Here is a 57671-nt window from a genome sequence, read left to right on the forward strand (position 1 = left end):
AGGCGTAGCCCTCGCGGCCGCCCCAGAACACGTAGTTCTCGCCACCCAGCTCGACGGTGGCATCGATCGCGGCCTTGACCTGCACCGCCGCACGCGCCACCACGTTGAAGTCCGGGTTGGTCGATGCGCCGTTCATGTAGCGCGGGTGCGAGAACAGGTTGGCGGTGCCCCACAACAGCTTGACGCCGGTGTCGGCCTGGCGCTGCTTGGCGATGCCGACCATGTGGGTGAGGTTGCGCTCGTACTCACCGATGTCGTCGGCATCCGGCGACAGGTCGATGTCATGGAAGCAGTAATACGGCACGCCAAGCTTGGTGAAGAATTCGAACGCGGCATCGGCCTTGGCTTCGGCACGGTCCAATGCGGTGTTGCCGATATCCCACGGATACGCGCGCGTGCCCGGGCCGAACGGATCGGCGCCATTGCCGCAGAAGCTGTGCCAGTAGGCCACGGCAAAGCGCAGGTGCTCGGCCATGGTCTTGTCGCCGATCTGCTTGTTGGCGTCGTAGACCTTGAAGGCCAGCGGGTTGTCCGAGTCGCGGCCTTCGAAGCCGATCTTGCCGATACCGGGGAAATATTCTTTGGCGCCGATGTAGACGGTGTTGCTCATGGGGTGGAACTCCTGCAAAGAGGCGAGGGAAAAAGGAAGGGCGTTGCAAACCAGGGGCCAGTCACGCAGCGCGGCGATCGTGCATGCGCACCGCCACCGCGCCAGCAGCGCGCACGCTCGATCAGCGCCGGGGACACATACGGGGGCAGGGCCTGAGCCACACCGCACAAAATGTTAGCGCTACCACAACTGCGACCGAAAAAAGCCGCGCGGTGGAGCGAAGCTGGAGATGCCATGCCGATCCCGAGTGAAGCGGTCTGCCCGACTTTACCCAGCCCGGCGCCGAAAGGCTTGCTGCGCTGCGAGATGTGCGCCGCCCCGACGACCTGCGGGCAGCCGCAGCCGCGTTGGGCCCGCTGACGCCGCAGCACCACCAGACGCACGCCGAACACTCCGCCCGCAAGCGTCTGACCGCCCGTTCAGCCGCGCACGCCCGGCGCCGGCCCGCCGCGCGCCGGGCAGCTACAATGGCCGGCTTATGACCGCTGTCCTGCCGCTGCCGCAACCCCTGGCCGACCCCGCGCCGCGCGACCCGCGCCAGCGGCTGCAGCGTGAGCAGCTGCGCCTGGGCAAACGCCTGCAGCGCCAGGTGGGCCAGGCGATTGCCGACTTCGGCATGATCGCGCCCGGCGACAAGATCATGGTGTGCCTGTCCGGCGGCAAGGACAGCTACACCTTGCTGGACATGCTGCTGCAGCTGCAGCGTAAGGCGCCGGTGCCGTTCACGCTGGTGGCGGTCAATCTGGACCAGAAGCAGCCCGACTTTCCCGCCCATGTCCTGCCCACCTATCTGCGCGGCCTGGACGTGCCGTTCGCCATCGTCGAGCAGGACACCTATTCGGTGGTCAGCCGGGTGATCCCGGCCGGCAAGACCATGTGTTCGCTGTGCTCGCGGCTGCGGCGCGGCGCGCTGTATGCCTATGCGCAGGCGCACGGCGTGACCAAGATCGCGCTCGGCCATCATCGCGACGACATCGTCGCCACGTTCTTCATGAACCTGTTCCATCACGCCCGGCTCGCGGCGATGGCGCCCAAACTGCGCAGCGACGACGGCCAGCACGTGGTGATCCGCCCGCTGGCCTATGTGCGCGAAGCCGACATCGCAGCCTATGCGCAGGCGCGCCAGTTCCCGATCATCCCGTGCAACCTGTGCGGCAGCCAGGAAAACCTGCAGCGCCAGCAGGTCGGGCGGATGCTGCAGCAGTGGGACCGCGAGCAGCCCGGGCGGGTCGAGCAGATCGCCCGCGCGCTGGGCGATGTGCGGCCCGAGCAACTGGCCGACCGCACCCTGTTCGATTTCCTGGCGCTGGGCCGCAATGGCGATGCAGCACCGCCCGATCCTGATCCCGATTCCAGCGCCTGATTCGCCGCCGGCGACAGCGCACACGACAGCGACTGACGCGGCCACCACGGCGGCGGCAGTCTTCCCACCCTCCACGTTTCTTCCTCCTTTTCGGTCTGACGCATGTTCTTTCGTAATCTCACCCTGTTCCGTTTCCCGACCACGCTGGATTTCTCCGAGATCGACACGCTGCTGCCGCAGGTGCAGCTCAAGCCGGTCGGCCCGCTGGAAATGAGCTCGCGCGGTTTCATTTCCCCGTTCGGCCGCGACGAGCAGGAAGTGCTCTCGCACCGTCTGGAAGACTTCCTCTGGCTCACCGTCGGTGGCGAGGACAAGATCCTGCCCGGCGCGGTGGTCAACGACCTGCTCGAGCGCAAGGTCGCCGAGATCGAAGAGAAGGAAGGCCGTCGCCCCGGCGGCAAGGCCCGCAAGCGCCTGAAGGACGACCTGATCCATGAGCTGCTGCCGCGCGCCTTCGTCAAGAGCTCGCGGACCGATGCCATCCTGGACCTGCAGCACGGCTACATCGCGGTCAACAGCTCCAGCCGCAAGAGCGGCGAGAACGTGATGAGCGAGATCCGCGGCGCGCTCGGCAGCTTCCCGGCACTGCCGTTGAACGCCGAAGTCGCACCGCGCGCCATCCTCACCGGCTGGATCGCCGGCGAACCCCTGCCCGAAGGCCTGAGCCTGGGCGAAGAATGCGAGATGAAGGACCCGATCGAAGGTGGCGCAGTGGTCAAGTGCCAGCACCAGGAACTGCGCGGCGACGAGATCGACAAGCACCTGGAAGCCGGCAAGCAGGTGACCAAGCTGGCGCTGGTGCTGGACGACAATCTGTCGTTCGTGCTCGGCGACGATCTGGTGATCCGCAAGCTCAAGTTCCTCGATGGCGCACTGGACCAGCTCGAACACAGCGAAGACGACGGCGCGCGCGCCGAACTCGACGCGCGCTTCGCACTGATGAGCGCTGAAATCCGGCGCCTGTTCCTGCTGCTGGAAACCGCGCTGAAGCTGAGCAAGGCCGAGTAACCAGGTTTCGAACGGCGGCGGCGTCAAGGGGCGATGCGCCGCTTGAATCATCCGAGGTCTAAAACAACAGCTCGCAGCGTCGCGGGCGCGGTGTCCTCACCTTGCGGGACACGCCGTGAACCCGTCCCTGGGGGCTCGGTGGCGGCATCCATGCCGCCACACGGTCCCGCAACCGGCAAGGACACCGCACCAGACAGTTGGTCGGTGCTCTTGTGAGAGCTGTCTGTCGTGCGGCGCCCATCAGACATGGAGCCGATACGTCATGAGCGAACGACGCATCCAACACCGCTCTTACCGTGCGCACCGACTATCTCGACAGGTCCTTGCCTGCTCACCGTCGCGGGACCTTACGCGGCATGGATGCCGCGTAAGAGCCTACAGGGACGTACTTGCGGCGTGTCCTGCGATGGTGGGCAGGCAAGGGCCCTGCACCAACGCGCAGCGTCGAGGGCGCGGTGTCCTCACCGCTTGCGGGACACGCCGTGAACCCATCCCTGGGGGCTCGGTGGCGGCATCCATGCCGCCACACGGTCCCGCAACCGGCGAGGACACCGCACCAGACAGTTGGTCGGTGCTCTTGTGAGAGCTGTCTGTCGTGCGGCGCCCATCAGACATGGAGCTGATACGTCATGAGCGAACGACGCATCCAACTCCGCTCTTACCGTGCACACCTACCATCTCGATAGGCCCTTGCCCGCTCACCGTCGCGGGACCTTACGCGGCATGGATGCCGCGTAAGAGCCTCCATGGACGGATTCACGGCGTGTCCCGCGATGGTGGGCGGGCAAGGGCCCTGCAGCCAACGCGCAGCGTCGATGGCGCGGCGCCCTCACCGCTCGCGGGGCACGCCGTCACATCGCATGTATCAATCGCGCCATCTCACCACCTGACACATCGCAGCGCTATCCTGTGTCCATGTTCAAGCCCGTCCGCCGTCTGATCGCGCCCGCCCCGCAGGTTGTCGAACGCGACTGCGTGCGCGTGCAACTGGACGGGCGCGAAATCGCGGTCCTGCGCGTGCGCGACCCGCGTGCGCGGCGCATCAAGCTCAGCGTCGACGAACGCGGTGCGCGGTTGACCCTGCCGCTGCGCGCAAGCCTGGTGTCGGGCGAGCGCTTTCTGCTGGCGCACCTGGACTGGTTGGGCACGCAACTGTCGCGTTATCAGCAGGTCGATGCGTTTCCGGCGCTGGCGCGTGGCGTGCCGGGGTTGCTGCCGTTACGCGGCGCCTTATTGCCGCTGAGCTGGCACGACGGGCGCTACGCACGTATCGAGGTCACCGACGACGGCGCGCAGTTCCATGTGCCGACCCGCCTGGGCGATGCAGGCCTGCGCCGCACGTTGAAGGAATTCTACGAAGCACAGGCGCGCGCCGATGTCGGACGCTGGTTGCCGAGCTATCTGCCTGGCCTGCCGCGCGCGCCGGCGCGGGTGCGGCTGAAGGTGATGTCCTCGCAGTGGGGTTCGCTGGCACCGGATGGCTCGATGGCGCTGGACCTGGCGCTGGTGCTCGGCCGCCCGTCCGCGTTCGAATACGTGCTGGTGCACGAGCTCTGCCACCTGCTGCAGGCCAATCACTCGCCTGCGTTCTGGGCCGAGGTGGAGCAGCGCTTTCCCGCCTGGCGCGACGAGCGCAGCTATTTCCACGAACACGGGCGCCAGCTCAAGGCGCAGCTGCGGCGGTTGTTGCAGGTGGAGTAAGGCAGGTCGTCGCGATGCAGTTTCCGCCGCTGACGCTACCTGCCGGTGCTGCCGGCACTGAGGTCTGCTGTCGCATGCCGGGCAATAAGCACGAGCGTCAGCGCCGTGGCATCGCGCAGGACGCATGCACGCATTCCGCGCATCACGCGTGCGGCGGCGGCAGCGACGCCAGGAATCCGTTGATCACCGCCGCCACCGCGTCCGGTGCTTCCATATGCACATGGTGGGTGCCGGGCAACAACTGCAGGCGCGCATCGCGCATCAGCGCCACGCGGTGATCGCGCAAGGCAGCGGGGAAGTACACCTGCGCCGGCGTGGCGAAGATGGCCTGGACCGGGCAGGCGATGGAGGCCAGCAGCACGTCGATCTGCGCTTCGGTCATGCGGATGGCCGTGGGCAGGGTCAGGCGCGGGTCGCTGCACCAGCTGTAGCCGCCTTCGACCGCGCACACGCCGCGCTCCACCAGCAGCCGTGCGGCCGGTTCGGTGAGCTGGTTGGCCATCATGCGTGCGCGCACCGGCATCTCCATCGACGGAAACACGCGCAGCGGCCGCTGTGACAAGGTGCGTGCCGAGGCAATCGCATCGCGCAGGCGGGTGGCGGTGCCTTCCACCGGCTCGGCCAGTGCACCCAGCGCCTCGATCGCGATCAGCGCCTCCACGCGTTCCGGCGCCGCGGCTGCCAGCAGGCTGGCGACACCGCCGCCCAGCGAGTGGCCGAGCACGCAGAAGCGCTCCCAGCCCAGCGCATCGGCCACCTGCAGCAGAATGCCGATCGCGCTGCTGAGCGTGTACTCGGCACCGACCGGCAACCACGCGCTATGGCCGTGGCCGGGCAGATCGAGCAGGACCAGGTCCAGGTCCTGTGCATGCAGGTGCGCGCTCAGCGGCAGGAAGCTGGCGGCGTTGTCCAGCCACCCATGCAGGGCCAGCACCCGGCGCGGGCCACGGTCCGGGTTGCGCAGTCCGGTGACCCGGCCGATCGCCAGGTCGCACGCAAACGGCTCCAACCTCACGCGCGCCGCGCCACGGCGGCCAGTGCCTGCGCATGTGCCGGGCTGGCATTGAGGCAGGGGATGTAACTCAGGGTGGCGCCGCGTTCGGCCAGCGTTTCGGCAAAGCCCAGCGCCACTTCCTCCAGGGTTTCCAGGCAATCGGTGGCAAAACCCGGGCAGACCAGGTCGAAGCTGCGCACGCCGCCTTCGGCCAGTTTCCACAAGGTCGGTTCGGCGTAGGGCTGCAGCCAACGCTCCGAGCCGAAGCGCGACTGGTAGCCCATCTGCCATTCGTCCGCGCCCAGGCCCAGCGCGGCGACGATGGCCTGCGCGCTGCGCTCGCATTGCTGCGGATACGGATCGCCGGCATTGGCCACGCGCTGCGGCAGGCCGTGGAAGGAGAACATCAGCTTCTCGCTGCGCCCGTGCGCCTGCCAGTGCGCGCGGATCGAATCGGCGATCGCCGCGACCCAGCCGGCGTCTTCGCAATACTCCTGGATCACCTCCACCGCGATCTCCGGTGCGCCCGGGCGCCAGGCGTCGATCACGTCCTGGATCGATGCGGTCGTCGTGGTCGAATACTGCGGATACAGCGGCAGCACCACGATGCGCCGGATGCCGCGCGCACGCAGGCCGTCCAGCGTCTTGCGCAGCGCCGGGGCGCCATAGCGCATGGCCCATTCCACGTGCCAGTCCGGCATGACCTCCTTCAGGCCTTCGGCCAGCCGGCGCGTGTACACCGCCAGTGGCGAGCCGTCCGGCAGCCAGACCTTGGCGTATTTCTCGGCCGACTTGGGCCCGCGGATGGGCAGGATCACCCCGTACAGCAGCGGCTTCCAGAACAGCGGCGGGATCGCGACCACGCGGCGGTCGCTGAGGAACTCGGCCAGGTAGCGGCGCACGGCCGGGGCGGTGGGCGACTCGGGGGTGCCGAGATTGACGACCAGCAGGGCGGTATCGGGGGTGGTGTTCATGCGCGCCATTCTGGCAGAGCGCGGCAGTGCTGCCGAGGACAGCGCATCGATCGCCTCCATTGACCGCCTCTGGCACCCGCTTGCGCTCACCACCGATTCATTGCGCCACCACTAACGTCGCGCCATTGCTATCTTTGACGGATCGTCCCCTGGAGCTTGTCATGCCTCGTCTGTCGCGCCTGGCCCTGTTGTTGTCGCTGACCTTCGCCGCCGGCCATGCCGTCGCCGGCCCGGAAGAGGACCAGCGCGCGCGTAACGCGGTGCGGGTGCTCAACGAGATCATGAAGATTCCCGAGCAGGCCATCCCGGACAAGCTGCTCGACGAGGCGCGTGCCATCGTGGTCATCCCCGATACGCTCAAGGCCGGGTTGGTGATCGGCGGCCGGCGCGGCCATGGCCTGATGTCGATGAAGAATGCCGACGGCAGCTGGTCGCAGCCGGTCTTCGTCAAGCTCACCGGCGGCAGCATCGGCTTCCAGGCCGGCGTGCAGTCCTCCGACGTGGTGCTGGTGTTCCGCAACGACCGCAGCCTGGACAACATCGTCAACGGCAAGTTCACCCTCGGTGCCGATGCCGGCGTGGCCGCCGGCCCGGTCGGCCGCAATGCCGCCGCCGCCACCGATGGCCAGCTCAAGGCCGAAATCTGGTCGTGGTCGCGCGCCCGTGGCCTGTTCGCCGGCGTGGCGCTGGACGGTGCGGTGCTGCAGATCGACGATGCCGCCGACCTCAACGCCTACGGCGGCGGCGCCACCCCGCGGATGATCTTCGAAGGCCGTACCAACGAGCGTGCCTCCACCGACGTGATCGCCTTCCGCGACCGCCTGGAAGAGGCGACCTACACCGCACGCGCCAATCGCGGTACCGATGGCAGCGCCGACGACAGCGCCAGCGCGCCGCGTCCGGCAACGCCGCCACCGGCACAGGCGGCCACCACACCGCCGCCTGCGGTCAACGAAGCCAGCACCGTGCCGATGCAGCCCAGCACCACCCCACCGCCGCAGCAGGGTTTCCAGCCGGTGTCCGATGGCGAAATCCGCACCGAATCGCTGGACGGCAACCGCTGACGCGCTGTCATCCCCCTGCGCGGTGCGCTGGGGTATCCTGCGCCTTCCTTCTTCTTCAGCAAGCGAGCAGATCATGGGCGGTTTCAGCATTTGGCACTGGCTGATCGTGCTGGTGATCGTGTTGCTGGTGTTCGGTACCAAGCGGCTCACCAGCGGTGCCAAGGATCTCGGCAGCGCGGTCAAGGAATTCAAGAAAGGCATGCACGACGAGGACAAGCCGGCAGGCAAGCTCGGCGACGACAGCCGCACGGCCGAGCAGGCACGTGAGGCGCAGGCCGAGCGCGATCGCGACGCGCGTTGATCCGGAGCGGCGTCGGTGTTTGACATAGGTGTTGGCGAACTGACGCTGATTGCGATCGTCGCCCTGGTGGTGCTCGGTCCCGAGCGCCTGCCCAAGGCGGCCCGGTTCGCCGGATTGTGGGTGCGCCGCGCGCGCATGCAATGGGACTCGGTCAAGCAGGAACTGGAACGCGAGCTGGAAGCCGAAGAGCTCAAGCGCAGTCTGCAGGACGTGCAGGCCTCGCTGCGCGAGGCCGAGGACCAGTTGCGCAACAAGCAGCAGCATCTGGAGCAGGGCGCCCGCGCGCTGCACGACGAGGTCGGGCGCGATATCGATATCCGCAGCACCACGACACCGGTGGCGACGCCGCTGGAGCTGGCGCATGCGGACCTGTCGGCTGGGGCCAATGCCGCGCCGGCAGCGGGCGCCGCCGATGCGCCTGAACATGCGGCGGCCGCAGCGGTCATCGCCCAGGCACGGCCCATGGCGCCGGCACCCCATCAGACATTGGTGCCGGCCCCCCATGCCCCGGTGGTGCCGGCGCCGCATGCAGCGCACCTGGGCAATGCCAGCGCGCAGACGCCGGTTGCCTCGCCAATGGAGCCGGGCATGCCAGAGGCGCTGATCGATCCGACCGAGCCGGGCAAGCTCCAGGAGAAGCGGCCGTGAGCCTGTTCGACGACGCACAGGCCGAAAGCAGTCTGATCGAGCATCTGGTCGAGCTGCGCGCACGCCTGGTGCGCGCCCTGATCGGCCTGGGCGTGGTGCTGCTGGCGCTGTTGCCGTTTTCCCGCGCAATCTACTCGTGGCTGGCCGCGCCGCTGATTTCGCAGCTGCCGCTGGGGCAGACGATGATCGCGATGAACCCGGCCGGCGCGTTCTTCGCCCCGCTCAAGCTGACCTTCTTCGTGGCGGTGTTCTTCAGCGTGCCGTGGCTGCTGTATCAGGCCTGGGCCTTCGTGGCGCCGGGCCTGTACCAGCGCGAGAAGAAACTCGCATTCCCGTTGCTAGCCTCGGCGGTGGCACTGTTCTACATCGGCTGCGCGTTCGCGTATTTCCTGGTGCTGCCGGCGGTGTTCCACTTCCTGACCACGTTCAAGCCGGACGTGATCGCCATTACTCCGGACGCCAATTCCTACCTGGATTTCGTGCTGGCGATCTTCTTCGCCTTCGGTGCCAGCTTCGAGCTGCCGGTGGCGCTGGTGATCCTGGTGCTGCTGGGCTGGGTCAGCCCCAAGCAGCTGAGCGAAGGCCGCGGCTATGCCATCGTCGGCATCTTCATCCTGGCCGCCGTGCTCACCCCGCCGGACGTGGTCTCGCAGCTGATGCTGGCCATCCCGATGTGCCTGCTCTACGAGCTGGGCATCATCGCCTCGCGCGCGGTGGGGCCGAAGAGCGCCTAGCGCGCGGACGGGGCCAGCATCGCCCCAGACGCCAATCACCCACGTAGGAGCGCACCCGGGCGCGACTGGGGCTTCCTGGCGAACGCTTCGTCGCGCCCAGGTGCGCTCCTACGGGTTGGGATGGTCTGGCGGCGACCCCGTTCGCGCGCGATCGGGGCTCTCCCGACGAATGCTTTGTCGCGCCCGGGTGCGCTCCTACGGGTTGGGATGGTCTGGTGACGACCCCGTTCGCGCGCGACCGGGGCTCTCCCGGCGAACGCTTCGTCGCGCCCTGGTGCGCTCCTACGGGGCGCGGGTCTGAGGCGGCAAGCACATCCGCAGGTCAGGGGCTCAGGCCGCAAACACATCCGGTCGTGAGGGCGCCGTCGGCTGGGCAGAAGCGCCTTGGTGCGTGAACATCTGCTTCCAGGCCGCGTAGACCGAGCCGGCGAACACCGGCATCAGCACCGCCATCAGCAGCAGCTGGGCCAGCCACATCGCCACGGTCTGGCCGGCGACCAGGCCGACGATCAGCGCCACGATCATCACCGCGAAATAGATCGCGAAGATGGCGATAAAGGCCAGCACGAAGAACACCAGCATCGCCGGCAGGTTGTGCAGGCTTGCCCGCAGGCTCTCGCGCAGCGCGTGGCCGCCGGTGCTGCGGTCGAACATCACCTGCGGCGGCATCACGAACAGTGCCAGGGTCATCGCCGCGAAGGTGGCGATGGTCAGCAGCAGCCACAGCAGGATGCGGCCGGCCGGCAGGCTGGCGGCCAGTTGCTCGATCTGCACCGGGTCCGGCTGCGCGCCGGACTGGCTGATCTGGTTGATCTTGATCATCACCTCGGACAGCTGCTGCAGCCCGCTGGCGCCGATCATCACCAGCAGCAGCACGCCCAGCAGCAGGCCGGCGATCAGCTGCGGCAGCAGCGACACCAGCAGGTGCGGCGCGCGGCCGTCCTGCAGGCCGTGCAGCAGATGCGACGGCTTGGCGATGCGGCCTTCGTCGACCTCGCGGATCGCCCACAGCAGGCCGCCCATGAACAGCGGGCCGGCCAGCACCAGCAGGAACTGCAGGGCCGGGCCCAGCAGCGGCACCAGCACCGACAGCGACACCACCAGGGTGGCGGCCACGCTCCAGATCACCCCCAGCGAGCCAAGCGCCAGCGGCGCCCGCTTCAACAGCGAGAAACCGGTCAACAGCCATTCTGCGCCGGCAGACGCCGGCACCTTGCGGATTTCGCTCATTCCCATTCCGGATCGATACGCACCGGACCATCCGGCGTGGCGCGATTATCGCTGCTTTTGCGTGTGTGCGGCGGGATGAGTGCTCACTGTTTGCAGGCCGCGTGCGTGATGCACGAACCGGCGCAGCAGCTTGCGCGCGATCGGCGCGGCGGTGACCTCCCGGGCGACCGTGCGGGCGCAGTGGCCGTGGCGGGCGATGCACTCGGCGCGCGCCTGCACATAGCCGCGCATGTGGTGGGTGGCGAACTCGGGGTGGAACTGCACGCCCCAGGTGGCCTGGCCCCAGCGGAAGGCATGGCAACGGTCCTGCCGCGAATGCGCCAGCACGATGGCCCCGTCCGGGGCGCGCACCACGGTCTGCATGTGCGTGGCGTGCGCCGGGAAATGCGCCGGCAGGCCTGCAAACAAAGGGTCCTGCTCGGCTGGCGGGTGCAGTTCCAGCGCGATCGTGCCGGATTCGCGTCCGGCCGGGTTGTAGTCGACCTCGCCGCCCAGCGCGTGCGCCAGCAGCTGGTGCCCGTAGCAGATGCCCAGCAGCGGCATGCCCTGGTGGGCGGCATCGCGCAGCCAGGCGGCACTGCGTTCGCTCCAGTCGGCGCGGTCGGTGACATAGGCGGCCGAGCCACTGACGATGGTGCCGGCAAAGCCGGCGCGGTCGGGCAGGCGGCCGCCGTTGGCGACATCGATGGCGACGGTTTCGTGTTCGGCCAGCCCGGCCGCAACGCGGATCCAGTGCCGAAAGCGGCCGTATCGCTTCATCTCCGGCACGGGATGCCCGGTTTCGATGATCAGGAACGGCAAGGCGGACATGCGGACGAGCATCCAGCAGCGACTGATGTGCCCGATTGTAGGCAGCTCCCGCCGGTTTTTTTCAATTGGCGTGCCAATACATGCAGCTAAGGTTATGCCGGATGGCTATGTGCTGATGGCTGGGGATGGTGGTGAAACGATCGGCGCTCGGGGGATGGGGGAATGGCGGCAGTGGACCAGGCAGCGTGGTGTGGTGCGCTGGACCGCTAGCGTCAGGAAGGCATGTGCCTGTGCTGACGTCCCCGCATCCGCCCTTCGGCACCTTCTCCCGGTGGGAGAAGGGGGCAAGCGAGGCCAGACAACCGGCCTGTTCCCGGGGCAAACGTGGATCGGGTAGCGTGGTGCCGCGCGCTGGACCGCGAGTGTCAGGAAGGCATGTGCCTGTGCTGGCATCCCCGCATCCGCCCTTCGGGCACCTTCTCCCGGTGGGAGAAGGGGGCAAGCGAGACCGGACAACCGGCCTTTTCCCGGAAGCAAGCCAGCCAGGCGATCCGCCTAGTCCCGCGGCGGCAGGACCGACAACACCTCTTCCACCGTGGTCAGCCCGGCGGCGACTTTCTCCAGGCCGGTGCGGCGCAGCGTGCGCAGGCCTTCGCCGTGGGCGGCGTGGCTGAAGCTGGCCAGGTCGGTGTCGGCGCGGATCAGGCTGCGCAAACGCGGTGTCACCGGCAGCAGCTCGTACAGGCCGACACGGCCCAGGTAGCCGGTGCGGCGGCATTCCAGGCAGCCGACCGGCGCGTGCACGTTGAGCACCTCCGGCAGCGCTTCGCCCGGCTCGCGGATCGCCGACCAGTCGTCGTCGCTGAGCGTGTGCGGGCGCTTGCAGTGCACGCACAGGGTGCGCACTAGCCGCTGCGCCAGCACGCCGTTGAGCGTGGAGGCCACCAGGTAGTGCGGCACGCCCAGGTCCAGCAAACGGGTGATCGCCGAGGCGGCGTCGTTGGTGTGCAGCGTGGACAGCACCAGATGCCCGGTCAGCGAGGCCTGCACCGCCATCTGCGCGGTTTCCAGGTCGCGGATTTCGCCGATCATGATGATGTCCGGGTCCTGGCGCAGCAGCGTGCGCACGCCGCTGGCGAAATCCAGGTCGATGTTCTGCTGGACCTGCATCTGGTTGAATTCCGGCGCGATCATTTCGATCGGATCTTCCACGCTGCACACGTTCACATCCGGCGTGGCCAGGCGCTTGAGCGTGGAATACAGCGTGGTGGTCTTGCCCGAGCCGGTGGGGCCGGTGACCAGCACGATGCCATGCGGGCGCTCGACCAGCGCGCTCCAGCCGGCGGCTTCTTCCGGGCTGAAGCCGAGTTGCTCGATGCTCTTGAACGCCGAATCCGGGTCGAAAATGCGCATCACGCACTTCTCGCCGAACGCGGTGGGCATCGTGGACAGGCGCATTTCCACCTCGCGCCCACCCGGCGACCGGGTCTTGATGCGGCCGTCTTGCGGGCGGCGGCGTTCGGCCAGGTCCATGCGGCCGAGCACCTTGATGCGGCTGACCACCGCGGTCATCACCGACGGCGGCACTTCCAGCACCTTGTGCAGCACCCCGTCGATACGGAAACGCATGCGCCCGGCCTCGCGACGCGGCTCCAGATGGATGTCGCTTGCCCGCTGTTCGTAGGCGTACTGCAGCAGCCAGTCGACGATATGCACGATGTGGTGGTCGTCGGCATTGACGTCGCCGGCGCGGCCCAGTTCCACCAGCTGCTCGAAACTGGGCAGGCCGGCACCGGGTTCGGCGCTGCGCACATCGCCGCGCGCGCCGCGCACCGACTGGGTCACGCCGAAGAACTCCATCGTGTAGCGGTGCAGGTCCAGCGGGTTGATCAGCGCCAGTTCGATGCGGCGCCGGCTCAGGTGCTGCACGTCGGCCAGCCAGTCCAGCGCCAGCGGCTCGCTGGTGGCGATCAGCACGCGCTCGGCATCCAGCGCCAGCGGCAGGATGCGGTGGCGGCGTGCGTAGGCATGCGAGACCACGCCGGTGACCGCGGCCACATCGATACGGGTCGGGTCGATGCGCAGATAGCGCAGGCCGGTGCGGGTGGCCAGCCATTCGGTCAGCCGTTCCAGCCCGAGTTCGCCGGCCGGCGGCTGCGCGGCATGCAGCTTGAGATTGGCCAGCAGCACCAGCGGATGCACCTCGCTGGCATTGCGCACGCCGGCGGCAGAGAACTGCACGCGCTCATGTTCGTGCGGCACCACCATGCCGTCTGCAAGCAGGGCGGCGGCCACCGGGTCGAACATCAGGCGGCCGCGCGGCAACAGTGCCGCTGCGCTTTCAGTATCGGCCGTACGCCGCTGTTCCATGCTCGAGGTTCCCCTGCAGCGGTGCTCCGCGGCAAAGCGCTGCGGGTCGGCCGGTATACTAGCGCACCCCTTCCGCACGGCCTTTGCTGCATGTCCGATTCCCGGCGCGTTCCAATCACTTTCCAGGGCCTGATCCAGACCCTCAACCAGTACTGGGCCGAGCAAGGCTGCGTGCTGATCCAGCCGCTGGACCTGGAAGTGGGCGCAGGCACGTTCCATCCGGCCACCTTCCTGCGCGCGCTGGGACCGGAGCCGTGGAATGCGGCCTACGTGCAGCCCTCGCGCCGCCCCACCGACGGCCGCTACGGCGAAAATCCCAACCGCCTGCAGCGCTACTACCAGTACCAGGTGGCGATGAAGCCCAGCCCGGACAATATCCAGGACCTGTACCTGGGCTCGCTCAAGGCGCTGGGCATCGACCCGCTGGTGCACGACCTGCGCTTTGTCGAGGACAACTGGGAATCGCCCACCCTGGGCGCCTGGGGCCTGGGCTGGGAAGTCTGGCTCAACGGCATGGAGGTGACCCAGTTCACCTACTTCCAGCAGGCCGGCGGACTGGAGTGCAAGCCGGTACTGGGCGAGATCACCTACGGGCTGGAACGGCTGTGCATGTACCTGCAGAGCTGCGACAACGTCTACGACCTGGTGTGGACCTACGGCCCGGATGGCACGCCGGTGAGCTATGGCGATGTGTACCACCAGAACGAGGTGGAGCAGAGCGCCTACAACTTCGAGCATGCCAATGTGGCCGAGCTGTTCCATCGGTTCGACGCCTGCGAGGCCGAGGCCAAGCACCTGGTCGAGGTCGGCCTGCCGTTGCCGGCGTACGAGCAGGTCACCAAGGCCAGCCACGCGTTCAACCTGCTGGATGCGCGCCGCGCGATCAGCGTGACCGAACGCCAGCGCTACATCCTGCGCGTGCGCGCGCTGGCGCAGGGCGTGGCGCAGGCGTATTACGCACAACGCGAGAAGCTGGGCTTTCCCGGAGTCAAGCGCTGATGCTGTGTCCTTCCCCCGCCAGCGGGGGAAGGTGCCCGCAGGGCGGATGGGGGCAGTACGTCTCCGCCGCCTCGGCACGACCCTCATCCGGCGCGGCGCGCCACCTTCTCCCGCTAGCGGGAGAAGGACATTCTCCAGTCACCTTCGTCCGTTGATGGCAGAAGGGACATAAGCCAAGGTTCACCTGACATGAGCGAACAACTTCCCCTGCTGATCGAACTGGGCACCGAAGAGCTGCCGGTCAAGGCGCTCCCGGGTCTGGCGCAGGCCTTCTTCGATGGCGTGCTGGCCGGTCTGGAAAAGCGCGGCGTTGCCGTCACCCGTGGCGATGCCAAGCCGCTGTCCACGCCGCGCCGCCTGGCGGTGCTGCTGCCGGGCGTGGCCACCGAGCAGCCCGAGCAGCGCTCCGAAGTGCTGGGCCCGTATCTCACCATCGCGCTGGATGCCGAGGGCAAGCCGACCAAGGCGCTGGCCGGCTTCGCCGCCAAGGCCAGCATCGACTGGACCGCGCTGGAGCGCACCAGCGACGCCAAGGGCGAGCGCTTCGTGCACCGCGCGGTGACGCCGGGCGCGCGCACCGCCGACCTGCTGCCCGACATCCTGCGTGAAGCCATTGCCGCGATGCCAATCCCCAAGCCAATGCGCTGGGGCGCACACGAGTACGCCTTCGCGCGGCCGGTGCAGTGGCTGGTGCTGCTGTTCGGCGATGCGGTGATTCCGGCCGAGCTGCTGGGCGTGCGTGGCGATCGCCTCAGCCGCGGGCATCGCTTCATGCATCAGGGCGAGGTGTCGCTGGCGGCGCCGGGCGATTACATCGAGGCCTTGCGCGCGGCGCATGTGCTGGTGGATGCCGACGCACGCCGCGCATGCATCGTCGAGGAAGTCGAAGCTGCCGCCAGGCAGGCCGGTGGCAGCGCGCGCATCAGCGACGACAACCTGGAACAGGTGGTCAACCTGGTCGAATGGCCGTCGGCGGTGCTGTGCAGTTTCGAGCGCGACTTCCTGGCGGTGCCGCAGGAAGCGCTGATCGAAACCATGGAGGTCAACCAGAAATTCTTCCCGGTGCTGGACGACGGCGGCAAGTTGACCGAGCAGTTCATCGGCATCGCCAATATCGTCTCCAAGGACGTGGCTGAAGTCGCCAAGGGCTACGAGCGGGTGATCCGTCCACGGTTTGCCGATGCCAAGTTCTTCTTCGACGAAGACCTCAAGCAGGGGCTGGAGGCGATGGGCGCCGGTCTGGCCAGCGTGACCTACCAGGCCAAGCTCGGTAACCTGGCCGAGAAGGTGGAGCGCGTGGCCAAGCTGGCCGAAGCGATTGCGCCGCAAGTCGGTGCCGATCCGGCGCAGGCGCGTCGCGCTGCGCAGCTGGCCAAGAACGACCTGCAATCGCGCATGGTCAACGAATTCCCGGAGCTGCAGGGCATTGCCGGGCGTCATTACGCCAAGGCCGCCGGCGAGCCCGGCGAGATTGCGCTGGCGATCGACGAGGCATACCAGCCGCGTTTTGCCGGCGACGACATCGCACTGTCGCCACTGGGCAAGGTGCTGGCGATTGCAGAACGGCTGGATACCCTGGCCGGTGGCTTTGCGGCCGGTTTGAAGCCGACCGGCAACAAGGACCCGTTTGCGCTGCGGCGTAATGCCTTGGGGTTGGCGCGGACGGTGATCGAGAGTGGGTTTGAGCTGGATCTGAAGGATTTGCTCTATCACGCATACAGCTGTGCAAAACAGTCGATGTCTGAAGTTGTGCTGCGACAGAAAAAGGATGTGGCGGACAAAGCACGTGCGTCAGGTGTAGATGCCCCCACGTCACATGCGAATCAGCGATCGCTGCATTTGGAAGAATTGACTGAGCTCTTCGAATTCATCCTGGACCGTCTGCGCGGCTACTACGCAGACAAGGGCGTTGCTGCCACCCACTTCAATGCGGTCGCCGCACTGTTCTCGGTCGCGCCCGAGGGCGCTCCTGCATCGGCCAGCGTAGGAGCGCACCCGGGCGCGACCCACGGTTCTCTCTACGACTTCGACCGCCGCATCGAGGCGATCGGCATCTTCGCCACGCTGCCCGAAGCCGAAGCCCTGGCCGCAGCCAACAAGCGCATCCGCAACATCCTGCGCAAGGTCGAGGGCGAGATTCCCGGCGATATCGACACCAGCCTGCTGCGCGAGCCGGCCGAAGAAGCCCTGGCCGAAGCGGTGGAAGCGGCCATCGGCGATACCGGTGATGCACTGCACCGGCACGACTACGTCGCCGTGCTTGCGCGCCTGGCGCGCCTGCGCCCGCAGGTCGACGCCTTCTTCGACGGCGTCATGGTCAACGCCGAAGACCCGCAACTGCGCGCCAACCGCCTGGCCCTGCTGAAGAAGCTCGGCGACCGCCTCGGCAGCGTCGCCGCCATCGAGCATCTGTCCAGCTGATGGCCGCGTCCGCCGGCGCGGTGCACTGGCAGACCGCGCAGGCCGCGTTGGCACGTCGCGAGCTGGGGGTGGCCGCGTCTGCGCTGCAGGCGTTGCTGGAGGTGGAGCCCACGCACGTGTCGGCCCGCGTGCTGCTGGCCGGCACCGTGCTGGCCAACGGCAGGATGCGCGAGGCGGTGGCGCAGTTGCGGCTGGCCGCAGGCGATCTGGGTGACGACGTGGCGATGCGTTGCCGCGTGGCGCAAGCCTTGCTGCGTGTCGGTGAGCATCGCGCGCTGCATGCCTTGCTGCGGCATCCGTCGGTGATGCAGTGCAACGATGGCCCGACCCTGGCCTTGCTCGCGCATGTGCATCAATCCCTCGGCGAACATGGCGACGCGCTGGCGATGATGAGGCGCGCGCAGGCCTGCGGATTCGATGGTGCGGATTTCCGTTTCTTTCTTGCGGTGCAGCTGCAGTTCAATGGTCGCCTCGATGAAGCGGCGCAGGCGCTGGAGCATGCGCTGGCGCAAAAGCCCGGCTATGGCCGCGCGGCGTTGACGCGTGCGCGCCTGCGCCGTCAGACCACCAGCAGCAACCATGTCGAGCAACTGCGTGAGCAACTGCAACGTGCCAAGCCCGACAGCGAGGACCGCGCCGGGCTGGCATTCGCGCTGTACAAGGAGCTGGAAGACCTCGGCCAGACCGGGGCTGCCTGGGACGCGCTGCAGCATGGCAATGCGGTGATGCATGCGCGCCTGCGTCACGACGCCGATGCAGAAGCTGCGCTCTATACGCAGCTGGGAGCATTGGCCCAGCAAGGCGTGTTCGCCCCGCAGCAAGCCCCCGCCGCGCACGGCCCGCAACCGATCTTCGTGCTCGGTTTGCCACGCTCGGGCACCACGGTGCTGGAGCGGATGCTGGGCAATCATTCCCAGATCGTGTCGGCTGGCGAGTTGAACGACGTTGGCCATCAACTGCGTTGGGGCGCCGACCAGGCCGGCCGCAGTCTGCTGGATGCGCGTGTGCTGCAGGCGCTGCCGACGCTGGACTACGCGCAGGTCGGCGCGCGTTACCTGGAACAGACGCAATGGCGCGCCGGATCTGCGCGTTGGTATATCGACAAGCTACCGGCCAACGCGGTGGCGATCGGCCCGATCGCACGTGCCTTGCCGGGTGCAGTGATCGTGCATCTGGTGCGCGAGCCGATGGCGGTGTGTTTTTCCAATTACCGCGCGTTGTTCGGCGACTCCTACGCCTACAGCTACGACCTGCACACGCTGGCGCGTCACTATCAGGCGTATCACGGCTTGATGGCGCAGTGGCGCGCGGCATTGCCGGGCCGGGTGATCGATGTGGACTATGCGCAGATGGTGCGTGATCCATCCACGGTCCTTGAGCAGCTGATGGCGCGCTGCGGGCTGGAGATCGAGCCCGGTCAGATCGATATCACCCGCAATGCAGCTGCATCGGCCACGCTGAGCAGCGTGCAGGTGCGCGAAGGTGTGCATGGGCGCAACGTGGACGAGTGGCGGCGCTACGCCACGCAGCTGGAGCCGCTGCGGCTGGATTTGTTGCATGCCGGCCTGATCCAGGCCGACGCACGCTGACAACGGCCAGCACGACGACGCGAGGCTGCTGCATCGGTGCGTGCAGCGTGCCCGCAGCCGACATGCCTGCATGTCGCCAGTTTGGGCTGCGCACCTTTCGGCTACACCAAACTCGCTTAATCGCAGTAGCGGCGATCCCCGAGCGCTTGATTCAAAAACGCTTGCCCTAATGCCTGGCCAAAAACGCCAGCGGCAGCCCCATGGCTGCCGCTGGACGCTACCGCCTTGAATCACTCAGTGCGCGCCGAAACGCCAGTTCAGCTCCAGCATGTAGGAGCGGCCGTAGCCGGTGTAGTTGAAGATGTTGTAGTACGGGTAGCTGGTGTAGGTGCGGTCGCGCGGCGGCCGGGTGTCGGCAAGGTTGTTGACCGTGGCCGTCAGCGAGATGTCATCGTTGAGCGCATAGTCCAGCGTGGCATTGAGCGTGGTCCACGCCCCGACCTTGCGGGCGCCTTCCACCGCATACCCATCGGTGCTTTGTTGCGCCACCAAGTTGGGCGTGCGGCCATTGCGTTGACCGAACAACGTGGTGGTCCAGGCGTCTTTCTGCCAGGTCACCGAGGCGTTGACGATGCTGCGGAACTCGGAGGAGAAGAACGGTTCGCTGAGCAGGTCGCGTACCGGATCCTGCGGGAACTGCTGGCTTTCGTGCTTGAGCGTGAGGTTGTATTGCGCGTCGAAGACGAACAGCCCCCAGGATTCGGTCGCCAGGTTGTACGTCGCCTTGCTGAGCACGCCGGAGATCTCCTCGTTGGAGATATTGATCGGGTTGATGCGGATGTCGCTCAGGCGATTGGGTACCGGTGCATCGGCTGCGGTGCGATCGATACGCGACAGTGCATCCACGCAGGTGGGCGAGCTGATATCCAGGCTGCCGAGGCGGCAGGCCGATTCGGTCTGCAGCAGGTTGTCGGTGCTCAGGTCGCTGACTTTCTGGTCGATCTTGATGTTGTAGTAATCGGCGTTGACGCTGAAGCGCGCACTCGGCGACCACACCACGCCATAGCCCCAGGACTTTGCCGTGATCGACTGCAGGTCCCGATTGCCGGCGCGGCGTCCGGCGATCGAGGTACCCGCATAGGTGCAGTCGGCGATCGGCACGTTGGGTTCTTCGAGTGCGCACCGGTAGTAATCGTTGACGCCCTGGAAGAAGCCGCTGTCGCCAGCGAAGGAAAACGCCATGTCCGGTGCCTTGAAGGCGGTGGCATAGTTGCCGCGGAACAGCAGCGAATCGATCGGGCGGAATTCCAGCGCGGCCTTGTAGGTGAACTTGGAATCGCCACCGCCGCCCTGGTTCTTGTAGTCGTCGAAACGGCCGGACAGGTTGGCCGTCAACGTCGAGAGGATCGGCAGGCGCATCTCGAATGCCGCCGCCCAGTTCTCGCGCTTGCCGCTGCCCTGGGTGCCGGTCAGCTGGTAGAAGTCACCGGCGATCACGCGTTGATCGGTCGGGTTTTCCCAGTACTGGTTGCCCGCCTGCAGCACGCCGGCCACGCCGACGGCACCGGCCGGCAGGTTGAACAACTCGGTGTTGGTGAGCTGCAGGTTGACGTTCTGGGTCCAGGTCCTGGACTTGGTGCGGATCTCGTCGTTGAAGCTGCGGTATTGCGCCGGCGTCAATGCGCGATAGAAGTCGGCGTCGTTGGGCGAATAGATCGGGTAGCCGTAGTACTCGCCTTGCTGGGGCCCCAGGAACTGCTCGCGGAAGAAATCCTCGATGCGATCGGCCAACGGCCATTGCTGGCGGCTGTCGATGCGGTATTCGGCGCGTGCGTAGTACGCATCGTAGGTCCAGTTGCTGGCGCCCAGCCCGCCCTTGATGCCGGCGGCGATGTTGTAGGAATCGGCGGTCTGGCGATTGTTGTTGAAGTCCAGGTTGCCGGTCTCTTCAGGCGCGAAGATGCGCTGGTAGCCTTCCAGTTGCTGGCTGTCCTGGTTGTAGAACAAGCCGCCGGTATCGGACGAGGTCTGCCAGAAGCGTGAGCCGCTGTTGACCTCCACCTTGGTGCGATTGAGCAGCAGCGTCGCGTAGCCCTGGGTGTTGTCGTTGAAGGCGTAGGTCAAGTTGGCGTAGCCGCTGGCGCTGCGTTCCTTGTTGAGGATGCTGGCGTAACCGGGCTCGGTGCGGCTGCTGCAGAAATTGCCGCGATTGGCGCGGTTGTCGTATTGCACCGTGCCGTTGAACAGCGGGCCCAGTGCATCGCAGTTGGCGGCGCCGGGGTCGATGTAGGTGGTTGGCGTGTTGTGCAGCGCGATGCGCGAGCCGTAGCGCAGGGTGGGGTCCGGATTGTCGGAGGTGGAATCGAAATCGCGCCGCTGGGAGCCGTAGATCGGATCCTGGTTGTTGAGCTGCAGGCCCCAGACGATATCGGCCTTGCCGAGGGTAGTGCCGCCGGTAAGCTGGAAGCGCTGGTTGTTGCCGCCACCGCCGTCGTAGGTGCCCATGCGGTAATTCATCTGCACGCCATCGACGTGCTTCTTCAGGATGATGTTGACCACGCCGGCAATGGCGCTGGAGCCGTAGATCGAGGACTGGTTGCCGGGCGCCACATCGATGCGTTCGACCATGCCCACCGGCACGCTGGCCAGGTCGACGAAGTTGCTCTGGCCGTTGTAGAGCAGCGGGTAATCGGCCATCGGCCGGCCGTCGATCAGCACCAGGGTGAAGCCGGGATCCAGGCCGAGCAGGCTCAGCGATTTGGCGCCGGCGGTGAAGCCGCCACTGAACTGGCCGTCCTGCACCGAGCCGGTGGCCATCGGCTGCGAGCGCAGCACATCGTAGACATCCTTGAAGCCGCGGCGCTGGATGTCCTGGGCGGTGATGGAGAACACCGGTGTGGCTGTCTCGACCTGCGACCGCGGAATCAACGAGCCTGTCACGGTGACCTTGTTCAATTCAGTCACTGCGTCCTGGTTCTGGGCCATCGCAAGCGATGGCATGGCCAGGGCGGCGCATACGGCGTTGACCAACAAATGGCGCTTCATGGAAACCTCTCTCTCCAAAGGCATGGAACAGGGCGCGACGACCGGGGAGGCCGCGCGGCATCGCTGTCAACGAAACGTTAACAACAGTTCGACTCTAACCAGCCCCTGCGCCTGCGGATAGTCGAGATTGTTTAGATTTTTTGTCCCTTCACGCCTAGGCTAGGTATCCTTTGTAGATGCTTAAAGTCGCGTTTGCTCTCTCCCTGCTGTGCACTCTGCTCGTTCCGCTGCAAGCGGTTGCCCGGGCCACCATCGACAAGATCGAAATCAAGGGCCTGGACGACGACGCCGACGCCGAGATGATCGAGAACATCGAGGTCTCCCTGTCTCTGTATGAGGCCGTGGGCAAGGAGCAGGGCGAGTCGCGACTGGAGTATCTGCTGGCGCAGGCCGAACGGCAGACGCGCGAGGCGCTGGAACCGTTCGGCTACTACTCGCCGACCATCGATCTGGCCGCGCCGCGCAGCGGCGACAAGGTGACGGTAGTGATCACCGTGGAGCGCGGCGAGCCGGTGCGCGTGCGGCAGTCGCATATCTCCATCACCGGCTGGGCCGAGCAGGACCGTTACCTGGGCCAGGATCTCAAGCAGTTCGAACCGCGCGAAGGCCAGGTCTTCAGCCACCCGCAATACGAAGCGAGCAAGGTGCGCATCACCCGTCGGCTGGCCGAGCGTGGCTACTTCGATGCCGACTTCACCCAGCGCCGCGTCGCGGTGACGCGCGCCGAGCACGCTGCCGATATCGATCTGAACTGGGATAGCGGCCGCCGCTACGACATGGGCAAGGTGCGCTTCGACTACGACTACTTCCGTCCGGGCCTGTTCGAGCCGTTGGTGTATTGGGACGAGGGCAGCTACTACCACGAAGGCAAGCTGGATCGCCTGCGCGAGTCGCTGACCAAGCTGGATTACTTCAGCACCATCGATATCCAGCCCAAGCCGGAAGAAGCCGACGACCAGGGCCGGGTGCCGGTGGATGTGAAGCTCACCCGCGCCAAGCGCACCGTCTACACCTCCGGCCTGAGCTACGGCAGCGAGAGCGGTGCCGGTGTGCGTGGCGGGGTGGAGCGGCGTTATGTCAATTCGCGCGGCCACAAGATGGACACGCAGCTGGATTACGCGCAAAACCGAAAGAGCCTGACCACCAGCTATCGCGTGCCGGCGTTCCGCTGGCTGGATGGCTGGTACACCGCCTCGGCGCGGCTCTATGACGAGCAGACCGAATACATCGACCTGCGCAACGTCAAACTCACCGGCAGCCGCAGCGGCCAGATCAACGAGCGCTGGAGTGCGATCGCTTCGATCAATGCCTTGCGCGAGCGCTGGCGTTTCAGCAGCGGTGACGACTTCGAAGGCGCGGTGTATGAAACCTCCACGCTGATCTATCCGCAGTTGCAAGTGAACTACGTCAATGTCGACGACCGCCTGTTCCCGCGCAGCGGCGTGTCCGGGCAGGCCTTCATCCGCGGCGGTGCCGAAGGCGCCGGCTCGGACACCAATTTCGGCCAGCTCTATGGCCAGCTGCGCTGGTTCCTGGGCGCCGGCGACAATGGCCGGGTGATCCTGCGCGGCGAAGGCGGCACCACCTGGACCAGCGATCTGGTGGCGATGCCGCCGAGCCTGCGCTTCTTTGCCGGTGGCGCCAACAGCATCCGCGGCTATGCCTTCCGCGAAGTCGGCCCGCGCACGCCCAAGCCGGACGAATTCGCGCTCGGTGCCAAGAACGTGGTCACCGCCAGCGCCGAATACGAGCATTACCTCAAGGGCGGCCCCTGGGGCGGCGCGGTGTTCGTCGATAGCGGCAGCGCGTTCGACGACACGCCCGACTGGCACACAGGCATCGGCTTCGGTCTGCGCTGGCGCTCGCCGGTGGGCCCGGTGCGCGTGGACATCGCGCATGGCTTGAACGATCCCGACTCGCAGTTCCAGCTCTATATCGATATCGGGGCCAACCTGTGAGCACACCGACGCCGCCCCCCGCACCGCGCCGCGCGCGTTTCTACCGCCGCCGCCGGTTCTGGGTCGGCTCCGGGCTGACCTTGCTGGGGCTGGTGTTGCTGGCCCTGATCGCGGTGTACTGGCTGCTGCAGACCGTGGCCGGGCGCGATGTATTGCTCGCCCAGGTCACCGCGCGCCTGCCGGTCGGTGCCAGCTTCACCTACGGCAAGGTCGAAGGCCCGGTGGCCGGCCCGCTGACCTTGCGCGATGTCGATTTCCGGTATCAGGACATCCACTTCACCGCCGAGCGCGTGTATCTGGAACCGGACCTGCGCCCATTGCTCGGGCGCAAGCTGCAGCTGGATGCCGTGCAGGTCAGCAATGCCACCTTGAATCTGGGTAAGAGCGATGAGCCGTTCACCCTGCCGAGCTGGCCCGAGTCGCTGCCGCAGATCAACGTGCCGCTGGCGATCCAGGCCGACAAGATCGACGTGGAGAACCTGCGCATCACCCAGCTGCAGCAGCCGATGATCGTCCTGCACAAGGTGCAGGGCGGGCTGGAAGTGGCCACCGGCGAACTGCGCACGCGCAATCTGGTGGTCGATACCGACATGGGCGACTTCCGCCTGCACGGCGACTACGTGCCCAACGACGATTACCGCGCCGACCTCACCGCCACCGCGGTGCTGCCGGCCGCACGTGGGCGCACCCCGGCCAGCCTGGGGCTGGTGGCACGCGGCGATCTGGACAAGATGGAAGTGGCCATCGCCGGCCGCGCGCCGGCACCACTGCAGGCCAGCCTGGTGTTCACCGGGCGCGATGATCCGACCTGGACCTTCAAGGCCGTCACCGAGGCGCTGGATACCTCGCTGCTGATGCCGGCCACCAATGGGCAGTACGCCGCCCCGGCCACACCGATCGCGCTGAACCTGCAGGCCTCCGGCAAGGGCGGCAACGCCGACCTGCAAGGCAGCGTCAAGCAGGGCGAGTTGAGCGCCAGCTTGCAGCCCTCGCATATCAGCCTGCTGGACCAGGTCATCACCGTCGAGCCGTTGGTGATCGATGCCTTCGAAGGCCGCGCGCAGTTGCGTGGCACTGCCGATTTCCGCGATACGCAGAATCCGAGCTTCCGCTTCGCGGTCAATGCCAGCGGCCTGCGCTTCACCCCGACGCAGGACCCGGCCACCCCCGATGCGCCGGTGGTGCCGGTGGAACTGGTCGATGCGCGTCTGGGCGTGGCCGGCACCCTGAAGGCATGGGCGGCGATCGGCCGCGCCACGCTGGAGCGCGACGGGCAGCAGGCCGCGCTGGTGTTCGACAGCCGCGGCAACGATCAGCGCGCCCAGCTCAAGCAGGTGCAGGCCAAGACCCCGGGCGGCTCGCTGGATCTCACCGGCGAAGTGGGCTGGACCCCGGAGCTGGAATGGGATGTCACCGCCCAGCTGGCCAAGTTCGACCCGGGCTATTTTGCGCCGGGCTGGAACGGCAATCTCTCCGGCAAGGTCGCTTCCAAGGGCCGCCAGCTGCCGGCGCCGGCCGGCGGCGTATCGCCGGGCTTCGAAGCCACGGCGGATATCCCGACCCTGAGCGGCCAGTTGCGTCAGCGCGCGCTGTCGGCCAACGGCAAGTTCGCCTTGCGTGGCGAACAGGGCGAAGGCGAATTGCAGCTGTCGCTGGGCAATAGCCGCATCAACGCCAAGGGCAAGGTCGGCGACCAGCTCGATATTGCCGCGCAACTGCAGCCGCTGCAGCTGGACGATGTCCTGCCCGGCGCCACCGGCACGGTGCGCGGGCAGCTGCAGGTCAGCGGCAAGCGCGATGCCCCGGACATCACCGCAGACATCGCCGGCAGTGGCCTGCGCTGGAACGACTACAGCGCGCAGAGCATCAGCCTGCGTGGACGCCTGCCGTGGCGCGGCAGCGACGGGCAACTGGCCCTGCAGGGCACGGCGATCGAAGCCGGCGTGGTGCTGGACAGCGTGCGCGTGCAGGCACGCGGCGCGGTGGAAGCGCTGCGCCTGGATGCCGAGATCGCCAACAGCATGGCCAACCTCGCGCTGCAGGGCGATGTCCGTCGCAATGGCGAGCGTTGGCAGGGCCAGGTCGCCACGCTGCGGATCGCACCGGCCAAGGGCGATGCCTGGGCGTTGCGCCAGCCGGCGCAGTTCAGCACCGATGGCGCCGCGTTTACGCTGTCAGACACCTGCCTGGGCGCAGCCACCGGTGGCGCGCTGTGCGCCAGCGCCAACTGGCCGCGCGAGGGCATGGTGGTGCACGGCGATGCACTGCCGCTGTCGCTGGTGCAGCCGTGGCTGCCCAAGCAGGAGGGGCGGCAGATCTATCTGCGCGGCGAGCTGGCGCTCGATGGCAGCTTCAAGCCGCGCGGCAATGCCTGGGAAGGCTCGTTCCGCATCGCCTCGCCCGAAGGCGGCATCCGCCTGGGCGAAACCCGCTACGCGGCGGTGGCCGGCAATCCCAACCGCGGCGAGTTGCTGCGCTACGACCAGTTCAGCGTGCAGGCCGATTTCACCCCGCAGCAGATCCAGGCCAAGCTGGGTATCGGCTTCCAGGGCGCCGGCTTTGTCGATGCCAAGTTCAACACCGGCTGGGATGCGTACGCGCCGCTCAACGGCGAGCTGTATCTCAATATGTCGCGACTGTACTGGCTGGAGCTGGTGGTGGCCGATGTGGTGCAGCCCAAGGGCCTGGTCGAAGGCCATGTGAGCCTGCGCGGCACCCGCGACAAACCGCTGCTGGGCGGCGATGCCACCTTGAGCAACTTCACGGCCGAATATCCGTCGATGGGCCTGACCCTGAGCGAGGGCAAGGGCCGCTTCGACGCGCTACCGGATGGCTCGGCCAAGATCACCGCATCGGCCAAGTCCGGCGAAGGCACACTCAACATCGATGGCGGGCTGTCGTGGTTCGGCACCAGCACGCCGTTGCTGCTCAATATCCGCGGCCAGAACGTGCTGGCCTACAACACCAGCGAGTTGCGCATCATCGCCAACCCGGACATGCAGTTCGGCATCACCGACAACACCATGCAACTGCGCGGCAAGGTCACCGTGCCCGAAGCCGATATCGACCTGGAACGCCTGGATCGCGGCACCTCGGTGTCCGAGGACGTGGTGGTGCTGGACCCGGTGGACCCGGAAGAAGCGCCGGCCTCACCGCTGGATATGGACCTGGCCATCGTGCTGGGCGACAAGGTCAACATGAGCGGCTTCGGCCTGAAGGGCGGACTGAGCGGGCAGATGCAGATCCGCGCGCGCCCGGGCCGCGAGATGACCGCCAACGGCGGGCTGGACGTGCGCGGCCGCTACAAGGCCTATGGCCAGGATCTGACCATCAGCCGCGGCCAGCTGACCTGGAACAACAACATCGTCTCCGACCCGCGCGTGAGCCTGCGCGCCGAACGCAAGGTCGGCGATGTCACCGCCGGTATCGACGTCAGCGGCCGCGCCGAATCGCCGCGTGCCGACGTGTGGTCCGAGCCGGCGATGTCGCAATCCGAAGCGCTGTCCTACCTGGTGCTCGGCCGCGGCCTGTCCACTGCCAGTAGCGACGAAACCCAGCAGGTCAGCGCCGCCTCGGCCGCCTTGTCGGCCGGCAGCAGCCTGATCGCCTCGCAGATCGGCGCCAAGCTCGGCCTGGACGAAGCCGGCGTGAGCGAATCCAGCACCGTCGGCTCGGTGGTGGGCTTCGGCAAGTACCTCTCGCCGAAACTCTACGTCGGCTACGGCGTCTCGATGGTCGGCAGCGGCTCGGTCCTGACGCTGAAATACCTGCTCAGCCGCGGCTTCGACATCGAAGCCGAATCCAGCACGGTGGAGACCAAGGGCTCGGTGAACTGGCGGCGGGAGAAGTAACAGCCAATCGCGCACCAGTGCATCACGTGGTGCGCGTGGCGCCGCATGTGTCAGGTTTGGGCTTGGCGCAATGCGGATATCGAGGGATGTTCGGCCATGCGTGAGGCATCGCCAGGTTGAGCGCTGCAGTTTTATCTACAACCTCTTCTGCCGCGTCGCCGGGCGCGGCACACCGGCATCGCGCAGGCATTACGCACTTTTTATGCCGGCGCACCAGCGCGCAAATAGCCCCTTTATGCCCGGCAGGCCTACCTTGGCACTCCCGCACTGTGGTGCGTTGAGTCCAACACGATGTGTATCCTGATTTTGCAAGGTCCGCAGGCCGATCCGGCGCAGCTGGCGCCGCTGCAGCTGCCCGAGTGTGCCGGCCGTGCGTTGCGCACGCTGGCGTGCGCCGATGTCGACGGCTTGATTGCCGGCTTGCAGGCGGCCGGTGGCGACGCCGAGGTGGAGCTGGTGCTGCTGGATTCGGGTGATCTGGCGCCGTCCGCGCGTGCGCAGGTGCATGCGACGGCATTGCGTGCGGCATTGGATGCGCTGCACACGCCCTACATCGAGCTGCATACCGATGCCGACCAGGAGCTGGAGCCGTGGCTGCATCCGCAGCATGCGCCGCTGGCGGTGGTGATCACGCCGCGCGACGCGCCGCGCGCCTATGCGATGTCGTTGGGGATTGCCGCGCGCTGCCTGCCGTCCCTGTGCGCGCCGTTGCGCGCCGCTGCCTGAGGAGGCCGCCATGTCGATCATGATCGTGCGTGGTCCGGAGGCATCGTTGCCGCTGGTGCGTGGGCCGCAGCCGTTGCCGCGGGCGGTGATCCGCCAACTGGTGGCGTGCGCGGGCGATGCGGGCAAGACCGTGGCGCTGCGTGCCTGCGGGTCGGAGCAGGAGCTGCTGGATGCCCTGCGGGTGGCCGGGCAGGCGCGGATGGAAATCGCGTTGATCGATCCGGGCAGCTGCGTGGACAGTGCGCGCCTGCATCGTGTGCTGGGCGCGTTGCCGTATCCGTTCGTGGAGGCCCACGACGATAGCGTGGACCGGCCGGAGCGTTGCCTGCCGGAAGGTTTCGGGCAACGCATCGCGACGGTGCGCGGCTACTGCGCGCAGAGCTATCTGCTCGGGCTGGAGATCGCGTTGGAACATCTGGGCTGCACGGAGATCCAGGGCGATGTCCACGTCGGTACCTGAGCTACGCCAGCTGCATTACTTCGCCGACTACGAGGGCTATTGCGACGGTCGGCCGGTGCTGTGGGGGCAGCTGGCCCACAGCGTGGAGGTGCCCGCCGATGGCGTGCTGGATGCCGCCGGACTGGTCACCGCGTTGCGCCGCCGCGCGGCCGAGGCGCACGGGCTGGAAGCGGGGCAGATCCGCTTGTGCCAGGTCACGCGGCTGTAGCGGCGTGACACACAACGACGCCACCGGAAGGTGGCGTCGTTGTCCTGCGGTGATTGCGCGTCGTTCGACGCAGATCACCCGGGTTGAGGCTTACTTGGCCGGGCTGGCCTCCGGCACGAACTTGGTCAGCTGGTTGGCCGTCGCCGCCGTGCCGAAGTTGAAGCGGCCGTAGCCGGCGCCCCAGTACAGCGCACCGTCCACGATGGCCGGCGAGCTGATCACCGAGCCGGTGGCGTCGTGATTCCACAGCGTGGCGCCGGTGTCGGCATCCAGGGCGACCATGTTGCCGGCCATCGACCCGGCGTAGAGCAGGTTCGGCGACACCGTCAGCGAGCCCTGGCCACCGGCCGGGACGTTCGGATTCACGCGGTTGATGCCGGGCACCTTGACCTGCCACTTGATCTTGCCGGTGGCGGCATCCAGCGCGGCCCACGAGCCGCCATTGTGGCTCTGGGTGTTCGCCGGTCCCAGCGTATAGGTGGCGTTGGTGCTGTTGTTGATGGCCACATAGACCTGCGACTTGTACGGGTCGAACGCAGTGCCCCACTCGACGCCGCCGGTGGTGCCGCCGGGGCCGACCTGGGTCGACCACACCTTGGCACCGGTCTTGGCGTCGAAGGCCCAGTAGATGCCGCTCTTCTGCCCTGCGCCGACCAGTTGCTGCGCCTTGCCGTCGCGCCATACGGTGAACAGCTGCACGCCGGCACCGCCGAAGTCGTAATCAGGACCGGTCAGGTTGGTTGCCTGGGTGTTCGGGCACAGGCCATTGGTGGGCGCCACGATGCACGACAGGTTCCAGGCGTCGTAGCCTTGTGCACGGTCGGCCCAGACCAGCTTGCCGGTGTCCAGATTCAACGAGACCACCGAGTCGACGTAGTTGTCCGGGGCCATGCACGCCAGTTCGTCCTGCACGGTGAGTTCGCTGCCGCGGTAGGAGCGCGCGTTGGAGACGCAGTTACCCACGCTGGCGGGAATGTTGTAGTTGTTGCCGGTGCCGAAATACAGGCGGCGGCTGATCGGATCGATCGCCACCTGGCCCCACACCGATGCGCCGGTATACCCCTCGGGCACGTTGTAGAACTGCCACACCTTCTTGCCGGTACTCAGATCCAGGGCCACCACGCTGCCACGGAAACTAAAGGTGTGGGTCGAATCCAGGTTGCCCCAGTCGCCGGAGGAAATGCCCACGTAAATGCGGTTGCCGTAGATCACCGGCGAGGAGGTGATGCGCGCCTGCGGGTTGGCTTCGGCGGTGGTCTTCCACAGCAGCTTGCCGGTCTTCTTGTCGATGGCCAGCACGGTACCGGCGGCCTGGTCGCCGACGATGATGCTGTTGGCGCTGATGGCCGGAGTGTTGCGCGTCACCGAGTTGGCATTGCCGGTGTAGTCGGACAGCTTGGCCTGCCAGTTCGGCTTGCCGGTCTGGGTGTCGACGCTATACAGCGTGCCGCCCCAGTCGGGCACGTACAACGTGCCACCTTCCACGCTCGGCGTGGCCGAGATGTCGCCGGTGGTGGTCAGGGTCCACGCCGGGACGAGGCCCTTGACGGTGGTGCGGTTGATCTTCCACTCGCCCGGCGCGAAGCGCTGGTTCAAGTAGCCGCCGCCGGCGGTGGTCCAGCTGGTGGGGCTGGCGAACGGAAGGTCTTTGCCGAAGCTGCGCCAGATCTGGCTGGAGCCTGCGAAGGCCTGGGTATCCAGGGACGACACCGGCTGTTGTGCGGTTGCGGGGCCGGGCTGGGCGAAAGCCACTGCGCTGGCAAGCAGGCAGGGAACGAGCGTCAAACTGCGAAATCGCAAGCGGCGAATTGAATGTGTCATCACGGCATGTCCATAGATGGAAGGAAGCGCTGGATCCCCCCGGATCTGCCGAGTGAAGATGGCCGATCGGCGAGACCATGCAACACACGCATGTCGCTGCATTCATTCAACGGTCGGGTCCGTTCGCATCTGGTACGACCAGCTCGCAAAATTTGCGTTCAGCCTGTTCGGTATTCGCACAAATACTGATGATTCATCACTATCTGCATCAGCCGCGATAGGAAAAATGATTGGCCGCCAGACCGGCGTATCGCCTGCAAATCAATGGTCTGCAAAAAGTAACCAGGAAATTTTGCGCCACCTTGTCAGGTTGGTCACGGTGTTGAACAGCGCCCCTCCCCCTGGGGGCGAGAAGGCATTGCTTGCGCGCCACTGGCGCGCGTGCCTTGGAGCGCCCGCGTCGCAAACGCGGGCCGGGGCGCGGAGCAGGGATTGGGGTGAGGGTACGGGGCGATGCCACACGAGAGACTGAATTGCGTGGCTTCGCAGCTACCCTCATCCGCCCCTTCGGGGCACCTTCTCCCGGAGGGAGAAGGGAACAGCCATGCAGGGCTGCGTTATCTTTTACGTCAGGCGCTTTGAGGCGAGGGCGCGACGCTGTGCGCCGCATTGGGAGCGATCAGCGCCAACTGCGCGATCGCATCCTGCACCACCTCCGCCACCGTGGCGTCCACATCCACCGATACCACGTCGGCTTCGTCCAGCGGCAATTCCAGTGTCTGCAACTGGCTGTCGAGCAGGCTGGCCGGCATGAAATGGCCGGCGCGCGCGCTCAGGCGTGCGGCGATCACATGCGGGGCCGCGTGCAGGAACACGAAGCGCAGCGGAATGCCGCTGCGGCGCAGCAATTGACGATGCGTGCCGCGCAAGCCCGAGAACGCGAGCACCACCGACTCGCCGGCCTGGACGCAGTCGCGCAAGGTGGCCGCCAGCAACTCCACCCACGGCAAGCGCATCGCATCGGTGAGCGGTTGGCCTGCGGCCATCTGCGCGCGTGCGGCCACGCTGTGGTAATCGTCGGCGTCCAGAAAACGGTAGCCGTAATGCGCTGCCAGGGCCTGCGCGATGGTGGTCTTGCCGCTGCCGGAAACGCCCATCACCACGATGGCCAGGGGCGAAGCGGACGCGGGTGTAGCGGGGGCTGCGGTGTCCATCACGTCAGGTTATATCTCCGGAGCGATTCGGCATTTTGCCGGATTTCACGTTGGCGGCAGCCGATGCGTGGTGTAGCGTCGGCGCTCCTCGCCAGGTGAGCGGGCCGCCCAGCGTAACGGCGCGCTCGGCCGGGTTCAACGCACTCCAGGGTCTGCCGATGCCGTCATCGCCTGCACCGTCTCCTGCATCGGCGCGCCTGCGCTGGCGCGAAAAGCTGGGCTACGGCGCCGGCGATCTGGGCCTGAATCTGTACTGGGCCAACATCTCCGCGTTCTTGCTGATCTTCTACACCGACACCATGCATCTGCCGGCAGCGGCCGTGGGCACGATGATCCTGTTGACCAAGATCGCCGATGCGATCGCCGATCCGGCGATGGGGGCATTGGCCGATCGCACGCGCAGCCGCTGGGGCAAGTTCCGCCCGTATCTGTTGTGGGGCGCGGTGCCGATGGCGGTGACCGGTGTGCTGGCCTACACCACGCCTGCGCTGGACCAGAACGGGCGCATGTGGTGGGCCACGATCAGCTTCCTGGTGATGATGCTGGCCTACACCGTGGTGAGCATTCCGTACTCGGCATTGTCGGGCGTGATCACCGCCGACAGCAGCCAGCGCACCAGCTTGATCAGCCTGCGCTTCATCGCCGCGTTCGCCGGCACCACGCTGGTCAATTACTGCACCCTGGACCTGGTGGCGTGGCTCGGTGCCGGCAACGATGCGCTGGGCTGGCAGCGCACGATGATGCTGTACGGCGCGGTGGCGGTGGCGCTGTTCGTGACCGTGGCGCTGACCACGCGCGAGCGCGTGCAGCCACCGCCGCAACAGCGCACGCCGGTCCGCCGGGACATCGCCGACCTGCTGCAGAACAAACCCTGGTGCGTGCTGTTCGTGCTGTCGTTGATCATCATGATCACCATTGTCATGCGCGGCGGTGCGGGCGTGTATTACCTCAAGTACTACGTGCAGCGGCCGGAGCTGACCGGGCTGTTCCTGGGCGGCTATTCGGTGTCCTTGGCGGTGGGCGCGGCAATCACGCCGCTGCTGACACGGCATTGGGACAAGCGCCAGTTGATGACCGCGCTGATGGCGATGGTGGGCGTGTTGAGCTGCCTGATGTTCTTCATTCCTGCCGATGCGGTGTGGGCGATCTTCGGGTTGAACATGTTGATCGGGCTGGCGCTGGGGCCGAAGTCGCCGCTGGCCTTTTCGATGTATGCCGACAGCGCCGACTACACCGAGTGGCGCACCGGCCGGCGCGCCACCGCGATGACCTTTGCCGCCGCAACCTTCTCGCAAAAGCTCGGTGGCGCGCTGGCGTCGGCCGGCATCGCCTGGGTGCTGGCGGGCATGGGCTATGTGGCCAACAGCGCACAGTCGGCCGGGTCGTTGACCGGCATCGTGCTGCTGCTGACGGTGATCCCGGGCGCGGTGGCGCTGCTGGCGGCCTGGACCATGCGTTTCTATCCACTCGATGACGGCTTGTTGCGCCGCATCCAACACGAACTGGCCGCGCGCAAGCGCGACGAACAGGAGCACCGCTGACCGTGTCCGCACTTTGCCAGGCTGATTCCAGCACCACGTCCAACGACGATCTGTCCGCGTTGCTGGCGCCCAGCGCCGACGGCACGCGGTATGCGCTCTACAGCCCCACTGCGATGCCGAACGCGGGCGCATTCCTGTGGAACCGCCGCATGATGCTGCAGCTCACCTGCCGTGGTTACGCCACCGGGCAGTTCATGCAGCCGGAGCCGGCCAAGTACGCCCATGCGCCACTGCTGGAGGCGCGCAACTTCATGATGCCCGAGCAGCCCTACTACGCGCATCATCCCGGGCGCTTCTTCTATCTCAAGGACGAAGACAGCGGCGCATTGTATTCGGTGCCGCACGAACCGGTACGCGCGCCGCCGGAGCAGTTCGCGTTTTCCGCCGGCAAGCACGATGTGCGCTGGCGGGTGCGCCATGACGGCATCGTGGTGGAGCTGTGCGTGGCGTTGCCCACCGACGATGCGGTGGAGCTGTGGGAGTGCCGCGTGCATAACCTGTCCGGCCGCACGCGCCGGCTCAGCCTGTATCCGTATTTTCCCATCGGCTACATGTCGTGGATGCATCAGGGCGGCGCCTACGAGCCGGCGCTGGGCGGCATCGTCTGCCGTAGCGTGACGCCGTATCAGAAGGTGCAGGATTATTTCCGCCAGCGTGATTTCAAGGACTGCACCTTCCTGCTGCACGAGCAGCCGCCGGTGGCCTGGGACGCGCAGCAGGCGGCCTTCGAAGGCGAGGGTGGCCTGCATGCGCCCTCGGCCATCCAGGCCGAGCAGCTGGGCAATAGCCAGGCGCACTACGAGAACCCGGCCGCCGCGTTGCAGTACCGGCTGACGTTGGATGCCGATGCGGCCAGCGTGTATCGCTTCGCGTTCGGGCCGGCCAAGGACGATGCGGAGATCGCCGCGCTGCGTGCGCGCTATCTGTCCGAAGCCGGCTTTGCTGCCGCCGCGCGCGACTACGCGCAGTATCTGCAGGGTGGGCAGGGCTGCGTGCAGATCGCCACGCCCGATCCGGCCCTGGACAACCTGGTCAATCATTGGTTGCCGCGGCAGGTGTTCTATCACGGCGACGTCAATCGCCTGACCACCGATCCGCAGACGCGCAACTATCTGCAGGACCACATGGGCATGGCCTACCTGCAGCCGGCCACCGCACGCGCGGCGTTGCTGCACGCGCTCTCGCAGCAGGAACCCAGCGGTGCGATGCCGGACGGCATCCTGCTGGTGGAAGGCGCCGAGCTGAAATACATCAACCAGGTGCCGCATACCGATCACTGCGTGTGGTTGCCGATCTTCCTGAGCGCCTATCTGGCCGAAACCGGCGATGCCAGCGTGCTCGACGCGGTGGTCCGCACGCAGGACGGGCAGGCGCTGAGTGTGGCCGAGCGCCTGGATGCGGCCATGCAATGGTTGCTGGACGCACGCGACGCCCGCGGCCTGAGTTTCATCGCCCAGGGTGACTGGAACGACCCGATGAACATGGTCGGCTGGCGCGGAAAGGGTGTGTCCGGCTGGCTCACCGTGGCCACCGCGTATGCACTGCGGCTGTGGTCGGGCATCTGTGCAGCGCATGGGCGAAGCGCGCAGGCAGAAACGTTTGCGCAGGCCGTGCAGACGGTCAATGCCGATGCCAATCGGGAATTGTGGGACGGCAACTGGTATGCGCGCGGCATCACCGACGACGGCGTGCGCTTCGGCATCGCCGACGATGTGGAAGGACGCATCTATCTCAATCCGCAGAGCTTTGCGCTGCTGGCCGGCACCGCCGATGCCGCGCAGCGCGACGCCTTGCTGGAGGCGGTGCGCGAACAGCTGCATACGCCGTACGGGCCGGTGATGCTGGCCCCGGCGTACACGCATATGCGCGACGACGTGGGCCGGTTGACGCAGAAGTGGCCGGGCGCCGCGGAAAATGGCGCGGTCTACAACCATGCGGTGGCGTTCTACCTGTACAGCCTGTACCAGATTGGCGAAGCCGACCGTGCCTGGGAGATCCTGCGCGCAATGCTGCCCGGCCCCACCCGCGAGGACGTGCTGCAGCGCGGCCATCTGCCGGTGTCGTTGCCCAATTACTATCGCGGCGCCTGGCATCAATATCCGCGCACGGCCGGGCGGTCCAGCCAGCTGTTCAACACCGGCACGGTGGCCTGGGTGTATCGCTGCGTGCTCGAAGGTCTGTTCGGCCTGGTCGGCGAGGGCGATGCATTGGCGATCCGCCCGCAGCTGCCCACGCACTGGCCGCACGCGCAGGTGACGCGCCAGTTCCGCGGCGCGCAGTTCGAGGTGACGCTGACACGTGAGCCGGGACGCACGCAGGTAGACGTTGACGTGGATGGAGCTGCTTGCCCGGACCAGCGTGTGCACGGCATCGTCGCCGGCCGTACGTATCGGGTGCAGGTGCGCCTGCCGGGCTGACGGCCCTCACCCGCCCTTCGGGCACCCTCTCCCGCAGGCGGGAGAGGGGAGCATTGACCGGCCGGACTGCGATCTGGCCGGAACGGCTCAGCCACTCATGTGGGCGCTTTTTTGGATCTGAAGCTTCGGCGTGGCGGAATCGGCCTGGCGGAACAACAAACGGCTGACCGGTAGCGCACTGCAGACGCCCAGCAGGGGGACGTGGTCCAGGCGGACACACCACGCCTGAGCCAACGCGGATCACTCCCTTCTCCCGCGTGCGGGAGAAGGTGCCCGCAGGGCGGATGAGGGGCGTCTGACGCTTAACTCTCCGCCAACCAGTCCGGCACGAACCCCCAACCCCCAATCCCGATTCCCCACTGCGTAAACTCCCAGGCTCGCCTCGCGCCGCCTAGGAACGCCCCTTGGTCTCAAGCTGGATCCTGCTGCTGGTTTCCGTCGGCTATGCCGCGCTGCTGTTCGGCGTGGCGTGGTGGGGTGACCGTCGTCCGCTGTACCCGGAGCGGCCGTGGCTGCGGCCAGCGGTCTACAGCCTGGCGCTGGCGGTGTACTGCTCGTCGTGGACCTTCTACGGCGCGGTCGGCTCGGCGGTGCGCAACGGCATCGGCTATCTGCCGATCTACCTGGGCCCGCTGCTGTTGCTGCTGTTCGGCTGGCGCATCATCGAGCGGCTGGCGCTGATCGCACGCGCCGAGAACACCGTTTCCATCGCCGATTTCATTTCGTCGCGCTATGGCCGTTCGCGGCGGCTGGCGGCGCTGGTGGCGGTGATCGCGCTGGTCGGCATCGTTCCGTATCTGGCCCTGCAGTACAAGGCAGTGGCGATGAGCCTGGAGGTGCTGACCGGGCATAGCAGTGCCGGGCGCGGCATCTTTGCCGATCCGGCGCTGTACGTGGCGCTGTTGATGGCCTTGTTTGCGACCTTGTTCGGCACCCGCCAGGTCGATGCCACCGAACACCACCGCGGCATGATGCTGGCGATCGCGCTGGAGTCGGTGATCAAGTTGATCGCCATCGTCGCGGTGGGCCTGTTCGCCTGGGTGTGGCTGAGCGATCACCAGGTGCCCATCGCCGACTCGGCGCGCACCTTGTTCGAGCACACCCCGTCGGTGGGATTCATTTCGCAGACCTTGCTGAGCTTCCTGGCGGTGATCTGCCTGCCGCGCCAGTTCCATGTGGCCGTGGTGGAATGCAGCGACGTCGGCGACATCCGACGCGCACGCTGGTTGTTCGGCGCCTACCTGGTGATCATCTCGGCAATGGTGGTGCCGATCGCATCGGCCGGCGTGGCCTTGTTCGGCAAGGGCAGCACGGTGGTCGACGATGCGGTGGTGCTGGCGCTGCCGCTGAGCCAGGGCAACACCGTGCTGGCGCTGGTGGCGTATGTGGGCGGGTTTTCCGCCGCCACCGGCATGGTGATCGTGGCCAGCATCGCGTTGGCCACGATGGTCAGCAACGACCTGGTGATGCCGGTGCTGCTGCGCCGCCGTGGCAGCGCCGATGCGCGCGCGGCGGTGGCCTCGCGGGTGTTGTGGATCCGCCGCGTCGCCATCCTGCTGCTGGCGCTGATCGCCTACGGCTACCACCGCAGCGTGGCCAACGACACCACCTTGGCCGCCTACGGCCTGATGGCCTTTGCGGCAGTGGCGCAGTTCGCGCCGGGGGTGATCGGTGGGCTGTACTGGCGCGGCGCCAGCCGCAAGGGCGTGGAGACCGGCATGGTGCTGGGCTTCATGACCTGGATCTACACGCTGCTGCTGCCGGCCGCCACGCGCGCGGGGTGGCTGCAGCCGGACTGGCTGGTGGACGGGCCGTTCGGCATCGCCTGGTTGCAGCCGCAGCAACTGTTCGGCATGCATGGCTGGGACCCGCTGGCGCATGGCACGTTCTGGTCGCTGCTGATCAATGTCGGCGCGATGATGCTGGTCTCCGCACGCTGGCGCCCCGGGGTGGACGAGCGCCTGCGCGCCGCGCCATTCCTGGACCCGTACGCGCAGCGCCCGGCGGTGGCCGGCGACTGGCCCGGGCATGTGCGCGTGGCCGACCTGCAGGCCCTGGCCGAGCGCGTGGTGGGCGAGCGGCATGCGCATCGCGCCTTCGTCGACCAGGCGGTGCTGCTGGAGCGCGAGCTGCAGCCCACCGTCGTGGCTGATCGCGCCTGGGTACAGTTCACCGAGCGCCTGCTGGCCGCCTCGATCGGCGCGGCCTCCGCACGCCTGGTGCTGACCAGCCTGTTGCGCGGCTCGGGCATGGACCTGGGCGAGGTGGTGGCGGTGCTGGACGAAGCCGGCCAGGAGCTGCGCTTCAACCGCGAGATCCTGTCCACCACGCTGGAAAACATCAGCGCTGCGGTCAGCGTGGTCGACCCGGAAATGCGCCTGACCGCGTGGAATCGCCGCTACCAGCAGCTGTTCGGCTATCCGGACGGCATGCTGTATGTCGGCCGCCCGGTGGCCGACCTGATCCGCTACAACGCCGAGCGTGGCGAGCTGGGCGAGGGCGATATCGAAGACCAGATCGATCGCCGTATCCGCCATATGCGCGCCGGCTCGCCGCATGTGTTCGAGCGCACCCGCAGCGACGGCAAGGTGATCGAGATGCGTGGCCAGGCGCTGCCCGGCGGCGGCTATGTCACCAGCTACAACGACATCACCGACTACAAGCGTGCCGAACGTGCGCTGCTGGACGCCAACGAGAACCTGGAACAGCGCGTGGCCGATCGCTCGCGCGAGGCCGAGCTGGCCCAGCAATCCAAGACGCGTTTTCTGGCCGCCATCAGCCACGACGTGTTGCAGCCGCTCAATGCCGCGCGGCTGTTTGCTTCGGCCTTGCGCGAGAGCCACCAGAACAACGAGGAGCAACGCCATCTGGCCGAGCGCGTGGATGCCTCGCTGCGCGCGGCCGAGGAGTTGCTCGATGGCCTGCTCGACGTCTCGCGGCTGGATGCCGGCGGCCTGCGGCCCACGGTCGAGGACTTCGATGCCAGCGCGCTGATGCACGAACTGGCCGCGCAATACGCGCCGGTGGCGTCCAGCCGCGGCCTGCAGCTGCAGGTGCACAGCCGCCCGCTGTGGGTGCGCAGCGACCGCCGTCTGCTTCGCCGGGTGATGCAGAACTTCCTGGCCAATGCGCTGCGCTACACGCGCCAGGGCCGCATCGTGCTGGGCATGCGCGGCCGCGGCGACCAGGTGGAGCTGCAGGTGTGGGATACCGGCCCGGGCATTCCCGAGCACCACATGCGGCAGATCTTCGAAGAGTTCCGCCGCTATCAGCAGCCGTTCGACTGGGGCGAGCAGGGCCTGGGGCTGGGCCTGTCGATCTGCCAGCGCATCTCGCGCCTGCTCGACCATGACCTGAGCGCGCGCAGCCAGGTCGGCCGCGGCAGCATGTTCTCGATCCTGCTGCCGCGCGTGGCGGCAGTGCCGCTGCCACCGGTGCTGCCGGCGGCGGTGGCGCGCGCGCTGCCCAGCGGCGATTCGCTGGCGGGCCTGCGCGTGCTGTGCGTGGACAACGACCGCGAGATCCTCGACGGCATGCGCGCCTTGCTCGGTCGCTGGCAGGTGGAGGTGATCACCGCCAGCACGGTGGATCAGGCGCTGGAACGCGCGCGCGAGCAACCGGACCTGATGCTGGTGGATTACCACCTGCACGACCGGCTCGATGGCCTGGACACGCTGGATGCGCTGCAGGCCGCTGCCCCTGCACCGATTGCCGGCGCCCTGCTCACCGCCGATGGCCGCGATGAACTCAAGCAGCTCGCGCGCGAGCGTGGCTATCGCCTGCTGACCAAGCCGGTAAAACCGGCCTCGTTACGCGCGTTCCTGAGTGCGCATCACGATGCGAAAACGCGCTGACGGGTGCATCCCTGCCATCACCGCGACAGGCGGCGATGCAGGCGGCATCGAGTAAACATCCACGATGCCGACGCGCGCGGAGCGCATGCCCTGCATCGTAGGAGCGCACCCGGGCGCGAGGGGCTTTACCGATAACGCCTGTCGCGCCCAGGTGCGCTCCTACCGGAGACCGCTGCGTGCTACGCGGCGCCGCTGAGGTGTTCGTAGAGGATGACGCTGCCGACGATCACCAGGATCACGCCGCCGAGGATCTCGGCGCGCTTGCCGATCAGGTTGCCGAGCGCGCGGCCCAGCACGCGGTCTAATACGCGGCCCAGCTTGACGCCTGCGGTGGTCATGCACGGAGCGCACTGCCCTGCATCGTAGGAGCGCACCCGGGCGCGAGGGGCTTTATCGATAACGCCTCGTCGCGCCCAGGTGCGCTCCTACGGCAGACCGCTGCGTGCTACGCGGCACCGCTGAGGTGTTCGTAGAGGATGACGCTGCCGACGATCACCAGGATCACGCCACCGAGGATCTCGGCGCGCTTGCCGATCAGGTTGCCCAGCACGCGGCCCAGCACGCGGTCTAATACGCGGCCCAGCTTGACGCCCGCGGTGGTCATGCACGGAGCGCACTGCCATGCATCGTAGGAGCGCACCTGGGCGCGAGGGGCTTTACCGATAACGCCTGTCGCGCCCGGGTGCGCTCCTACGGCAGACTGCTGCGTGCTACGCGGCGCCGCTGAGGTGTTCGTAGAGGATGACGCTGCCGACGATCACCAGGATCACGCCACCGAGGATCTCGGCGCGCTTGCCGATCAGGTTGCCGAGCACGCGACCCAGCATGACGCCTGCGGTGACCATGCTGAAGGTGCACAGCCCGACCACCACCGCCACCACGCCGATATGCACGTCCAGAAACGCCAGGCTCACGCCGACCGCCATCGCATCGATGCTGGTGGCAAACCCGGTGGTGGCCAGGGCGAGCAGGCCGTGCCGTTTTGGCGTGTCGGCAGCTGCATCTTCGATCTCGTCGGCTTCGTTGCGCAGGCCGGCCACAATCATGTGCACACCCAGGCCGCCGAGCAGCACGAAGGCAATCCAGTGATCGAACACACGCAGGTGGCTGGACGCGGCGCGCCCCAGCAGCCAGCCGATCACCGGGGTGATCGCCTCGATGCTGCCGAAGATCAGACCGGCGCGTAGCGCATCGCGCCACTGCGGCTTGCGCATGGCCGCGCCCTTGCCGATCGCTGCGGCAAACGCATCGGTGGACATCGCAAAACCGATCAACACAATGGAAAACGGGGACATCGACATTCTCGGGTTGGGCACGATCGCAACGACATGCGCCCGCGCCAACCGTTGTTGTGCGCGCATGCCGCTGGTCTCGCCAAACCACGATTGGTTGCCTGCACCACGGCGCAATGGCCGAGTATGTTGATGCAGGCGCTTTCGATGGACGAAAGCAGGCTACTCCCCAAGGGGCGCGCAGTGTAGCAACGCATGGCCGCGTTCGGTGCGCCTGCACTGCACGCGAAGGTCGGTCTGATCTTTATAGCCGTGGCTATTGCGACCGGGGATTTACGCGGGTTTTTGCCTTGTTTCCAGGCGTCAGGGCCCGGACGGCAGGCCACCCACCGGTCGGATGTGGTGCCCGATTGCCTTGGCTATGATGAAAAACGGTCTCCCTGCCGATGAAGCAGGCAGCGAAAAACGCGGGAAAAAGCCGCTGATGTGGGATGTGCTGCAGGCAGTGCGATGGAACTTCGTGGCTGGACGTGCGTGCATGCGCCGACGCCGGCTTGCCGCTGTCTTTCTGGACGCCGATGCAGGCATGCAGCGATCAGCAACATGCAGCGATGCGCCGCTTTCCGGAACACTGCGATGTGCGCGGCCTGCGACGCCGCAGCGGGTGCAGGCGACACCGGTCGGATGAAGTGCGATGACCAGGCTGCCATCGCAGCCGCAGCACTCCGGAAAAATCACCCAGCGCTACACGCACAGGCTCAGCCGCGCAGCGGGTAGACGCCAGAGCCAACCGCCGGCAGCGCGCAGCGGGGAGCCACCAGCACCGACGCAAACAAACGCCCGGCCCGAGCCGCGGCTACAGCAACGCTGCGGAGATCTCCGCCGTCGCCGCACACAAGGCCTGCAGTGCCGCGTGCGGGCCGACCAGCTCCGGGCGGCGCGCGATGAACGGGACGGTCAGCGTATAGGTCGCGCTGCCGCGTTGCAGGATCGGTGCGGTCAGGTCGACCACGCCCACCACCGCTTCGCTGGGCTGCATGGCATAGCCGTCGTCGCGCGCCTGCGCGGCGGCCGCCAGGAACTGCGCACGCTCGAACGGCACCTCGCTGGCGTCGAGCATGTCCAGCCAGCGCGCCTGCACCTCCGGCTGCTGGAACGCGAACAGCACCAGCCCGGAACTGGAATGGGTCAGCGGGCGGCGATGGCCGGGGCGTACCACCAGGCCCAGGTCGCTGGGCACGTCCATCTGCGCGATCACCACGATCTGGTCGCCGGACGGTGCCACCAGGTGGCAGGGCTGATAGATCGCATCGGCCAGCCGCCGCATCACCGGCAACGCCGTTTCGCTGATGCTCTGCACCTGCGGCTGCTGCATGCCGAGCATGAACAGCCGATTGGTCAACACATAGTCGCCTTCGCCGTCGCGGGTGAGATAACCGCGCTCCTCCAGCACCTGCAGCATGCGGAAGATTTCCCCGCGCGAGCGGCCGATACCTTGCGAGATCGCGCCCATGCTCATCGGCTGCGCCTGGCGGGCGAGCAGTTCGAGGATGTCCAGGCCCTTGTCCAGGGCGGGGGCGCGGTACTTGGCGGGTTCGGTGCTCATCCGTCTGCGGCTCCAGGCAAGGCTGCGGCGCGCCAGGGTACAGGCATCGCGGGCAGCGGTGAGGGTCGGCCCTCGCGTGCAAATATAAACAAAGTTTTTATATTTGCATGGTGCTGGCCTGCGCAGTACGCTCGCCGCACAGCAACGCAAGCGCCACAGCCTTGGGAGGGGATCGGTCGCATGCATCACAGTGACATTGCCGCGTCACCGCGCGGCAACCTGGCGCGTACCGCCATGGTTCCCCTGTTGTTGATCGTCAGCCTGTTCTTTTTATGGGGCATGGCCAACAACCTCAACGACATCCTGATCAAGCAGTTCAAGAAGGCCTTCGAGCTGACCGACCTGCAGGCAGGCCTGGTGCAGAGCGCGTTCTACCTGGGCTATTTCGTGTTCGCGATGCCGGCGGCGATGTTCATGCGCCGCTACAGCTACAAGGCGGCGGTGGTGCTGGGCCTGCTGCTGTATGCGTGCGGCGCGTTCCTGTTCTATCCGGCCGCGCAGGTGCATACCTACTGGCTGTTCCTGCTGGCCTTGTTCGTGATCGCCAGCGGCCTGGCGTTCCTGGAAACCACCGCCAACCCGCTGGTGACCGTGCTCGGCCCGGCAGAAGGCGCGGCGCGGCGGTTGAACCTGGCGCAGGCATTCAACCCATTGGGCTCGATCACCGGCGTGCTGGTCGGCCAGCACTTCATCTTCTCCGGGGTGGAGCACACCCCGGCCGAGCTGGCGGCGATGACGCCGGCCGCGCGCGCGGCGTTCTTCGCCACCGAATCGGCGGCGGTGCAGACGCCTTACCTGGTGATCGGCGCGGTGGTGGTGGTGTGGGCGATCCTGATCGCGCTGGTGCGCTTTCCCACCGGCGATGCCGGCCCGGGCGAGGCTGCGCCCAGGCGCGCACGCTTCAGCGAATTGCTGCGCAACCGGCTGTTCGTGTTTTCGGTGGTGGCGCAGTTCTTCTACGTGGGCGCGCAGGTTGGCATCTGGAGTTATCTGATCCGCTATCTGCAGGACGCGGTGCCGGGCACGCCGGAAAAAAGCGCGGCCACCTATCTGACCATCTCGCTGGTGCTGTTCATGGCCGGCCGCTTCATCGGCACCGCGCTGTTGCGCTATCTGGCGCCGGCCAGGTTGCTGGCGAGCTTTGCCACGATCAATCTGGTCTTGTGTGCGGTGGCGATCGCCTTCCCCGGTTGGACCGGCCTGTACGCGCTGGTGGCCGCAAGCGTGTTCATGTCGGTGATGTTTCCGACCATCTTTGCGCTGGGCCTGGACGGCATGCATGACGATGCGCGCAAGCTGGGCTCGTCCTTGCTGGTGATGTCGATCATCGGTGGTGCGCTGCTCACCGCGGTGATGGGCGCGGTGTCGGACCTGGCCGGTATCCACTGGGCGATGGTGGTGCCGGGTGGGTGCTTTGCGGTGATCCTGCTGTTCGCGTTGCGCGCACGGCGCGCGGCGCCGGTGATTGCTGGGGCGGGCGCATGAGCACGCGGCGGCTGTGCTACGTGCTGGATCTGCACGACGATGCGCAGTTGATCGCCGAGTACGAGCGTTGGCATCGGCCCAGCGAGGTCTGGCCGGAAGTGGTGGCCTCGTTGCAGCAGGCCGGCATCCTGGAGCTGGAGATCTTTCGCAGCGGCGATCGGCTGGTGATGCTGATGGAGGTCGGCGACACCTACGATCCGGCGGCCAAGGCGGCGCGGGATGCGGCCGATCCGCGGATCCAGGCCTGGGAAGACCTGATGTGGCGGTTCCAGAAACCGCTGCCGGGCAGCGCGCCTGGAGAGAAGTGGCGCGAGGCGGGGCGGATCTTTGCGTTGAGTGCGGCGATCGACGCGCAGCGCTAGCGGTGCCCTCATCCGCCCTTCGGGCACCTTCTCCCGCTTGCGGGAGAAGGGAGCATTCGCTTGGCGGGGCTGCGGTCCGGCCGGCCTGGCAATACCGGGTGGGGCGCTTGTGGGTCTGCGTCTTCGGCCGGGCGAACGGCTGACCGGCAGCATGCTGCAGACGCCCGACGGTGGGGACATGGCGCAGACGCCTACCCCACCTGAGCCAACGCCGACCACGCCCTTCTCCCGGGTGCGGGAGAAGGTGCCCGCAGGGCGGATGAGGGGTTGCGCGCTCAGTCCTCGCCGTTGCCGGCCAGATCTACGACCCGGAAACGTTCACCTGGATGGCTGAGCCGTTTCGTCCGGATTCCAGTCTAGGCCGGACAACCGCTTCCTTCTCCCGCAGGCGGGAGAAGGTGCCCGCAGGGCGGATGAGGGGTTGCGTGCTCAGTCCTCGCCGTTGCCGGCCAGATCTACGACCCGGAAACGTTCACCTGGATGGCTGAGCCGTTCCGGTCGCATCGCAGTCCCGGCCGGACAACCGCTTCCTTCTCCCGCGCGCGGGAGAAGGTGCCCGCAGGGCGGATGAGGGGCTGGGTGCTCAGTCCTCGTCGTTGCCGGCCAGATCTTCGACCCAGAAACGTTCACCTGGATGGCTGAGCCGTTCCGGTCGCATCGCAGTCCCGGCCGGACAACCGCTTCCTTCTCCCGCAGGCGGGAGAAGGTGCCCGCAGGGCGGATGAGGGGTTGCGTGCTCAGTCCTCGCCGTTGCCGGCCAGATCTACGACCCGGAAACGTTCACCTGGATAGCTGAGCCGTTTCGTCCGGATTCCAGTCTAGGCCGGCCAACTGCTTCCTTCTCCCGCGCGCGGGAGAAGGTGCCCGCAGGGCGGATGAGGGGCTGCGTGCTCAGTCCTTGGCGTTGCCGGCCAGATCTACGACCCGGAAACGTTCACCTGGATGGCGGAGCCGTTCCGGTCGCATCGCAGTCCTGGCCGGACAACTGCTTCCTTCTCCCGCGCGCGGGAGAAGGTGCCCGCAGGGCGGATGAGGGGTTGCGTGCTCAGTCCTCGCCGTTGCCGGGCAGATCTTCGACCCAGAAACGTTCACCTGGATGGCGGCTGTTCCGGCCGCATCGCAGTCCCGGCCGGACAACCGCTTCCTTCTCCCGCAGGCGGGAGAAGGTGCCCGCAGGGCGGATGAGGGGTTGCGTGCTCAGTCCTTGGCGTTGCCGGCCAGATCTTCGACCCAGAAACGTCCTTCCGGATAGCTGAACTCCGCGATCGAGGACGCATGCATTTCCGCCGAGAAACCCGCTGCCTCCGGGGCCAGGTAGCGGCCGTGCCGGATGCGCACCGGGTCGAGGAAATGCTGGTGCAGGTGGTCGACGAATTCGATCGCGCGGTCTTCCATCTTGCCGGTGATGGCGACGAAGTCGGCCATGGCCAGGTGTTGCACCAGCTCGCACAGGCCGACGCCGCCGGCGTGCGGGAACACGCGCACATTGAACTTGGCGGCCAGCAGCAGGATGGCGAGGTTTTCGTTGACCCCGCCCACGCGCGCGGCGTCGATCTGGATCAGGTCCACCGCGCCGGCTTGCAATAGCTGCTTGAACACCACCCGGTTCTGAGTGTGCTCGCCGGTGGACACCGGTACCGGCGTGATGCCCTGGCGGATCGCGGCGTGGCCGAGCACATCGTCCGGACTGGTGGGTTCCTCGATCCAGGCGATGTCGAATTCGGCCAGCTGGCGCATCCAGTCGATCGCCGGGCCCACGTCCCAGCGCTGGTTGGCGTCCACCGCCATGGCGATGTCCGGGCCGATCGCCTCGCGCGCCAGGCGGCAGCGGCGGATGTCGTCCTGCACGTTGGCGCCGACCTTGAGCTTGATGGTGCGGAAGCCGTCGGCCACCGCTTCCTTGGCCAGGCGCACCAGCTTCTCGTCCGAGTAGCCGAGCCAGCCGGGCGAGGTGGTGTAGGCCGGATAGCCCTGTTCGATCAGCGTGGCGATGCGTTGCGCGCGCTGCGGTTGCGCCGCGCGCAGGATCGCCAGCGCTTCGTCGCGGGTGAGCGCGTCGGTGAGGTAGCGGAAGTCGATGGTATCGACCAGCTGCTCGGGCGTGAGTTCGGCGATGTAGCGCCACAGCGGTTTTTTCGCCGCGCGCGCGGCCAGATCCCAGGCGGCGTTGATCACCGCGCCGATCGCCATGTGCATCACGCCCTTTTCCGGGCCCAGCCAGCGCAGCTGCGAGTCGTTGGTGAGCCGGCGCGCGAACGCACCCAGATTGGCGATGACCTCCTCGACCGACAGGCCGACCACGTGCTCGGCCAGTGCGGCCACTGCGGCGGTCTGCACATCGTTGCCGCGGCCGATGGTGAACACCAGGCCGTAGCCGGCCAGGTCATCCGGCGCATCGGTGCGCAGCACGACGTAGGCGGCCGAGTAATCCGGATCCGGATTCATCGCATCCGACCCATCGAGCTCGCGCGAGGTGGGGAAGCGGACATCGTGGGTGTCGAGGGCGATGATGGTGCGCATGGAGGTCCTAGGCGATGGAAACGAAAATTAGAAACGCGCGGAGTAAGACGGAAACGGAGCAGGACGCCAGAGCCTCTCTCCCACCGGGAGAGGGGCTTCGGGCTGCATCGTGCCGGATGTATTACGACTTGCCTTGACCGCTATCTCTTTCCAATGCGGAAAAAGGTGCTGAGGAAAGAGGCCTCAAGCCGCATCGCGCGGATGCGCCACCACCGGCTGGCGCTGGCGACCCAGCCCTTCGATCTCCAGCTCCATCACGTCGCCCGGCTTCAGGTACACCGGCGGCTTCTGGCCCAGGCCCACGCCCGGGGGGGTGCCGGTGCTGATCACATCGCCCGGCATCAGCGTCATGTAGCGGCTGATGTGGCTGACCAGTTCGGCCACGCCGAACACCATCGTGCGGGTGCTGCCGTTCTGGTAGCGGTGGCCGTTGACCTCCAGCCACATCGACAGGTTCTGCGGGTCGGCGATTTCATCGCGGGTGACCAGCCACGGGCCGATCGGGCCGAAGGTGTCGGCGCTCTTGCCCTTGACCCACTGGCCGCCGTGTTCGAGCTGGAATTCGCGCTCGGACAGGTCGTTGATCACCGCGTAGCCGGCGACATGGTTCAGCGCCTCGTCCACCGTGACATCGCGCGCCACATCGCCGATCACCACGCCCAGTTCCACTTCCCAATCGCTCTTGACCGAGCCGCGCGGGATGATCACGGTGTCGTTGGGGCCGCACACGGCAGTGGTGGCCTTCATGAACAGGATCGGCATCTTGGGCACGTCCATGCCCGATTCGGCGGCGTGGTCGGCGTAGTTCAAGCCCACGCAGATGAACTTGCCGATCTGCCCCACGGCGGCGCCATAGCGCAGCTCGCCTTCGAGCAGCGGCAGCGTGGCCACATCCAGCGCACGCAGTTTGTCCAGGCCGGCATTGGTGATGTGCTCGCCGGCCACATCGTCGATCACACCGCTCAGATCGCGGATGCGGCCTTGGTCATCGATCAGGCCGGGACGTTCCTGGCCGGGGGCGCCAACGCGTACGAGTTTCATGCAGTCTTCCTTTGCAGGTGAGGAATGGAGCGGCCAGCAACGCTGGCGCGCGTGCATCGGGTGGGTAAGGGCAGCGGGCGCAAACCGAGGCGGACGAGCGGGACGCATCGCATCTGGCAGTGGTGCGCGGCGCCGCGATCCATCGTCGTACTCAGTTCGACCAGCCGCCATCGATGATATGGGTCTGGCCGGTGGTGAACGACGATTCGTCCGAGGCCAGGTACACCACCAGCTGCGCGATTTCGCGCGGGTCGCCCAGGCGGCCCATCGGCTGGCGGTCGGTGAAGCTCTTCCACACGGCCTGTTCGTCGCCGCCCAGCGCCTTGACGCGCTGGCCCAGCGACGGCGTCTTGATGGTGCCGGGGCAGATTGCGTTGCAGCGCACGCCCTGGGCCACGTAATCGGCGGCAATGGCCTTGCTCAGGCCGATCACCGCCGCCTTGGTGACGCCGTAGACGAAGCGGTTCGGCACGCCCTTGATGCTGGAGGCCACCGAGGACATGTTGATGATGCTGCCGCGGCCGCGCTCGAGCATGCCCGGCAGCACCGCCTTGCAGGTGTAGTACATCGCATCGACGTTGATCGAGAACGAGCGGCGCCAGGCCGGCTCGTCGCAATCGAGGATGCTGCCCTGGTGCACGAAGCCGGCACAGTTGAACAACACATCGAACGGGCCGTGCGCGGCGACCAGGTCGGCAACCGCCGATGCATCGGTGACATCCAGCAGCTGGGTGGTGATGGCATCGGATTCGGCTGCCAGCGCCTGCAAGGCTGCGGCGTCGATATCGGTGGCGATCACCTGCGCACCGGCACGCGCGCAGGCCAGCGCGCTTTCGCGGCCGATGCCGGCGCCGGCGGCGGTGATCAGGCAGCGCTTGCCATGCAGGCGGTCGTTGGGAGTTGCAGGGATCGAGACAGTCATACCGAAGAGGTTCCGTGGGTGGGGGCCGCCGGCCGTGGCAGACGATAGAACGTGCGTGCGTTGTCGCCGAACACCGCTTTGGCATGGCCGTCGGCGTGTGTGGCGACCAGGTGCTGTGCGATCTCAAGCCACTGCGCATACTCGGCGCGCTGGGTCAGCACCGGCCAGTCGCTGCCCCACAGCATGCGCTGCGGGCCGAAGCGTGCGAACAGATGCGCGACATACGGCTCCAGCGCCTCCACGCCGGCGCCGCGCGCTGCTTCGGTGAGCAGGCCGGAGAGCTTGCAGTGCACGTTGGGATGCTGCGCCAGCGCGGCCATGCCGGCCGCCCAGGCGACGAATTCGCCCGCGGCGATCTGCGGCTTGCCGCCGTGATCGACGACCACGCGCAACTGCGAATGGCGCTTCAGGCGCGCCTGCAGTGCCGGCACATGCACGCTGCGGATCAGGGCGTCGAAGGCCAGGTCGTGCGCGAGCAGGGCGTCGAAGGCGGCATACAGCGCGGGACTGGCCAGCCACTGCGCATCGGCGATGTCCTGCACCATCGGGCGCAGGCCCTTGAGCACACCGTCGCCGGCCTGCACCAGCGCATCGATGCGCGCGGCGGCATCGGGCGCGGCGAAATCGACCCAGCCCACCACGCCGGCGATGCGCGCATCGGCGCGCGCCAGCTCGAACAGGTAGTGCGTTTCGGCCTCGGTCGCGGCGGCCTGCACCACCACCACGCCATCGATATCGGCAGCGTCCAGCGCCTGGCCGATATCGGCGGGGCCGAAGTCGCGATACAGCGGCGCCAGTTCGGGCGTCAGCCAGTGGTAATCGCCACGGGCCAGCTGCCAGAAATGCAGATGCGCGTCGATGCGGCTCATGGCGTGGGCAGGTCCGCGTCGAGCAGGCCGTCATCGCGCAGGCGCTGCCACAGCGCAGGCGGAATCGCCGCCTGCAACCGCGTGGCGGCCGAGTGCACCTCGGCCACCGTCCGCATGCCGGCCACCACCGTGGTCACCGCCGGATGCGCCAGCGGGAACTGCAACGCGGCCGCGCCGATATCCACCCCGAACGCCGCGCAGGCTGCATACAGGCGCTGCGCATGTTGCAGGGTGGCGGTGTCGACCGGGGCATAGTTGTAGGTCGCGCCGGGGCCATGTGCGTCGCTGAGCAGGCCGGAGCTGTACGGGCCAGCCGACAGGATCGCCACGTTGCGTTGCTGCGCCTGCTCGAGCAGGGCGCGTGCGCCGTGCTGTTCCAGCAGCGTGTAGCGGCCGGCCAGCATCACGCAGTCGAGCGGAAAGCGTGGCAGCACCTCCAGCGCCACCTCCTGCTCGTTGACCCCCAGCCCGATCGCCCCGCAGGCACCGGCCGCCTTCAGCTCCGCCATCGCCGGCAAGGCCTCCTCCAAGGCCTGGCGCAGCACGTTGGCGTGGTTGTCGCCGTGGGTCAGCGCACCGATGTCGTGCAGCAGCAGCACGTCGATGTAGTCGGTGCCCAGGCGCTCCAGGCTGGAGGCAAACGCGCGCCGCACGCCGTCGGCGCTGTAGTCGAACTCGGCGCGCCGGCCCGCTACCGCAAAGCCGTCGCGCCCGGCGGTGGCCTGCGCGTCGTCGTGGATGCAGCGGCCGACCTTGGTCGACAGCGTGTATGCGCTGCGCGGCACGCCGGCCAAACCACGGCCCAGGCGCGTCTCACTCAGCCCGTAGCCGTAGTACGGCGCGGTGTCAAAGTGCCGGATGCCGGCCTGGTACGCAGCCGCCACCGCGGCCAGCGCCTGGCCGTCATCGACCTCGGTATACAGATTGCCGATCGGCGCGGCGCCAAACCCCAGTGCCGACAGCTGCACATCGGTGCCGCCCAGACGCTGCCGCGCAACGCTCACGCCGCACACTCCGCGCGCAGGGCGGCTGCGGGGCAGGTGCACACGGAATCTGGGAAGCAGGAGCTGGGCATCGCGACATCCACCAGCCGGCCGATGCCGGTCTGTTCGCATATGAATATCGCAATCATGAGTAAACAGATCACGCTGCAGTGCAGCATCGCAGGTGGTGGCGGTTCAGCACGGGCGTTGCGCAGCGCTGCGGTGAGTTTCCCGGCATCTTTGCCTGCTGGCCGGCCCGGCATGTGGTGGTCGCCGATCTATGTCGAAATCCGCAGCTGTCATGAGCGCTTCCTATAACGCCGTCTATGCGGTTGCCTCGGTCCGAGGCCTGGGGCTAGATACCAGCCCGACCGCACGAAAGCCCACCCATGCCAACCACCACCCGCCGCGACCTGTTCAAGGTGCTCGCCGCAGGCGCCATCGTCGCGCCGTTGTCGCCGAGCGCACCGGCGGGCGACGCAAACGCGGCCTGCACCGGCACCCCGCAGTGGGCGCGCGGCATCGAAGGCCAGCGCAAGGCGGATCTGGGCAACGGCAGCTACCTCAATCCCATCGTGGCCGGCGATCATCCGGACCCCACCATCCTCAAGGATGGCGACGACTACTACATGACGTTTTCGTCGTTCCTTTCCTATCCGGGCATCGTGCTGTGGCATTCCACCGACCTGGTCAACTGGACATCGCTCGGCCCGGCGCTGCGCAAGCAGCTGGGCACGATCTGGGCACTGGACCTGTGCAAGCACGCTGGCCGCTATTTCATCTACATTCCGGCCAATCCCGACGACAAGGGCTGGTCGATCTTCGTGATCTGGGCCGACGACATCCGCGGACCGTGGAGCGACCCGATCGATCTGCAGATCGCCGGCTGCATCGATCCCGGCCATGTGGTGGGCGAGGACGGCAAGCGCTATCTGTTCGTCAATGGCATCCGCAAGGTGCGCCTGCGCGACGACGGACTGGCCACCGACGGGCAGGTGGAGCCGGCATACGCGCCGTGGCGCTATCCCGACGACTGGATCGTGGAGAACTTCGCCCCCGAAGGCCCCAAGCTGACCTGGCACAACGGCTGGCTGTATCTGGTCACCGCGGTCGGCGGCACTGCCGGGCCGGTGACCGGGCACATGGTCATCGCCGCGCGTTCGCGCTCGGTGCATGGGCCGTGGGAGCACTGCCCGCGCAACCCGCTGGTGCGCACGCAATCCGAACAGGAGCCATGGTGGTCGCGCGGGCATGCCACGCTGGTGGAAGGCCCGCGCGGTGACTGGTGGATGGTCTATCACGGCTACGAGAACGGCTTCCGCACGCTGGGCCGGCAGACGCTGCTGGAGCCGATCGAATGGACCGCCGATGGCTGGTTCCGCGCCACCGGCAGCGATCTGTCCAAGCCGTTGCGCACGCCTGCACGTGGACACGCCACGGGTAATGCGGCGCCCAGCGGTTTCGCCTTATCGGACGATTTTTCCAGCGACAGGTTCGGCACCCAATGGAGCCTGCATGCGCCCAGGCCCGGCGAGCAGGCGCGGGTGCAACGGGCGAATCGGTCGCTGACGCTGGCTTGCTCCGGCAGCTCGCCGGCCGACAGCTCGCCGTTGACCTGTGGCGTGCCCGATCGCGGCTACGTCGCCGAGGTCACGCTGGAGCTCACCGGCAATGCCGAGGGCGGCCTGTTGCTGTTCTACAACCACAAGGCCTTCGTCGGCATCGGCGTTACGCCCGATACCATCAAGACCTACGAATACTCCGAAGAACTGGTGTGGGCACGCGCGCCCAATACGCACCGACGCATCCGCCTGCGTCTGAGCAACGATGCGCATGTGGTGACCTTCGACTATTGCTTCGACGATGGCCGGCAGTGGATTCGCCACCCCACGCGCATGGAAATGTCAGGCTTTCACCACAACGTGTTCGGCGGCTTCCTGAGCCTGCAGCTCGGCATCTACGCTGCGCAGCAAGGCGCAGTGGTGTTGCGTGATTTCAGTTACCGCGTGCTGCGCTGAGCGCGGTCTGCAGCATCCAGCGATGCGGCTAAACGGCGGGGTCCGGGGGGACCCCGCCGTCAGACCTGGCGTGGCTAACAAAACGTAGCTGCACAGGCGTTTCGCTCGCCGCTCCTAGCCGCAGCAGTAGCAGACGTTGCCTTGCCCCAGGTCGCCGCCAAACTCCGGACACTCGGCTTTGCAGGCCCACGCACTACACGATTCGGTTTTCGGCTGTGCGTTATCCACCGCCATGACCTGGAACGCACCGAAACCGGTACTGGCCAGGAACGTGGCCGCCATCAACGCCGTCCGCAAAGTACCCCAACGCTTCTTCATGCATCACTCCTTCACCGTTGCCAAAGCCGCTGGCGCATCCGTGCGGCGCAACGCGGCGACCAGGTCCTGCACCTGCTCCGTGGTATCGAAGACGCCAAGACGGGAATGGCGCACGCGCCCCTGCCCATCGATGGCCATCAGCAGTGGCACGTTGCGCGCGCGAAACAGCATCAATGCGCGACGATCGGTCAACGTGACCACCGGAAAATCGAAGCCATGCACATGCGCATAGCGCGCAGCCTGCGCCGCATCGCACTGGCATACGCCGAGCAATTGCGGACGGCCGGGCAGATTGGCCTGCAACTGCCTTGCCGCACGCAGCACGGTGGGTGCCGAGCGCTGGCAATACGGGCAGGTGGTGGTGAAGAAGAACAGCACCTGCGCCTGTCCCTGCGGCACGCCGAGCAGATGGCGTTGGCCCTGGGTATCGGTGACCGCGATGCGCGGCACGTACATGCCGTCATACGGAGCGCTGATGCGGGTCTGCAACATCTGCTGCTGCGCGCGCAGCTGCTTGTTCTGCCATGCGAGCACCGCGATCAATGCACAGGCAACCAGCAGCCCGATCCAGAGCCAGGGAAAACGTCGCGCCATGCCAGCTCCAGTAGCGTCATCAAGCCCGAGCCTTGCCCAGGCATGAGCTGATGGTCAATGGTGATATCGACAACTGCGATGTCGCGCGGTGCGGGGTTGTGGAGGCGGTCACGCCGCTGCGCTCGGGCTTGCCAGTCTCGCAGCGGTTGGCAGGGGTCGATTGCGCAACTGTGGTGTGTCGATCAACAGCAGTGCGCCGTGTCTGCGTGGCGCGCAGCACCATCCGAAAGATCGATGAAACAGTGCCTGCAATGACTGCGCGTGTTCCTGCGATCAGTGGCTGCGAGCGTTGCCGCCGTCATCTGATCCTTGCCGCTGGCACCGACCATTGCCGACCGATGACGCGGCGCCCTGTCGCCAGGCGAACACAGGCGGTTGCGCGATCAATCAGCGCTGATCTGCAGCGCGTCTGCAACGCGCTGGCAGCAGGCAGACGCGCGTTCGGCCAGCGGGTGCTGGCCCCGCCGGTCACTCGATGCCGCGCACGAATAGCAGCTCCAGATCGCGCATCGGCACGAAGTCGGCCTGCCTGAACTGGAAGGTCAGCGGATCGATCTTCTTCAGTGCGCCGTCGAAGCACAGGCTGAGGATGTCGCTGGCGTTCTGCTTGCGGATGGTCAGCTGGAAGTCCTTGATCGGGCCGTTCCAGTTCTTGCCGGTGGTCAGCACATAACGCAGGTTGGCCCAGCCCAGGCCGTGCGCACCCTCGCGCCGCTGCATGCTGGCCTTGGTGGCTGGTTCGATGCAGGTGCGCTTTGCATACGACTCCAGCAGGAACGCGCTGCCCTGCGGCACGCCGGTGGACAGGCTGGGCGCGTAGGCATGCCGGATCTGCACGCTGCCCCGTGCCGGGAAGACCTGTTGCCAGACGAAGTACTCGCTGAGCGTGAAGCGCGGTTGCTGGTCCCGGTCGATCCAGCGCGCCGGCAACGGCGTGCGCCCGGTCGGCACGTTGCCCGATTCGGCGAACGCGGCGATATCGTCGGTGCTCCAGCCGGTGGCGGCGAATGCCTTGGAGATGTCGCTGCCATCGTCCAGCAACACCACCAGCTTGCGCGTGGTGGTCACCGGTTTGCCGTCCACCCACAGGTTGAAATCGGTCAGTTCGCTGTGATCGGCCATGCCGAAATACATCGGCGGCATCGGGAAGGCGATCGGCACGCTCAATGCGCGCGCGCTGTGGTTGGTGAACACGTAGTCCACTTGCACGCGCTCCTCGCTGAGCAGCAGCGCTTCCTTGTCCATGCTGATATCGGGCTGATGCAACAGCCGGATGGTGCCGTTGTCGTCGCCGAAGCTGCTGTCGTTGGCCTGCGCACTGCCGCAGCCGAGTGCGGCCAGCGCAAGGAGCAGCCCGAGCGGGCCGCGCGGAAAAGAGAGTGGCTGCATGGATCCCCTGGCACCGGCACGCACCGACGCGCCGCAGGCGCACAGCATGCCACGCACCTGCCGATGCCGCAGCGCGGGCATGCATGGCATCAACTGCGCATGGCGTACAGTCGCACGCCCTGCGCACTCCAACCCCACGCTCCGATGCCTTCCTACGTTTCCCTGCTGGCTGTCGCCGCCTGCCTGTTGCTGTCACTGCAAGACAGCCTCGCTGCTGCGCCCGATCGCAGCCAGCCCGCTGCCGTGGTCTCAAGCTGTACCGCCGATGCGTACAGCAGCTGCCCGTCCTGGATGCCGTCGCAGCGTGAGATGCGCACGGTGCTTGCCGATTACTTCTGCGAGGCCGCCGATCGCGGGCTGGTCCGGCCACGCGTGAGTCGCGTGGTGCGCGCGGAGACCTCGCAGGTCACCTGCGCTGCCCTGGGGCCGGAAACCAATTCCAATATCGTGTGCGGAGGCGACATGCATTTCATCGGCCCCGACGGCCGCACCGATTTCGTCACCTTCAGCCCCACCATGCATCGCCAGGACGATGGGCGCTATGCGATCTATGAAGGCGAGGACGAAAACGAAAACGCGGTGTGGCATGTGCCCTCGCCGCAAAGCGCGTCGAAGGTCTGCACGGGCCAGCCGTTGCGTTGATTGTCCCCTGCGGTGGTGACCTCACGCGGCGCTTCGCTGCGGCGATCGGCCTTCGTTTTCGCAGGCCGGTCGACGAGCGCGCTCAGTCTTCTTCAGGCGGCGGCAGTACGATGCCGTCGGCATCGATGGCGAGCTTGCCGGCCATCAGCACCGCCTGGGTGCGGTTGGTGACGCCGAGCTTGCGCAGGATCGCGGTGACATGCGCCTTGATGGTGGCCTCGGACACGCCCAGATCGTAGGCGATCTGCTTGTTGAGCCGCCCGGCGCCGAGCATCTGCAGCACGCGGAACTGTTGCGGGGTGAGATCGCGCAGGCGCTGGCCCACTTCGCGTTCTTCGCTGTCGGTCGGCGGCAGGTTCTGCGCCTCTGCCGGGATCCAGCGCTCGCCATCGAGCACCGTGGCCAGGGCGCGGCCGATGGTGTCCGAATCGGCGGATTTGGGAATGAACCCGAACGCACCATGGTCGATCGCACGCCGCATCACCGTCGGCTCCTCGCGCGCCGACACCACCACCACCGGCAGCTGCGGATGCAGCGAACGCATGTGCACCAGCGCGCTGAATCCCTGCGCGCCCGGCATGTTGAGATCCATCAACAACAGGTCGGCATCCGGTTGCGCATCGGCCAGGGTGTACAGCGCATCCACCGTGTCGGCCTCGAACAACTGCACGCCCGGCATCACGCGCTGCACAGCCCCGCGCAAGGCCTCACGGAACAGGGGATGGTCGTCGGCGATCAGCAGGGTGGTCATTGAGGGGCCGGGATTGGGGATTGGGGATTCGGGATTCGCAAAAGCATGGGATGTCGGGACTGGGGAGTCGGGATTCATGAACGCAGGGATGCCGGAATTCGTGCACCGGAGTTCGCAACAGCCGGTCTGAGCAGGCCATCCGCTTCCCGATTGCCGCTTGATGCTGGATCGAGGAGGGGAATGACGAAGGAGTGGGAACCCGCTTCTGCGAATCCCCGCTCTCCAATCCCCAATCCGCGCCCCTCATCCACCAATCCCCAATCCCGAATGCCTAATCCCCGCCTCTCAGCGCGCCAACCGCTCATTGACCAACGAATCCACCACCGACGGGTCGGCCAGGGTCGAGGTGTCGCCGAGTTGGTCGGGGGCGTTTTCGGCGATCTTGCGCAGGATGCGGCGCATGATCTTGCCCGAGCGGGTCTTGGGCAGGCCCGGTGCCCACTGCAGGTGATCGGGCGAGGCGATCGGGCCGATTTCCTTGCGCACCCAGGTCACCAGTTCCTTGTGCAGTTCCTCGCTCGGGATTTCGCCGGCGATCAAGGTCACGTAGGCATAGATGCCCTGGCCCTTGACGTCGTGCGGGAAGCCGACCACCGCCGCTTCGGCGACCTTCGGGTGCGAGACCAGCGCGCTTTCCACTTCGGCGGTGCCGATGCGGTGGCCGGACACGTTGATCACGTCGTCCACGCGGCCGGTGATCCAGTAATAGCCATCGGCATCGCGGCGGCAACCGTCGCCGGTGAAGTAGCTGCCCGGATAGGTGCGGAAGTAGGTGTCGATGAAGCGCTGGTGGTCGCCGTACACCGAGCGCATCTGGCCCGGCCACGAATCCAGCAGCACCAGGTTGCCTTCGGTGGCGCCTTCCAGGACCTTGCCTTCGGCATCCACCAGTGCCGGCTGCACGCCGAAGAACGGCAGGGTGGCCGAGCCGGGCTTGAGATCGACCGCGCCGGCCAGCGGCGAGATCAGGATGCCGCCGGTTTCGGTCTGCCACCAGGTGTCCACGATCGGGCAGCGGCTGTCGCCGACCACTTCGTAGTACCAGCGCCAGGCTTCCGGATTGATCGGCTCGCCGACGCTGCCGAGCAGACGCAGGCTCTTGCGCGAGGTCTTCTTGACCGGCTCCTCGCCATCGCGCATCAGCGCGCGGATCGCGGTGGGCGCGGTGTAGAAGATGCTGACCTTGTGCTTGTCGATCACTTCCCAGA

At 67.0% G+C, this 57671-nt stretch carries 44 protein-coding genes, 3 pseudogenes and 1 riboswitch (1 of these 48 running past the window's edge); of the genes and pseudogenes, 24 read left to right on the forward strand and 23 right to left on the reverse strand.

What is annotated here, in order from left to right; genetic code table 11:
- Nucleotides 1–610 (reverse strand): annotated as a pseudogene (locus EO174_RS20110) (xylose isomerase); the annotation flags it as partial.
- Nucleotides 611–1088: 478 nt separating this feature from the next.
- On the opposite strand from EO174_RS20110, the gene ttcA reads away from it, so the two are divergent.
- The 3 genes from ttcA (at nucleotide 1089) to EO174_RS20130 (ending at nucleotide 4682) form a co-directional block, all read left to right on the forward strand.
- On the forward strand, nucleotides 1089–1973 hold the full coding sequence (gene ttcA / locus EO174_RS20115) for a tRNA 2-thiocytidine(32) synthetase TtcA (protein WP_126946962.1): 885 nt from the start codon (nucleotides 1089–1091) through the stop codon (nucleotides 1971–1973).
- Between the two features lie 102 nt (nucleotides 1974–2075).
- Nucleotides 2076–2981 (forward strand): recombination-associated protein RdgC, encoded by a 906-nt coding sequence (locus EO174_RS20120; RefSeq protein WP_007974628.1) that lies wholly within the window; start codon nucleotides 2076–2078, stop codon nucleotides 2979–2981.
- Nucleotides 2982–3896: 915 nt separating this feature from the next.
- Complete coding sequence (locus EO174_RS20130) at nucleotides 3897–4682, forward strand: SprT family zinc-dependent metalloprotease (protein WP_164739706.1); 786 nt, start codon at nucleotides 3897–3899, stop codon at nucleotides 4680–4682.
- Nucleotides 4683–4824: 142 nt separating this feature from the next.
- Here EO174_RS20130 and EO174_RS20135 read toward each other — a convergent pair whose 3' ends face one another.
- Both EO174_RS20135 and hemH read right to left on the reverse strand, forming a co-directional pair.
- Nucleotides 4825–5691, reverse strand: a complete 867-nt coding sequence (locus tag EO174_RS20135; RefSeq protein ID WP_164740281.1) for an alpha/beta hydrolase — start codon at nucleotides 5689–5691, stop codon at nucleotides 4825–4827.
- 2 nt (nucleotides 5692–5693) lie between these two features.
- A complete protein-coding gene (gene hemH / locus EO174_RS20140) occupies nucleotides 5694–6659 on the reverse strand; it encodes a ferrochelatase (RefSeq protein ID WP_104649908.1) in 966 nt (321 codons plus the stop codon).
- A 152-nt stretch (nucleotides 6660–6811) separates the two neighbouring features.
- Between hemH and EO174_RS20145 the strand changes: the two genes are divergently transcribed.
- From EO174_RS20145 to tatC, 4 genes are all read left to right on the forward strand, one after another.
- Complete coding sequence (locus EO174_RS20145) at nucleotides 6812–7714, forward strand: YSC84-related protein (RefSeq protein WP_164739198.1); 903 nt, start codon at nucleotides 6812–6814, stop codon at nucleotides 7712–7714.
- A 73-nt stretch (nucleotides 7715–7787) separates the two neighbouring features.
- Complete coding sequence (gene tatA, locus EO174_RS20150; protein WP_104584354.1) at nucleotides 7788–8015, forward strand: Sec-independent protein translocase subunit TatA; 228 nt, start codon at nucleotides 7788–7790, stop codon at nucleotides 8013–8015.
- Between the two features lie 15 nt (nucleotides 8016–8030).
- Entirely contained in the window at nucleotides 8031–8663 is a 633-nt protein-coding gene (gene tatB / locus EO174_RS20155; protein WP_126946965.1) for a Sec-independent protein translocase protein TatB, read from the forward strand.
- On the forward strand, nucleotides 8660–9397 hold the full coding sequence (gene tatC / locus EO174_RS20160; protein ID WP_104584358.1) for a twin-arginine translocase subunit TatC: 738 nt from the start codon (nucleotides 8660–8662) through the stop codon (nucleotides 9395–9397). Before tatB ends, tatC begins: the two co-directional genes overlap by 4 nt.
- Nucleotides 9398–9727: 330 nt before the next feature.
- On the opposite strand, the gene EO174_RS20165 is transcribed toward tatC, so the two are convergent.
- From EO174_RS20165 to EO174_RS20175, 3 genes are all read right to left on the reverse strand, one after another.
- Nucleotides 9728–10627 carry a BPSS1780 family membrane protein gene (locus tag EO174_RS20165; protein WP_115678125.1) on the reverse strand — a complete coding sequence of 300 codons (900 nt, stop codon included), beginning with the start codon at nucleotides 10625–10627 and terminating at the stop codon, nucleotides 9728–9730.
- Between the two features lie 45 nt (nucleotides 10628–10672).
- Complete coding sequence (locus EO174_RS20170; RefSeq protein ID WP_126943269.1) at nucleotides 10673–11437, reverse strand: glutamine amidotransferase; 765 nt, start codon at nucleotides 11435–11437, stop codon at nucleotides 10673–10675.
- 495 nt (nucleotides 11438–11932) lie between these two features.
- Nucleotides 11933–13747 carry a GspE/PulE family protein gene (locus tag EO174_RS20175; RefSeq protein ID WP_126946968.1) on the reverse strand — a complete coding sequence of 605 codons (1815 nt, stop codon included), beginning with the start codon at nucleotides 13745–13747 and terminating at the stop codon, nucleotides 11933–11935.
- Nucleotides 13748–13837: 90 nt separating this feature from the next.
- Between EO174_RS20175 and glyQ the strand changes: the two genes are divergently transcribed.
- The 3 genes from glyQ (at nucleotide 13838) to EO174_RS20190 (ending at nucleotide 18756) form a co-directional block, all read left to right on the forward strand.
- A complete protein-coding gene (gene glyQ, locus EO174_RS20180; RefSeq protein ID WP_126946971.1) occupies nucleotides 13838–14746 on the forward strand; it encodes a glycine--tRNA ligase subunit alpha in 909 nt (302 codons plus the stop codon).
- Nucleotides 14747–14935: 189 nt separating this feature from the next.
- A complete protein-coding gene (gene glyS, locus EO174_RS20185) occupies nucleotides 14936–17167 on the forward strand; it encodes a glycine--tRNA ligase subunit beta (RefSeq protein WP_126946974.1) in 2232 nt (743 codons plus the stop codon).
- Nucleotides 17167–18756: a sulfotransferase gene (locus EO174_RS20190; protein ID WP_126946977.1), complete on the forward strand. Its 1590-nt coding sequence runs from the start codon at nucleotides 17167–17169 to the stop codon at nucleotides 18754–18756. Before glyS ends, EO174_RS20190 begins: the two co-directional genes overlap by 1 nt.
- Before the next feature lie 234 nt (nucleotides 18757–18990).
- On the opposite strand, the gene EO174_RS20195 is transcribed toward EO174_RS20190, so the two are convergent.
- Nucleotides 18991–21681 carry a TonB-dependent receptor gene (locus EO174_RS20195; protein ID WP_206515095.1) on the reverse strand — a complete coding sequence of 897 codons (2691 nt, stop codon included), beginning with the start codon at nucleotides 21679–21681 and terminating at the stop codon, nucleotides 18991–18993.
- Nucleotides 21682–21917: 236 nt separating this feature from the next.
- Between EO174_RS20195 and EO174_RS20200 the strand changes: the two genes are divergently transcribed.
- The 5 genes from EO174_RS20200 (at nucleotide 21918) to EO174_RS20220 (ending at nucleotide 28944) form a co-directional block, all read left to right on the forward strand.
- Nucleotides 21918–23699 (forward strand): autotransporter assembly complex family protein, encoded by a 1782-nt coding sequence (locus tag EO174_RS20200; protein ID WP_104584372.1) that lies wholly within the window; start codon nucleotides 21918–21920, stop codon nucleotides 23697–23699.
- Entirely contained in the window at nucleotides 23696–27550 is a 3855-nt protein-coding gene (locus EO174_RS20205; RefSeq protein ID WP_126946983.1) for a translocation/assembly module TamB domain-containing protein, read from the forward strand. Before EO174_RS20200 ends, EO174_RS20205 begins: the two co-directional genes overlap by 4 nt.
- A 291-nt stretch (nucleotides 27551–27841) precedes the next feature.
- Nucleotides 27842–28276 carry a hypothetical protein gene (locus EO174_RS20210; protein ID WP_126946986.1) on the forward strand — a complete coding sequence of 145 codons (435 nt, stop codon included), beginning with the start codon at nucleotides 27842–27844 and terminating at the stop codon, nucleotides 28274–28276.
- Between the two features lie 10 nt (nucleotides 28277–28286).
- Nucleotides 28287–28736, forward strand: coding sequence for a 3-dehydroquinate dehydratase (locus tag EO174_RS20215; RefSeq protein ID WP_164739707.1), 450 nt, complete (start codon nucleotides 28287–28289; stop codon nucleotides 28734–28736).
- Nucleotides 28717–28944: a hypothetical protein gene (locus tag EO174_RS20220; RefSeq protein WP_164739708.1), complete on the forward strand. Its 228-nt coding sequence runs from the start codon at nucleotides 28717–28719 to the stop codon at nucleotides 28942–28944. Before EO174_RS20215 ends, EO174_RS20220 begins: the two co-directional genes overlap by 20 nt.
- 90 nt (nucleotides 28945–29034) lie before the next feature.
- Here EO174_RS20220 and EO174_RS20225 read toward each other — a convergent pair whose 3' ends face one another.
- Nucleotides 29035–30765 (reverse strand): PQQ-binding-like beta-propeller repeat protein, encoded by a 1731-nt coding sequence (locus EO174_RS20225; RefSeq protein ID WP_104649872.1) that lies wholly within the window; start codon nucleotides 30763–30765, stop codon nucleotides 29035–29037.
- Between the two features lie 569 nt (nucleotides 30766–31334).
- Entirely contained in the window at nucleotides 31335–31919 is a 585-nt protein-coding gene (locus tag EO174_RS20230; RefSeq protein WP_115678117.1) for a gluconokinase, read from the reverse strand.
- A 158-nt stretch (nucleotides 31920–32077) separates the two neighbouring features.
- On the opposite strand from EO174_RS20230, the gene EO174_RS20235 reads away from it, so the two are divergent.
- From EO174_RS20235 to EO174_RS20245, 3 genes are all read left to right on the forward strand, one after another.
- Nucleotides 32078–33460: an MFS transporter gene (locus EO174_RS20235; RefSeq protein ID WP_126946989.1), complete on the forward strand. Its 1383-nt coding sequence runs from the start codon at nucleotides 32078–32080 to the stop codon at nucleotides 33458–33460.
- Between the two features lie 62 nt (nucleotides 33461–33522).
- A complete protein-coding gene (locus EO174_RS20240; protein ID WP_164740282.1) occupies nucleotides 33523–35877 on the forward strand; it encodes an NdvB protein in 2355 nt (784 codons plus the stop codon).
- Between the two features lie 404 nt (nucleotides 35878–36281).
- Nucleotides 36282–39731, forward strand: coding sequence for a PAS domain-containing hybrid sensor histidine kinase/response regulator (locus EO174_RS20245; RefSeq protein WP_115678114.1), 3450 nt, complete (start codon nucleotides 36282–36284; stop codon nucleotides 39729–39731).
- Between the two features lie 179 nt (nucleotides 39732–39910).
- Here EO174_RS20245 and EO174_RS23005 read toward each other — a convergent pair.
- The 3 genes and pseudogenes from EO174_RS23005 to EO174_RS20250 form a co-directional block, all read right to left on the reverse strand.
- A pseudogene (locus tag EO174_RS23005) lies at nucleotides 39911–40027 on the reverse strand (manganese efflux pump); the annotation flags it as partial.
- A 149-nt stretch (nucleotides 40028–40176) separates the two neighbouring features.
- Nucleotides 40177–40293: pseudogene (locus tag EO174_RS23010) on the reverse strand (manganese efflux pump); the annotation flags it as partial.
- Between the two features lie 148 nt (nucleotides 40294–40441).
- A complete protein-coding gene (locus tag EO174_RS20250) occupies nucleotides 40442–41026 on the reverse strand; it encodes a manganese efflux pump MntP family protein (RefSeq protein ID WP_126946995.1) in 585 nt (194 codons plus the stop codon).
- A 46-nt stretch (nucleotides 41027–41072) separates the two neighbouring features.
- Nucleotides 41073–41200: riboswitch (yybP-ykoY riboswitch) on the reverse strand.
- A gap of 184 nt (nucleotides 41201–41384) precedes the next feature.
- Here EO174_RS20250 and EO174_RS20255 point away from each other — a divergent pair.
- Nucleotides 41385–41651 (forward strand): hypothetical protein, encoded by a 267-nt coding sequence (locus EO174_RS20255; protein ID WP_126946998.1) that lies wholly within the window; start codon nucleotides 41385–41387, stop codon nucleotides 41649–41651.
- Nucleotides 41652–41819: 168 nt separating this feature from the next.
- Here EO174_RS20255 and EO174_RS20260 read toward each other — a convergent pair whose 3' ends face one another.
- The gene (locus EO174_RS20260; protein WP_126947001.1) at nucleotides 41820–42569 is read right to left on the reverse strand and encodes an IclR family transcriptional regulator; all 750 of its coding nucleotides are present in this window, start codon (nucleotides 42567–42569) and stop codon (nucleotides 41820–41822) included.
- Nucleotides 42570–42749: 180 nt separating this feature from the next.
- Between EO174_RS20260 and fucP the strand changes: the two genes are divergently transcribed.
- Both fucP and EO174_RS20270 read left to right on the forward strand, forming a co-directional pair.
- Complete coding sequence (gene fucP, locus EO174_RS20265) at nucleotides 42750–44054, forward strand: L-fucose:H+ symporter permease (RefSeq protein WP_104649879.1); 1305 nt, start codon at nucleotides 42750–42752, stop codon at nucleotides 44052–44054.
- Entirely contained in the window at nucleotides 44051–44416 is a 366-nt protein-coding gene (locus EO174_RS20270) for an L-fucose mutarotase (protein ID WP_104585593.1), read from the forward strand. The genes fucP and EO174_RS20270 overlap by 4 nt, the downstream gene beginning before the upstream one ends.
- A 1197-nt stretch (nucleotides 44417–45613) precedes the next feature.
- Here the strand turns inward: EO174_RS20270 and EO174_RS20275 are convergent.
- The 5 genes from EO174_RS20275 to EO174_RS20295 form a co-directional block, all read right to left on the reverse strand.
- Nucleotides 45614–46936 carry an L-fuconate dehydratase gene (locus tag EO174_RS20275; protein ID WP_126947004.1) on the reverse strand — a complete coding sequence of 441 codons (1323 nt, stop codon included), beginning with the start codon at nucleotides 46934–46936 and terminating at the stop codon, nucleotides 45614–45616.
- Nucleotides 46937–47119: 183 nt separating this feature from the next.
- The gene (locus tag EO174_RS20280) at nucleotides 47120–47977 is read right to left on the reverse strand and encodes a fumarylacetoacetate hydrolase family protein (protein WP_126947007.1); all 858 of its coding nucleotides are present in this window, start codon (nucleotides 47975–47977) and stop codon (nucleotides 47120–47122) included.
- Nucleotides 47978–48128: 151 nt separating this feature from the next.
- On the reverse strand, nucleotides 48129–48899 hold the full coding sequence (locus tag EO174_RS20285) for an SDR family oxidoreductase (RefSeq protein WP_104649882.1): 771 nt from the start codon (nucleotides 48897–48899) through the stop codon (nucleotides 48129–48131).
- Nucleotides 48896–49768: an amidohydrolase family protein gene (locus tag EO174_RS20290; protein ID WP_126947010.1), complete on the reverse strand. Its 873-nt coding sequence runs from the start codon at nucleotides 49766–49768 to the stop codon at nucleotides 48896–48898. The genes EO174_RS20285 and EO174_RS20290 overlap by 4 nt, the downstream gene beginning before the upstream one ends.
- Nucleotides 49765–50808 (reverse strand): aldo/keto reductase, encoded by a 1044-nt coding sequence (locus tag EO174_RS20295; protein WP_343132552.1) that lies wholly within the window; start codon nucleotides 50806–50808, stop codon nucleotides 49765–49767. Before EO174_RS20295 ends, EO174_RS20290 begins: the two co-directional genes overlap by 4 nt.
- A 75-nt stretch (nucleotides 50809–50883) precedes the next feature.
- Here EO174_RS20295 and EO174_RS23015 point away from each other — a divergent pair, with 75 nt between their 5' ends.
- Together EO174_RS23015 and EO174_RS20305 are read left to right on the forward strand one after the other, a co-directional pair.
- Nucleotides 50884–51069, forward strand: a complete 186-nt coding sequence (locus EO174_RS23015) for a hypothetical protein (RefSeq protein ID WP_164740277.1) — start codon at nucleotides 50884–50886, stop codon at nucleotides 51067–51069.
- Nucleotides 51070–51140: 71 nt separating this feature from the next.
- The gene (locus EO174_RS20305) at nucleotides 51141–52769 is read left to right on the forward strand and encodes a family 43 glycosylhydrolase (protein ID WP_126947013.1); all 1629 of its coding nucleotides are present in this window, start codon (nucleotides 51141–51143) and stop codon (nucleotides 52767–52769) included.
- A gap of 114 nt (nucleotides 52770–52883) precedes the next feature.
- On the opposite strand, the gene EO174_RS20310 is transcribed toward EO174_RS20305, so the two are convergent.
- The 3 genes from EO174_RS20310 to EO174_RS20325 all read right to left on the reverse strand — a co-directional run bounded on the left by EO174_RS20310 (nucleotide 52884) and on the right by EO174_RS20325 (nucleotide 55070).
- Nucleotides 52884–53087, reverse strand: coding sequence for a hypothetical protein (locus EO174_RS20310; RefSeq protein ID WP_016901788.1), 204 nt, complete (start codon nucleotides 53085–53087; stop codon nucleotides 52884–52886).
- A gap of 3 nt (nucleotides 53088–53090) precedes the next feature.
- Nucleotides 53091–53654 carry a TlpA disulfide reductase family protein gene (locus tag EO174_RS20315; protein ID WP_180708177.1) on the reverse strand — a complete coding sequence of 188 codons (564 nt, stop codon included), beginning with the start codon at nucleotides 53652–53654 and terminating at the stop codon, nucleotides 53091–53093.
- Nucleotides 53655–54149: 495 nt separating this feature from the next.
- Nucleotides 54150–55070: a DUF4424 family protein gene (locus tag EO174_RS20325; RefSeq protein WP_126947016.1), complete on the reverse strand. Its 921-nt coding sequence runs from the start codon at nucleotides 55068–55070 to the stop codon at nucleotides 54150–54152.
- A gap of 309 nt (nucleotides 55071–55379) precedes the next feature.
- On the opposite strand from EO174_RS20325, the gene EO174_RS20330 reads away from it, so the two are divergent.
- Nucleotides 55380–55712 carry a hypothetical protein gene (locus tag EO174_RS20330; protein ID WP_226427882.1) on the forward strand — a complete coding sequence of 111 codons (333 nt, stop codon included), beginning with the start codon at nucleotides 55380–55382 and terminating at the stop codon, nucleotides 55710–55712.
- Between the two features lie 82 nt (nucleotides 55713–55794).
- On the opposite strand, the gene EO174_RS20335 is transcribed toward EO174_RS20330, so the two are convergent.
- The gene (locus EO174_RS20335) at nucleotides 55795–56463 is read right to left on the reverse strand and encodes a response regulator transcription factor (protein ID WP_016901792.1); all 669 of its coding nucleotides are present in this window, start codon (nucleotides 56461–56463) and stop codon (nucleotides 55795–55797) included.
- 285 nt (nucleotides 56464–56748) lie between these two features.
- Nucleotides 56749–57671: the end of an acetate--CoA ligase gene (acs, locus tag EO174_RS20340; protein ID WP_119131545.1), read on the reverse strand. The gene runs 1021 nt beyond the window's last position; the window shows 923 of its 1944 coding nt (coding positions 1022–1944); the start codon falls outside the window, past its right edge; the stop codon is at nucleotides 56749–56751.

The sequence above is a fragment of the Xanthomonas sp. BRIP62418 genome, from assembly GCF_003993495.1.
In the GTDB taxonomy this organism is placed as follows: domain Bacteria; phylum Pseudomonadota; class Gammaproteobacteria; order Xanthomonadales; family Xanthomonadaceae; genus Xanthomonas; species Xanthomonas euroxanthea.

Excerpts from the sequence above, each read along its gene's own strand:
- ttcA (WP_126946962.1), top strand. The coding sequence starts at position 1,089 with ATGACCGCTGTCCTGCCGCTGCCGCAACCCCTGGCCGACCCCGCGCCG.
- EO174_RS20120 (WP_007974628.1), top strand. The coding sequence starts at position 2,076 with ATGTTCTTTCGTAATCTCACCCTGTTCCGTTTCCCGACCACGCTGGAT.
- EO174_RS20130 (WP_164739706.1), top strand. The coding sequence starts at position 3,897 with ATGTTCAAGCCCGTCCGCCGTCTGATCGCGCCCGCCCCGCAGGTTGTC.
- hemH (WP_104649908.1), bottom strand. The coding sequence starts at position 6,659 with ATGGCGCGCATGAACACCACCCCCGATACCGCCCTGCTGGTCGTCAAT.
- EO174_RS20145 (WP_164739198.1), top strand. The coding sequence starts at position 6,812 with ATGCCTCGTCTGTCGCGCCTGGCCCTGTTGTTGTCGCTGACCTTCGCC.
- tatA (WP_104584354.1), top strand. The coding sequence starts at position 7,788 with ATGGGCGGTTTCAGCATTTGGCACTGGCTGATCGTGCTGGTGATCGTG.
- EO174_RS20165 (WP_115678125.1), bottom strand. The coding sequence starts at position 10,627 with ATGAGCGAAATCCGCAAGGTGCCGGCGTCTGCCGGCGCAGAATGGCTG.
- EO174_RS20170 (WP_126943269.1), bottom strand. The coding sequence starts at position 11,437 with ATGTCCGCCTTGCCGTTCCTGATCATCGAAACCGGGCATCCCGTGCCG.
- EO174_RS20175 (WP_126946968.1), bottom strand. The coding sequence starts at position 13,747 with ATGGAACAGCGGCGTACGGCCGATACTGAAAGCGCAGCGGCACTGTTG.
- glyQ (WP_126946971.1), top strand. The coding sequence starts at position 13,838 with ATGTCCGATTCCCGGCGCGTTCCAATCACTTTCCAGGGCCTGATCCAG.
- glyS (WP_126946974.1), top strand. The coding sequence starts at position 14,936 with ATGAGCGAACAACTTCCCCTGCTGATCGAACTGGGCACCGAAGAGCTG.
- EO174_RS20190 (WP_126946977.1), top strand. The coding sequence starts at position 17,167 with ATGGCCGCGTCCGCCGGCGCGGTGCACTGGCAGACCGCGCAGGCCGCG.
- EO174_RS20195 (WP_206515095.1), bottom strand. The coding sequence starts at position 21,681 with ATGGCCCAGAACCAGGACGCAGTGACTGAATTGAACAAGGTCACCGTG.
- EO174_RS20200 (WP_104584372.1), top strand. The coding sequence starts at position 21,918 with ATGCTTAAAGTCGCGTTTGCTCTCTCCCTGCTGTGCACTCTGCTCGTT.
- EO174_RS20210 (WP_126946986.1), top strand. The coding sequence starts at position 27,842 with ATGTGTATCCTGATTTTGCAAGGTCCGCAGGCCGATCCGGCGCAGCTG.
- EO174_RS20215 (WP_164739707.1), top strand. The coding sequence starts at position 28,287 with ATGTCGATCATGATCGTGCGTGGTCCGGAGGCATCGTTGCCGCTGGTG.
- EO174_RS20220 (WP_164739708.1), top strand. The coding sequence starts at position 28,717 with ATGTCCACGTCGGTACCTGAGCTACGCCAGCTGCATTACTTCGCCGAC.
- EO174_RS20225 (WP_104649872.1), bottom strand. The coding sequence starts at position 30,765 with ATGACACATTCAATTCGCCGCTTGCGATTTCGCAGTTTGACGCTCGTT.
- EO174_RS20230 (WP_115678117.1), bottom strand. The coding sequence starts at position 31,919 with ATGGACACCGCAGCCCCCGCTACACCCGCGTCCGCTTCGCCCCTGGCC.
- EO174_RS20235 (WP_126946989.1), top strand. The coding sequence starts at position 32,078 with ATGCCGTCATCGCCTGCACCGTCTCCTGCATCGGCGCGCCTGCGCTGG.
- EO174_RS20250 (WP_126946995.1), bottom strand. The coding sequence starts at position 41,026 with ATGTCCCCGTTTTCCATTGTGTTGATCGGTTTTGCGATGTCCACCGAT.
- EO174_RS20255 (WP_126946998.1), top strand. The coding sequence starts at position 41,385 with ATGATGAAAAACGGTCTCCCTGCCGATGAAGCAGGCAGCGAAAAACGC.
- EO174_RS20260 (WP_126947001.1), bottom strand. The coding sequence starts at position 42,569 with ATGAGCACCGAACCCGCCAAGTACCGCGCCCCCGCCCTGGACAAGGGC.
- fucP (WP_104649879.1), top strand. The coding sequence starts at position 42,750 with ATGCATCACAGTGACATTGCCGCGTCACCGCGCGGCAACCTGGCGCGT.
- EO174_RS20270 (WP_104585593.1), top strand. The coding sequence starts at position 44,051 with ATGAGCACGCGGCGGCTGTGCTACGTGCTGGATCTGCACGACGATGCG.
- EO174_RS20275 (WP_126947004.1), bottom strand. The coding sequence starts at position 46,936 with ATGCGCACCATCATCGCCCTCGACACCCACGATGTCCGCTTCCCCACC.
- EO174_RS20280 (WP_126947007.1), bottom strand. The coding sequence starts at position 47,977 with ATGAAACTCGTACGCGTTGGCGCCCCCGGCCAGGAACGTCCCGGCCTG.
- EO174_RS20285 (WP_104649882.1), bottom strand. The coding sequence starts at position 48,899 with ATGACTGTCTCGATCCCTGCAACTCCCAACGACCGCCTGCATGGCAAG.
- EO174_RS20290 (WP_126947010.1), bottom strand. The coding sequence starts at position 49,768 with ATGAGCCGCATCGACGCGCATCTGCATTTCTGGCAGCTGGCCCGTGGC.
- EO174_RS23015 (WP_164740277.1), top strand. The coding sequence starts at position 50,884 with ATGAATATCGCAATCATGAGTAAACAGATCACGCTGCAGTGCAGCATC.
- EO174_RS20305 (WP_126947013.1), top strand. The coding sequence starts at position 51,141 with ATGCCAACCACCACCCGCCGCGACCTGTTCAAGGTGCTCGCCGCAGGC.
- EO174_RS20310 (WP_016901788.1), bottom strand. The coding sequence starts at position 53,087 with ATGAAGAAGCGTTGGGGTACTTTGCGGACGGCGTTGATGGCGGCCACG.
- EO174_RS20325 (WP_126947016.1), bottom strand. The coding sequence starts at position 55,070 with ATGCAGCCACTCTCTTTTCCGCGCGGCCCGCTCGGGCTGCTCCTTGCG.
- EO174_RS20330 (WP_226427882.1), top strand. The coding sequence starts at position 55,380 with ATGCGCACGGTGCTTGCCGATTACTTCTGCGAGGCCGCCGATCGCGGG.
- EO174_RS20335 (WP_016901792.1), bottom strand. The coding sequence starts at position 56,463 with ATGACCACCCTGCTGATCGCCGACGACCATCCCCTGTTCCGTGAGGCC.